The organism is Arthrobacter sp. 01N442, assembly GCF_056399345.1.
On the sequence record NZ_JBFTRD010000001.1, the window covers coordinates 172,620 to 229,021 of the forward strand.

General features: G+C 67.8%; 49 protein-coding genes and 1 tRNA gene (2 of these 50 cut by a window edge). 18 read left to right on the forward strand and 32 right to left on the reverse strand.

Annotated features, from left to right (window positions below; translation table 11 throughout):
- The 12 genes from AC1DNC_RS00760 to AC1DNC_RS00815 form a co-directional block, all read right to left on the reverse strand.
- Nucleotides 1-843, reverse strand: the 5' portion of a protein-coding gene (locus AC1DNC_RS00760; protein ID WP_476860667.1) for a helix-turn-helix transcriptional regulator. The gene continues 1,200 nt to the left of window position 1, outside the view; the window shows 843 of its 2,043 coding nt (coding positions 1-843); its start codon is at nt 841-843; its stop codon lies beyond the left edge, outside the window.
- A gap of 325 nt (nt 844-1,168) precedes the next feature.
- On the reverse strand, nt 1,169-1,564 hold the full coding sequence (locus AC1DNC_RS00765; RefSeq protein ID WP_476860668.1) for an FKBP-type peptidyl-prolyl cis-trans isomerase: 396 nt from the start codon (nt 1,562-1,564) through the stop codon (nt 1,169-1,171).
- A gap of 39 nt (nt 1,565-1,603) precedes the next feature.
- Nucleotides 1,604-2,539 (reverse strand): FKBP-type peptidyl-prolyl cis-trans isomerase, encoded by a 936-nt coding sequence (locus tag AC1DNC_RS00770; RefSeq protein WP_476860669.1) that lies wholly within the window; start codon nt 2,537-2,539, stop codon nt 1,604-1,606.
- A gap of 112 nt (nt 2,540-2,651) precedes the next feature.
- A complete protein-coding gene (gene pafA / locus AC1DNC_RS00775) occupies nt 2,652-4,016 on the reverse strand; it encodes a Pup--protein ligase (protein ID WP_476860670.1) in 1,365 nt (454 codons plus the stop codon).
- 1 nt (nt 4,017) lies between these two features.
- Entirely contained in the window at nt 4,018-4,725 is a 708-nt protein-coding gene (prcA, locus tag AC1DNC_RS00780) for a proteasome subunit alpha (protein WP_476860671.1), read from the reverse strand.
- A gap of 1 nt (nt 4,726) precedes the next feature.
- A complete protein-coding gene (prcB, locus tag AC1DNC_RS00785) occupies nt 4,727-5,554 on the reverse strand; it encodes a proteasome subunit beta (protein WP_476860672.1) in 828 nt (275 codons plus the stop codon).
- Nucleotides 5,555-5,664: 110 nt separating this feature from the next.
- Nucleotides 5,665-5,865 carry a ubiquitin-like protein Pup gene (locus AC1DNC_RS00790; RefSeq protein WP_146337557.1) on the reverse strand — a complete coding sequence of 67 codons (201 nt, stop codon included), beginning with the start codon at nt 5,863-5,865 and terminating at the stop codon, nt 5,665-5,667.
- A gap of 110 nt (nt 5,866-5,975) precedes the next feature.
- Nucleotides 5,976-7,586, reverse strand: coding sequence for a depupylase/deamidase Dop (gene dop, locus AC1DNC_RS00795; RefSeq protein ID WP_476860953.1), 1,611 nt, complete (start codon nt 7,584-7,586; stop codon nt 5,976-5,978).
- 47 nt (nt 7,587-7,633) lie between these two features.
- Nucleotides 7,634-9,469 carry a proteasome ATPase gene (gene arc, locus AC1DNC_RS00800; RefSeq protein ID WP_476860954.1) on the reverse strand — a complete coding sequence of 612 codons (1,836 nt, stop codon included), beginning with the start codon at nt 9,467-9,469 and terminating at the stop codon, nt 7,634-7,636.
- A gap of 81 nt (nt 9,470-9,550) precedes the next feature.
- Nucleotides 9,551-10,648 (reverse strand): tRNA (adenine-N1)-methyltransferase, encoded by a 1,098-nt coding sequence (locus AC1DNC_RS00805; RefSeq protein ID WP_476860673.1) that lies wholly within the window; start codon nt 10,646-10,648, stop codon nt 9,551-9,553.
- Nucleotides 10,649-10,763: 115 nt separating this feature from the next.
- Nucleotides 10,764-11,972, reverse strand: a complete 1,209-nt coding sequence (locus AC1DNC_RS00810) for a site-2 protease family protein (protein WP_476860674.1) — start codon at nt 11,970-11,972, stop codon at nt 10,764-10,766.
- Entirely contained in the window at nt 11,965-12,711 is a 747-nt protein-coding gene (locus AC1DNC_RS00815; protein WP_476860675.1) for an HAD family hydrolase, read from the reverse strand. The genes AC1DNC_RS00810 and AC1DNC_RS00815 overlap by 8 nt, the downstream gene beginning before the upstream one ends.
- A gap of 121 nt (nt 12,712-12,832) precedes the next feature.
- On the opposite strand from AC1DNC_RS00815, the gene AC1DNC_RS00820 reads away from it, so the two are divergent.
- Nucleotides 12,833-13,738 carry a PAC2 family protein gene (locus tag AC1DNC_RS00820; protein WP_476860676.1) on the forward strand — a complete coding sequence of 302 codons (906 nt, stop codon included), beginning with the start codon at nt 12,833-12,835 and terminating at the stop codon, nt 13,736-13,738.
- A gap of 51 nt (nt 13,739-13,789) precedes the next feature.
- On the opposite strand, the gene mshC is transcribed toward AC1DNC_RS00820, so the two are convergent.
- On the reverse strand, nt 13,790-15,085 hold the full coding sequence (mshC, locus tag AC1DNC_RS00825) for a cysteine--1-D-myo-inosityl 2-amino-2-deoxy-alpha-D-glucopyranoside ligase (RefSeq protein WP_476860677.1): 1,296 nt from the start codon (nt 15,083-15,085) through the stop codon (nt 13,790-13,792).
- Between the two features lie 15 nt (nt 15,086-15,100).
- The gene (locus AC1DNC_RS00830) at nt 15,101-15,934 is read right to left on the reverse strand and encodes an undecaprenyl-diphosphate phosphatase (protein WP_476860678.1); all 834 of its coding nucleotides are present in this window, start codon (nt 15,932-15,934) and stop codon (nt 15,101-15,103) included.
- A 51-nt stretch (nt 15,935-15,985) separates the two neighbouring features.
- On the opposite strand from AC1DNC_RS00830, the gene AC1DNC_RS00835 reads away from it, so the two are divergent.
- Nucleotides 15,986-16,921, forward strand: a complete 936-nt coding sequence (locus AC1DNC_RS00835) for an aldo/keto reductase (protein ID WP_476860679.1) — start codon at nt 15,986-15,988, stop codon at nt 16,919-16,921.
- Between the two features lie 60 nt (nt 16,922-16,981).
- A complete protein-coding gene (locus tag AC1DNC_RS00840; protein WP_476860680.1) occupies nt 16,982-18,307 on the forward strand; it encodes an alpha/beta hydrolase in 1,326 nt (441 codons plus the stop codon).
- Nucleotides 18,308-18,354: 47 nt separating this feature from the next.
- Here the strand turns inward: AC1DNC_RS00840 and AC1DNC_RS00845 are convergent, their stop codons facing one another.
- From AC1DNC_RS00845 to AC1DNC_RS00855, 3 genes are all read right to left on the reverse strand, one after another.
- Nucleotides 18,355-20,937, reverse strand: coding sequence for a bifunctional lysylphosphatidylglycerol flippase/synthetase MprF (locus tag AC1DNC_RS00845; RefSeq protein ID WP_476860681.1), 2,583 nt, complete (start codon nt 20,935-20,937; stop codon nt 18,355-18,357).
- A 302-nt stretch (nt 20,938-21,239) separates the two neighbouring features.
- The gene (locus tag AC1DNC_RS00850; protein ID WP_476860682.1) at nt 21,240-23,726 is read right to left on the reverse strand and encodes a bifunctional lysylphosphatidylglycerol flippase/synthetase MprF; all 2,487 of its coding nucleotides are present in this window, start codon (nt 23,724-23,726) and stop codon (nt 21,240-21,242) included.
- Between the two features lie 327 nt (nt 23,727-24,053).
- On the reverse strand, nt 24,054-24,323 hold the full coding sequence (locus AC1DNC_RS00855; RefSeq protein WP_476860683.1) for a hypothetical protein: 270 nt from the start codon (nt 24,321-24,323) through the stop codon (nt 24,054-24,056).
- 39 nt (nt 24,324-24,362) lie between these two features.
- Between AC1DNC_RS00855 and AC1DNC_RS00860 the strand changes: the two genes are divergently transcribed.
- Entirely contained in the window at nt 24,363-24,596 is a 234-nt protein-coding gene (locus AC1DNC_RS00860) for a DUF5703 family protein (protein ID WP_175323664.1), read from the forward strand.
- Nucleotides 24,597-24,647: 51 nt separating this feature from the next.
- Here the strand turns inward: AC1DNC_RS00860 and AC1DNC_RS00865 are convergent, their stop codons facing one another.
- Together AC1DNC_RS00865 and AC1DNC_RS00870 are read right to left on the reverse strand one after the other, a co-directional pair.
- Nucleotides 24,648-25,808 carry an acyl-CoA dehydrogenase family protein gene (locus AC1DNC_RS00865; RefSeq protein WP_476860684.1) on the reverse strand — a complete coding sequence of 387 codons (1,161 nt, stop codon included), beginning with the start codon at nt 25,806-25,808 and terminating at the stop codon, nt 24,648-24,650.
- A gap of 31 nt (nt 25,809-25,839) precedes the next feature.
- Complete coding sequence (locus AC1DNC_RS00870; RefSeq protein WP_476860685.1) at nt 25,840-27,144, reverse strand: M20/M25/M40 family metallo-hydrolase; 1,305 nt, start codon at nt 27,142-27,144, stop codon at nt 25,840-25,842.
- Between the two features lie 151 nt (nt 27,145-27,295).
- Between AC1DNC_RS00870 and AC1DNC_RS00875 the strand changes: the two genes are divergently transcribed.
- Both AC1DNC_RS00875 and AC1DNC_RS00880 read left to right on the forward strand, forming a co-directional pair.
- Nucleotides 27,296-27,378 (forward strand) — tRNA-Leu (locus AC1DNC_RS00875).
- 125 nt (nt 27,379-27,503) lie between these two features.
- Nucleotides 27,504-28,022: a hypothetical protein gene (locus AC1DNC_RS00880; RefSeq protein ID WP_476860686.1), complete on the forward strand. Its 519-nt coding sequence runs from the start codon at nt 27,504-27,506 to the stop codon at nt 28,020-28,022.
- Nucleotides 28,023-28,094: 72 nt separating this feature from the next.
- Here the strand turns inward: AC1DNC_RS00880 and AC1DNC_RS00885 are convergent, their stop codons facing one another.
- The 3 genes from AC1DNC_RS00885 to AC1DNC_RS00895 all read right to left on the reverse strand — a co-directional run bounded on the left by AC1DNC_RS00885 (nt 28,095) and on the right by AC1DNC_RS00895 (nt 31,648).
- A complete protein-coding gene (locus tag AC1DNC_RS00885; RefSeq protein ID WP_476860687.1) occupies nt 28,095-28,727 on the reverse strand; it encodes a GNAT family N-acetyltransferase in 633 nt (210 codons plus the stop codon).
- 177 nt (nt 28,728-28,904) lie between these two features.
- The gene (gene malQ / locus AC1DNC_RS00890) at nt 28,905-31,100 is read right to left on the reverse strand and encodes a 4-alpha-glucanotransferase (protein WP_476860688.1); all 2,196 of its coding nucleotides are present in this window, start codon (nt 31,098-31,100) and stop codon (nt 28,905-28,907) included.
- 5 nt (nt 31,101-31,105) lie between these two features.
- Nucleotides 31,106-31,648, reverse strand: coding sequence for a hemerythrin domain-containing protein (locus tag AC1DNC_RS00895; protein ID WP_476860689.1), 543 nt, complete (start codon nt 31,646-31,648; stop codon nt 31,106-31,108).
- 197 nt (nt 31,649-31,845) lie between these two features.
- Here AC1DNC_RS00895 and AC1DNC_RS00900 point away from each other — a divergent pair, with 197 nt between their 5' ends.
- Genes AC1DNC_RS00900 through AC1DNC_RS00920 form a run of 5 tightly spaced genes read left to right on the forward strand, consistent with a single transcriptional unit; the run spans nt 31,846 to nt 36,633 of the window.
- Complete coding sequence (locus AC1DNC_RS00900) at nt 31,846-32,226, forward strand: TraR/DksA family transcriptional regulator (RefSeq protein WP_476860690.1); 381 nt, start codon at nt 31,846-31,848, stop codon at nt 32,224-32,226.
- Nucleotides 32,223-33,017: a M50 family metallopeptidase gene (locus AC1DNC_RS00905; RefSeq protein ID WP_476860691.1), complete on the forward strand. Its 795-nt coding sequence runs from the start codon at nt 32,223-32,225 to the stop codon at nt 33,015-33,017. Before AC1DNC_RS00900 ends, AC1DNC_RS00905 begins: the two co-directional genes overlap by 4 nt.
- 9 nt (nt 33,018-33,026) lie before the next feature.
- Nucleotides 33,027-34,091, forward strand: coding sequence for a glutathione S-transferase family protein (locus AC1DNC_RS00910; RefSeq protein ID WP_476860692.1), 1,065 nt, complete (start codon nt 33,027-33,029; stop codon nt 34,089-34,091).
- A gap of 48 nt (nt 34,092-34,139) precedes the next feature.
- Entirely contained in the window at nt 34,140-35,288 is a 1,149-nt protein-coding gene (locus AC1DNC_RS00915; RefSeq protein ID WP_476860693.1) for a serine hydrolase domain-containing protein, read from the forward strand.
- 58 nt (nt 35,289-35,346) lie between these two features.
- Nucleotides 35,347-36,633, forward strand: coding sequence for an FUSC family protein (locus AC1DNC_RS00920; RefSeq protein WP_476860694.1), 1,287 nt, complete (start codon nt 35,347-35,349; stop codon nt 36,631-36,633).
- Here AC1DNC_RS00920 and AC1DNC_RS00925 read toward each other — a convergent pair.
- The 4 genes from AC1DNC_RS00925 to AC1DNC_RS00940 form a co-directional block, all read right to left on the reverse strand.
- Nucleotides 36,630-37,148 carry an SRPBCC family protein gene (locus AC1DNC_RS00925; protein WP_476860695.1) on the reverse strand — a complete coding sequence of 173 codons (519 nt, stop codon included), beginning with the start codon at nt 37,146-37,148 and terminating at the stop codon, nt 36,630-36,632. The two genes, AC1DNC_RS00920 and AC1DNC_RS00925, sit on opposite strands and share 4 nt — an antisense overlap.
- Nucleotides 37,149-37,360: 212 nt before the next feature.
- Nucleotides 37,361-38,275: a MaoC family dehydratase gene (locus AC1DNC_RS00930; RefSeq protein WP_476860696.1), complete on the reverse strand. Its 915-nt coding sequence runs from the start codon at nt 38,273-38,275 to the stop codon at nt 37,361-37,363.
- Nucleotides 38,272-39,612 (reverse strand): 3-oxoacyl-ACP reductase, encoded by a 1,341-nt coding sequence (locus AC1DNC_RS00935; RefSeq protein ID WP_476860697.1) that lies wholly within the window; start codon nt 39,610-39,612, stop codon nt 38,272-38,274. The genes AC1DNC_RS00930 and AC1DNC_RS00935 overlap by 4 nt, the downstream gene beginning before the upstream one ends.
- A gap of 9 nt (nt 39,613-39,621) precedes the next feature.
- Nucleotides 39,622-40,992 (reverse strand): acetyl-CoA C-acetyltransferase, encoded by a 1,371-nt coding sequence (locus AC1DNC_RS00940; protein WP_476860698.1) that lies wholly within the window; start codon nt 40,990-40,992, stop codon nt 39,622-39,624.
- A 62-nt stretch (nt 40,993-41,054) separates the two neighbouring features.
- Here AC1DNC_RS00940 and AC1DNC_RS00945 point away from each other — a divergent pair, with 62 nt between their 5' ends.
- A complete protein-coding gene (locus AC1DNC_RS00945) occupies nt 41,055-41,807 on the forward strand; it encodes a TetR family transcriptional regulator (protein WP_476860699.1) in 753 nt (250 codons plus the stop codon).
- Nucleotides 41,808-41,900: 93 nt separating this feature from the next.
- Complete coding sequence (locus AC1DNC_RS00950) at nt 41,901-44,060, forward strand: acyl-CoA dehydrogenase family protein (protein ID WP_476860700.1); 2,160 nt, start codon at nt 41,901-41,903, stop codon at nt 44,058-44,060.
- 67 nt (nt 44,061-44,127) lie between these two features.
- Here the strand turns inward: AC1DNC_RS00950 and glgA are convergent, their stop codons facing one another.
- Nucleotides 44,128-45,327, reverse strand: coding sequence for a glycogen synthase (glgA, locus tag AC1DNC_RS00955; RefSeq protein ID WP_476860701.1), 1,200 nt, complete (start codon nt 45,325-45,327; stop codon nt 44,128-44,130).
- A gap of 101 nt (nt 45,328-45,428) precedes the next feature.
- Here glgA and glgC point away from each other — a divergent pair, with 101 nt between their 5' ends.
- The 3 genes from glgC to AC1DNC_RS00970 all read left to right on the forward strand — a co-directional run bounded on the left by glgC (nt 45,429) and on the right by AC1DNC_RS00970 (nt 49,053).
- The gene (glgC, locus tag AC1DNC_RS00960; RefSeq protein WP_476860702.1) at nt 45,429-46,847 is read left to right on the forward strand and encodes a glucose-1-phosphate adenylyltransferase; all 1,419 of its coding nucleotides are present in this window, start codon (nt 45,429-45,431) and stop codon (nt 46,845-46,847) included.
- A gap of 141 nt (nt 46,848-46,988) precedes the next feature.
- Nucleotides 46,989-48,476, forward strand: coding sequence for an SDR family NAD(P)-dependent oxidoreductase (locus AC1DNC_RS00965; protein WP_476860955.1), 1,488 nt, complete (start codon nt 46,989-46,991; stop codon nt 48,474-48,476).
- Between the two features lie 109 nt (nt 48,477-48,585).
- The gene (locus AC1DNC_RS00970) at nt 48,586-49,053 is read left to right on the forward strand and encodes a pyridoxamine 5'-phosphate oxidase family protein (protein WP_476860703.1); all 468 of its coding nucleotides are present in this window, start codon (nt 48,586-48,588) and stop codon (nt 49,051-49,053) included.
- 56 nt (nt 49,054-49,109) lie between these two features.
- Here the strand turns inward: AC1DNC_RS00970 and AC1DNC_RS00975 are convergent, their stop codons facing one another.
- On the reverse strand, nt 49,110-49,568 hold the full coding sequence (locus AC1DNC_RS00975; protein ID WP_476860704.1) for a universal stress protein: 459 nt from the start codon (nt 49,566-49,568) through the stop codon (nt 49,110-49,112).
- A gap of 361 nt (nt 49,569-49,929) precedes the next feature.
- Here AC1DNC_RS00975 and AC1DNC_RS00980 point away from each other — a divergent pair, with 361 nt between their 5' ends.
- Entirely contained in the window at nt 49,930-50,664 is a 735-nt protein-coding gene (locus AC1DNC_RS00980; protein WP_476860705.1) for a response regulator, read from the forward strand.
- Between the two features lie 41 nt (nt 50,665-50,705).
- Here AC1DNC_RS00980 and AC1DNC_RS00985 read toward each other — a convergent pair whose 3' ends face one another.
- Entirely contained in the window at nt 50,706-52,403 is a 1,698-nt protein-coding gene (locus AC1DNC_RS00985) for a sensor histidine kinase (RefSeq protein WP_476860706.1), read from the reverse strand.
- A gap of 156 nt (nt 52,404-52,559) precedes the next feature.
- On the opposite strand from AC1DNC_RS00985, the gene AC1DNC_RS00990 reads away from it, so the two are divergent.
- The gene (locus tag AC1DNC_RS00990) at nt 52,560-53,045 is read left to right on the forward strand and encodes a pyridoxamine 5'-phosphate oxidase family protein (RefSeq protein ID WP_476860707.1); all 486 of its coding nucleotides are present in this window, start codon (nt 52,560-52,562) and stop codon (nt 53,043-53,045) included.
- Between the two features lie 18 nt (nt 53,046-53,063).
- Here the strand turns inward: AC1DNC_RS00990 and AC1DNC_RS00995 are convergent, their stop codons facing one another.
- The 3 genes in view from AC1DNC_RS00995 to AC1DNC_RS01005 are tightly spaced (each overlapping or abutting the next) and all read right to left on the reverse strand, a layout consistent with a single transcriptional unit that may run on beyond the window.
- Nucleotides 53,064-53,915 (reverse strand): transglutaminase family protein, encoded by an 852-nt coding sequence (locus AC1DNC_RS00995; RefSeq protein WP_476860708.1) that lies wholly within the window; start codon nt 53,913-53,915, stop codon nt 53,064-53,066.
- Entirely contained in the window at nt 53,912-54,838 is a 927-nt protein-coding gene (locus AC1DNC_RS01000; protein WP_175323354.1) for an alpha-E domain-containing protein, read from the reverse strand. The genes AC1DNC_RS00995 and AC1DNC_RS01000 overlap by 4 nt, the downstream gene beginning before the upstream one ends.
- Nucleotides 54,831-56,402, reverse strand: partial view of a circularly permuted type 2 ATP-grasp protein gene (locus tag AC1DNC_RS01005; RefSeq protein ID WP_476860709.1) — the 3' portion only. 24 nt of this gene lie beyond the right edge of the window; 1,572 of the gene's 1,596 nt are visible here — the last part of the coding sequence; its start codon lies beyond the right edge, outside the window; it ends in the stop codon at nt 54,831-54,833. Before AC1DNC_RS01005 ends, AC1DNC_RS01000 begins: the two co-directional genes overlap by 8 nt.

Sequence of the window (56,402 nt, forward strand, 5' to 3'; positions counted from 1 at the left end):
CGCGGCGGAGCCGCTGTCGGCAGCCCCTTCGTCGTCGGCGCTGGCCGCGGACCCGGCGTGCTTGCGGAGCCCCAGCAGTGCGCCGTCGGCGACGTCCACAAGGGCGTGGCGCACGGGCAGTTCGGGCAGCGCGGCAAGTTGCTCGCGGACGTTGAAGGACGACGGCGGCGTAAAGGACTCCTGGTCCAGCACAGTGACGGCCGAGGTCAGCCGTGAGAGCCGGTAGAAGCGTTTGTCCCCGCGGGCGCGGTCGTGGCCGACGAGGTACCACTGCCCGAAGCGGCTGCCCAGGCCCCAGGGCTCCACGGTGCGGGTTTCTTCCTGTCCGGTACTGCCGGCCAGGTAGTTGAAGCTCACCGGGTGCTGGTTATGGATGGCGGCGACGAGGTCCTCGAAAGCCTGACCGGCCGGCCTGATGCGGGGCTGCACCCCGGGCGGGAGTTCGGCGTCAGGCAGGCCCCCGGCGGCCTGCAACTTGCGCACCGCGTCCCGGGCGGCGGACCCAAGGGCGGCCTGTTCCCAGAGCTGTGCCGCGAGGATCAGGACGGTGCACTCCGCCGGGGTGAGGCTAACGTCCGGCAGGCGGTTGGATTCCTTGCCGATCCGGTACCGCGTGGTGGCCGGATCATCCGAGCCCCAGCCCTTGTCCGTGACGGTCTCGACTTCGAAGCCGAACTGGCGCAGTTCGCCCTTGTCCCGTTCGAACATCCGGCCGAAGGCGACCTCGGAGCTGGTGGTGTCGTGGTAGACCTTCTCGCGCAGTTCGCTGCGGCGCAGCCCGTATTGGGTGTTGAGCAGGGCGATGAGCAGGTTCAGGAGGCGTTCAGTACGTGAGGCGGACACTCCGCAAGGGTACTAAAGCATCCGTCCCGGAAACGCCGAAAGCGCGGCAACAGCCGGAAGAACTTTCCGATTGTTACCGCGCTTTCGCTGAATTGCGCCGGGACCCGGCCCGAGCTTGCGAGGGCTGGGAGCCGGTGGGTGGGCCCACGCCGGCGAGGGACCCGGCCCGTGGAGCCGCTCCGGCGAGGGCCCCAGCCCGAGCCTGCGAGGGCAGGGAGCCGGTGCGGACTTGCGAGGGCTGGGAGCCTGTGGGTGGGCCCACGCCGGCGAGGGTCCCGGCCCAGGGAGCCGGTGCGGACTTGTGAGGGCTGGGAGCCGGCGGGGACTAGCGGACGGCGACGAGGTCGACGACGAAAATCAGTGCCTCGTTGGGGCCGATCGCTCCGCCGGCGCCACGGGAGCCGTAAGCCATTTCGGAGGGGATTTCCAGCTGGCGGCGGCCGCCGACCTTCATGCCCAGCAGGCCCTGGTCCCAGCCCTGGATGACCTGGCCGACGCCGACCCGGAAGTCCAGCGGCGCGCCGCGGCCCCAGGAGGCGTCGAATTCCTCGCCGGTGGACCAGGCCACGCCGACGTAGTGGGTGGAAACGGTGTCGCCGGCCTTGGCTTCGGCGCCGTCGCCCTCGATCAGGTCGGTGATGACGAGCTCGGTGGGTACGTCGCCCTCGGGGAAGTCAATTTCCGGCTTCTGGCGGTCGAGGTTGCGCTGTCCAAATGACATGGTTGCTCCTTCTTGGATGGCTTGCTTAAACGGGTGTGTTTACTTGACGCCGAGGATATCGACGACAAAGACGAGGTCGCCCTTGGCGTCGCCCTGGCCTTTGTCGCCGTACGCGAGGGCCTTCGGGATAACCAGGAGGACGCGGGAGCCGACCGTCTTGCCGGCCAGGCCCTGGGTCCAGCCCTTGATGACGCCGTTGAGCGGGAACGTGGCCTTCTTGCCGCTCTCGAAGCTGGAGTCGAAGACCTTGCCCGAGGCCAGCGCAACGCCGACGTAGTTCACGGTGACGGTGTCCGTGGTCTTGACCGCCTGGCCCTTGCCCTTGATCAGGTCCTGGGAGATGAGGGCCTTCGGTGCGGCGACGCCCTTGACGGAGATCGCGGGAACGCCCTTGTCGTTCTCGGTCACGGTCGGCAGGCCGGCCGGCGGGGTCACGGGGTCGCCCTCGGGCTTGTCCAGGACCTTGGGTGCGTCCTTGGCGGCGAGGATCTTGATGACCAGCAGCTGCGAGGGCTGGGCCGCGCCGCCTTGTGCGCTGGCGGCCTTGCCCGGGACGGCCAAGGCAATGTTGGAGCCAACTTTGGCGCCGACGAAGGCGTTGTAGATGACTGCACTGCCGGTCTTGAGTTCATCGTTCAGCTCAAGCTTCTCGGGATCCTTTGCGAAGGTGTCCTCAAGGGTGGAGCCGTCCTTGCCGTTGAAGGCAATGATGGAGATGTCCGCGACCTGGTTGGCTTTGACGCGGTCGCCGTCGCCTTCCTTGACCACCTTGATGGTGGGGTCCTTGACCTCGAGCGGCTTGGCGAACTCGACGCCGGGGGCCTTCTTGTCGCCGTTCTCGGTCAGTTTCACAGAGTCCAGCTTCGCGGTCTCGCCGGCGGACTGGCTGGTGGGCTCCGGGGCAGCGGCTTGGCCGCCACCACAAGCGGTGAGCAGCAGCAGTCCGGGGAGGAGAATTGCTAATAGTCGGCGCACGTAAGAACTTTCGTCGGGGCAGGATGGACGCTTCGCCGGACGGTAGCCAGCGGCAAAGCATGCGGTAGCCGTGAAACGGCACCTTACCCAGAATAACGCGGAAAGCTGGGTGTCAGCCCATAGAGTCCAGCAGGGCGTCCACGCGGTCGTCCACGCTGCGGAACGGATCCTTGCACAGGATGGTCTGGTGCGCGCGGTCGTTCAGCTTCAAATGGACCCAGTCGACGGTGTAGTCGCGGCCCAGTTCCTGCGCCCGGCGGACGAAGTCGCCCCGGAGTTTGGCGCGGGTGGTCTGTGGCGGCGCGTCGACGGCATCCTTCACGGCTGTGTCGTCCACGATCCGCCGCGCTGCCCCGCGGGCCTGCAGCAGGTAGAAGAGACCGCGACTGCGCGAAATGTCGTGGTAGGTGAGGTCCAGCTGGGCGATCCGGGGCGCGTCGAGTTCCAGGCCGTGCCGTTCGCGGTAGTTGTCTATCAGCTTCTTTTTGATGGCCCAGTCCACTTCGGTGTCGATGGTGCTCGTGTTACCGCTCTCGATCGCGTCGAGGGTCCGTTCCCAGAGGTCCAGGATGAGCGGGACGTGCGCGTTGTGGGCGCCGCGGTCCGCGACGAACTCGGTCACCTTGTTCAGGTATTCGCGCTGGATCTCCAAGGCGGTGAGCTGCCGGCCGTTGGCGAGGCGGACCAGGGCACGGCCGGTGAGGTCGTGGGAGATCTCACGGATGCTGCGGATCGGGTTCTCCATCCGCATGTCCCGCATGATCACGCCGGCCTCGATCATCCGCAGGATCAGGTCCACGGTGCCGACCTTCAGCAATGTCGTGGTTTCGGACATATTGGAGTCCCCCACGATCACGTGCAGGCGCCGGTAGAACTCGGCGTCGGCGTGCGGCTCGTCGCGGGTGTTGATGATGGGACGGGAGCGGGTGGTGGCGGAGGAAACGCCCTCCCAGATGTGGTCCGCACGCTGGGAGAAAGCGAACGTGGCCCCGTGCGGGGTCTTCAGGATCTTGCCCGCACCGGCGATCAGCTGGCGCGTCACGAGGAAGGGAATCAGGATCTCGGCCAGCCGGGAAAACTCCCCGCGGCGTGGAATCAGGTAGTTTTCGTGGCTGCCGTAGGAGTTGCCCGCCGAGTCGGTGTTGTTCTTGAACAGGTACACGGTTCCGTTGAACCCTTCGGCGGCCAGGCGTTCCTGGGCCTCGTCCACGAGGTCGTCCAGGATCAGCTCGCCGGCCCGGTCATGGGCAATCAGCTGGGCCAGGTCGTCGCACTCTGCGGTGGCGTACTCGGGGTGCGATCCGACGTCGAGGTAGAGCCGGGAGCCGTTGGTGAGGAACACATTGGAGGAACGGCCCCAGCTGACCACCTTGCGGAAGAGGTAGCGGGCCACCTCCTCCGGCGCCAGCGGCCGGGACTCCGGGCTGGAGTAGGAAATTCCGAATTCGGTTTCGATTCCGAAGATGCGCTTGTCCATTTCAGTTCTCCTCAGCCAGCAGTGCCACGACGTCGGCGTCGTCAAGGCGGCGGAAAGCGCGGCGGGTGCCGCGGCTGCTTTCGGAGCCGCGGTCCAGCACGGCCACTTCCACGGCCGACGCCGGCAGCGCGTCGGTTTCCTTGTCCGCCACCAGCCCGGCCAGGGCCAGCCGGATGGCCCCGGCGAAGTCCAATTCGCTGCGCCAGCCGGCCGCGACGGCTTCGGACACCTTGTCCGCCTGGCCGCCCATCACGATGAACCCCTGCTCGTCAGCGATGGACCCGTCGAACGTCAGCCGGTAAAGATGGTCCAGTTCCTGGCTGTCCCCGACCTCCGTCACGGCCAACTCCACCTCGAAGGGCTTCTGCTCGGCGGTGAAAACGGCGCCGAGGCTTTGCGCGTAGACACTCGCCAGGCCCCTCGCTGTGACGTCCTCGCGGTCGTAGGAGTAACCGCGGACGTCCGCGTACCGGACCCCGGCCTGGCGCAGGCTCTCAAACTCGTTGTACTTGCCGACGGCGGCGAAGGCGATCTTGTCGTAGATCTCGCCGATCTTATGCAGCGACGGGGAGGGGTTTTCCGCGACCAGGGCAATCCCGTCGCGGCAACTGATGACCACCACGGAGCGGCCCCGGGCGATGCCTTTCCGGGCGAAATCCGCCCGGTCCTTCATCAGCTGCTCGGGTGAGACATAGAACTGCTGGGTCATCTCAGGCCTCCCGCTGGGCCGCGGCCCGTGACTCGATGATGGCCCCGGCCACGGCCGCGAGTTCGCGCTCCGGGACCCTCACGGCGCCGGAGCGGTTCACGATGTAAACCACGGGCCACAACTGCCGGACCGGGTCCGGACCGCCGGTGGCGGAGTCGTCGTCGGCCGCGTCATACAGAGCTTCGACAGCCACTTGTACGGCCTCGGCCTCGGAGAGGTTGGGCCGCCAGAGCTTCTTCAGCGCGCCGCGGGCGAACATGGAACCCGAACCGACGGTGTGGTGTTCCTGCTCCTCGTAGCGGCCGCCGGTGACGTCGTAGGAGAACAGGCGGCCGACGCCGGCGGGCCGGTCGAAACCGGCGAACAGCGGGACCACTGCCAGGCCCTGCATCGCCATCGGAAGGTTGCCGCGGATCATGGCGCCCAGCCGGTTGGCCTTGCCGTCCAGGCTCAGCTGCGTGCCTTCAATCTTCTCGTAGTGTTCCAGTTCCACCTGGAACAGCCGGGTGATATCCAGCGCGATGCCCGCGGTTCCGGCGATGCCAAGCACGGAATACTGGTCCGCGGGGAAAACCTTCTCGATGTGTCGGCTGGCGATTACGTTGCCCATCGTCGCGCGGCGGTCACCGGCCATCAGCACTCCCCCGGCGTACGTCAGGGACACGATGGTGGTCGCGTGGGGTGCCTGGAGCGGCGCGCCGGCGGGGGCGGCTGCGAGGCCGTGTGGGAGGGCGTTGAAAGGCAGCAAGTCGGGCCGTGAACGCTGCAGGTGCTCGGTGAATGAGGACGTCGCGTTCGCTGCTACCTGGTTGGCTGATGTTTCCTGCACTGGTGCACTCCCTCAACGTAGTGAATCAACGACTTCCGGCTCTCAGCCCTGTGTCTCCTCAGATTCGGTTCTCCTCAAGTAGTGTCCGCAACCGGCCGGAGGCGGGGCGCCTACTGGCCGCCCTTCTGGACGAAGGCCCGGACGAACTCCTCGGCGTTGGATTCCAGCACGCCGTCGATCTCATCGAGCAGGTCGTCCACGCCCTGGGTCGCGGCGGAGGCCTGCGCCTCGGGTGCTGCCGGCGGTGCGGGGATGTCCTCCTCGACCTCGGTGTCGCGGGACTGCGGCTGCTGCTGTTCCTGGCCTGCCATCGTGTTCTCCTTCTATCCCACTGCCTTTTCCCACCGGATGTCCCTTCGTGCACGGGACATCCTGTAAGCAATACTGCCACGCCCAACGCCCGTGCGGGGGGTCTTTGGCCCTACGAACCCGGGGGCAGGCCCAACAGCTCCGCCAGGAACGGCCCGGCCTCGCGGTGCCGGGCGAACAGGCCTCCGGTGAGGGCCTCGGTGCCGCGCAGGGGTTCGCGGGTGGGGACCCGCTGCAACTTGCCGCGGCCGGGCAGATCGAAGATGACGGAGTCCCAGCTGGCGCCCACCAAATCACTGCCGAAGCGGCTGACGCAGCGGCCGCGGAAGAAGGCGCGCGTGTCCGACGGCGGCTCCGTCACCGCTCGGGCGATCGCATCATCGGCGACGACGCGCTGCATCCGGTCGCGGGCCAGCAGCCGGTGGTAGAGCCCCTTCTCGGGACGGATGTCCGCCCATTGCAGGTCGATCAAACCCAGCCGGGCGTCCGACCATTCCAGCCCGTCCCGCTGGCGGAAGCCCTCCAGCAGCGAGTACTTGGCGAGCCATTCCACCGTCGACGCCGCGGCAGCCCGGTCGCTGTCCAGTTCGGTCAGCGTCGCTGACCAGCGTTCAAGCACGGCGTGGGTGTGGCCGTCACCGTCGACGGCATCGGCCACGCCGGTGTCCTGGGCGAGTTTGGCGGCAGCTTCGAGGTACATCCATTGCAGGTCCAGGGCAGTCACGCGGCGCCCGTCGAGCAGGCGCAGGGTTGCGGTCAGCGTCGTGTCGTGGCTGACCGTCTGCAGGGCGGCAACGGGTTCGTGGACTTCGATGCGGGGTGCCAGCCCTGCCTCGATCAGGCTAAGGACCATGGCCGTGCTGCCGAACTTGAGGAAGTTGGCGCCCTGGCTGAGGTTCGCGTCGCCGATGATGACGTGCAGCCGGCGGTACTTGTCCGCGGTGGCGTGCGGTTCGTCCCGGGTGTTGATGATTGGGCGCCGGATGGTGGTTTCGAGGCCCACCTCGGTTTCAAAGAAGTCTGCCCGCTGGCTGATCTGGTAGCCGTTGCGGGAGCTGTCCTGGCTCAGGCCGACGCGGCCGGCGCCGCACATGATCTGGCGGGTGATGAAGAACGGCGTCAGTCCCCGGACAATCTCGCCGAAGGGGACCGAGCGCGGCATCAGATAGTTCTCGTGCGAACCGTACGAAACGGACTTGTTGTCCGTGTTGTTCTTGTACAGGTTTATTGGCGGCAAGTCCGGGTCCGCGGCCAGTCGGCGCACCGCGGCCAGCGCCACGAGATCCCCGGCTGCGTCCCAGGTGACGGCATCGCGCGGGTTGGTGACTTCCGGACTGGAATATTCCGGGTGGGCGTGGTCCACGTACAGCCGGGCGCCGTTGCCGAGCACCATGTTCATGAGCAGCGAGCCGGACTCGTCCTCGCCGTCGTGGTCCAGATCGGCGCGGCCGTAGGCCAGTGCGATGGCCTCCGCGTCGAGGGCCGGTGGCCGGTCGGTGAGCTGTTCCGGTTCGGCCTCGCTCCGCTCCAGGGTCCATCCTCGGGCGTCGTGCAGCGGCTCTTCGTCGGTGTAGTCCCAGCGGGTCTCGGCGCCGCCGGCCGCGCGTTGCCGCGTCACCTGGGCATAGGCCTGGATGACCCGGGCAGACATCATGGTGGCGTTGGCTCCCGGCGCGGAGGGCGCGTGGATGCCGTATTCGGTCTCCGAACCCATCACCCGCATGGCGCCGCCGACGGGCAGTCCTCCCGAAGCCGCTGCCGGTCCCGCCGTCACAGGTACTGGCCCGTGCTGGGCATCGTCTCGATGGACTTCCCGGGCTCCTGGCCGGCCTTGCCTTGGACGATGGTGCGGATGTAGGTGATGCGCTCGCCCTTCTTGCCCGAAATCCGGGCCCAGTCGTCCGGGTTGGTGGTGTTGGGCATGTCCTCGTGTTCCCGGAACTCGTCGACGACGGCGCGGAGCAGGTGGTCGATGCGCAGGCCCTTCTGCCCTGAGGTGAGGAGGTCCTTGATCGCGGACTTCTTGGCGCGGTCCACCACGTTCTGCACCACGGCGCCCGAATTGAAGTCCTTGAAGTACAGCATCTCGGTGTCGCCGTTGGCGTAGGTCACCTCGAGGTATTCGTTGGATTTCTCGGTGGAGTACATGGCCTCCACGGTGCGCTGGATCATGGCATCCACGGTCGCCTGGACGTCGCCGTTGTGCTCGGCGAGGTCCTGCTCGTGGAAGGGCAGGTCCGTGGTGATGTACTTGTTGAAGATGTCCGCGGCGGCCTCGGCGTCGGGGCGTTGGATCTTGACCTTCACGTCCAGCCGGCCCGGGCGCAGGATCGCCGGATCGATCATGTCCTCGCGGTTGGAGGCGCCGATCACGATCACGTTGTCGAGCCGTTCCACGCCGTCGATCTCGCTGAGCAGCTGCGGCACGATGGTGGTCTCGACGTCCGAGGAAATGCCGGTGCCGCGGGTCCGGAACAGTGAGTCCATCTCGTCGAAGAACACCACAACCGGGCTGCCCTCGGAGGCCTTCTCACGGGCGCGCGCGAAGATCAGCCGGATGTGCCGCTCGGTCTCGCCGACGTACTTGTCCAGCAGCTCCGGTCCCTTGATGTTCAGGAAGTAGCTCTTCATGTCAGTCTTGCCGGCGCGCTCGGCAGCCCGGGCGGCCAGCGAGTTGGCGACGGCCTTCGCGATCAGGGTCTTGCCGCAGCCGGGCGGGCCGTACAGCAGGATGCCCTTGGGCGCCTTGAGCCCGTGCTCCCGGTACAGGTCCGGGTGCAGGAACGGCAGTTCCACGGCGTCGCGGATCTGCTCGATCTGGGGCCCGAGGCCGCCGATGTCCTGGTAGGTGATGTCCGGGACCTCTTCGAGGACCAGGTTCTCCACCTCGGAGCGCGGGATCTTCTCCAGCGCGTAGCCGGTGCGGCTGTCGATCGAGAGCGCGTCCCCCACCCGCAGCTTTTGGGCCAGCAGGGCGCCGGAGAGCCGGATCACCCGTTCCTCGTCGGCCCGGCCCACCACGAGGGCCCGGTCGGGTCCGAGGAGTTCCTTGAGCGTGACCAGGTCCCCGGCCCGCTCGTAACCGAGCCCGGCCACCACCAGCAGTGCCTCGTTCAGCAGGACTTCCTGGCCCACCGCGAGCTGGTTCGGGTTCACGAGCGGGCTGATGCCGACCCGCATCTTGCGGCCGGCATTGAAGATGTCCACGGATTCCTCCGTGGCAGCCTGGCCGCTGTTCCCGGCGGTCGGCTGCCGCTTGGGGTTCAGCTGCAGGATGGTACCGAAGCTGTAGGGCGGCTGGCCCTCCTGGTCCAGGGCGTTCTTCAGGCGCAGGATCTCCGCTTTGGCCGTTTCCAGCATGCCGACGAGCTTGGAGTTGTTCTGCGTGGCAGCGGCGAGCTGGCGGTCGATGTGGCGGAGCTTGTCGCGCAGGATATTGACCTGGCGTTCGGCAACGGAAAGCTCGCTGGCCGCAAAACGGTCAACCTCGGCTGCCCCCGCCTGCTCGGTCCCGCCGGCAGCGTCCGCTGCCTGGGCCGCGTCCCCGGCCGCCAGGGCCTCGTCCTCCGCCGGCGTCCGGCCGTGGTCGTTGTTCGGAGTCTCCATCATGCATCAGCCCCTTCCGTACTTCTATTAAGACCATAGCCCCAAGTCGGCAGGTGCTGCTGAAGACTTCCGAAATACGGACTAGTTCGTAACCTCGGGGGTGTCCTTGACGTTGGTGCCGGCGATCGCGTCGCGGGCGGCCCGGCGCAGTTTCTTGTCAGAGACGGCGCGCTCCCCCACGGCCCCGGGGGTCCAGGCGTTGACGTCCTCGGCGTCGAATTCGGTCTTGGACGGCCGGCGCTTGACGGAAATACCCGTGACGCCGTCGGCCAGCCGGCGGGTGACCAGCAGGAAACCGGTGTGCGCCACCATCCGGTGGTCCGGGCGCACGGCAAGGCCTTCCAGGTGCCAGCCGCGGACCATGGACTCCCAGGCGTCCGGCTCGGTGAAGCGGCCGTCGGCGCGGATGGCCTCGGCCGTCCGGGACAGCTGCGTCACGGTCGCGACATAGTTGATCCACACCCCGCCCGGGGCCAGCACGGTAGCGACGGCGTCAAGGCACTCCCAGGGCGCCAGCATGTCCAGGACCACGCGGTCCACCGAGCCCGGAGCCTCGGTGCGGACCACTTCTTCCTGGAAGTCGCCGAGGGTGATCTGCCACGCCGGGTGCGGGCCGCCGAAGATCGTCTCGACGTTGCCGCGGGCAATGTCGGCGAACTCCTCGCGCCGTTCGAAAGAGTGCAGGTAGCCGTTGTCCCCCACTGCGCGCAGCAGCGAGATGGACAGCGCGCCGGAGCCGACGCCGGCTTCGACCACGCGGGCGCCGGGGAAAATGTCCGCCATCGTGACGATCTGGCCGGCGTCCTTGGGGTAGACCACGGCCGCGCCGCGCGGCATGGAGAGAACGAAGTCCGAGAGCAGCGGCCGCAGGGTCTGGTACTGCTGGCCGACGTTGTTGACCACAACCGAGCCATCCGGCTTGCCGATGATCTCGTCGTGGTTGAGGAAGCCGCGGTGCGTGTGGAACGCCCCGCCGGCTTCGAGGCTGATGGTGTTCATCCGGCCGCGCTCGTCCGTTAGCTGCACCCGCTCGCCCTCGCGGAAGGGCCCGCGGCGGCGGTTTGCGCCGACGGGCGCGGTGGAGGGTGCGGCGGCTGTCCCAGCAGCTCCGGCCGGCGTGCTGTTGGCGGCGGCGCTGTTCCCGCTCGGGGTGGCGTTGGCGGCGGTGTCGCTGCTCATGAAGTGTTCCTCGCTCCTGTAAAGCTTCGGTGGCCGCGTTTGGGGCGGCGGGCTCCGGCCCGTGTTCTTGGGCCGGAGAATTCACGACCGGCAGGTAACTCTACCGGGTCTGGCCCTAATTCCGGCCCTCGACCCCGGCCTGCGGACCCACGGTCCCGCTCGGCTGCTTCCCGGTCAGGACGTTGAGCACGGTCAGTTGGCGCAACAGTCCCGTAATGGTGCCGGCGTCGTCGACCACTGCATAGTCGGAGCCTTCGATCTGGGCCAGGTAGGCCAGGAGCTCGGCGCCCCGGTCGGTCTCCTTGACGTAGGCGCCGGCGGCGAGCGGGTAGGCCACGGCGGTTGCCGGCGTCGTGGCGGCCAGCGCCGGCGGAACGGCCGCGGCGGCGGAGTCGTCGACGACGGCGGCTGGCCGTGCGTCCGGGCCGTAGAGCACGACGCCGGGGACGCCCTGCGGCGAGTGCCGCAGCACGTCAAGGACGGTTGCCGTCTCCGGCAGCCCGAGCGCCGGTTCGGCGAGGGCTGCTGCGTCGACCAAGTGCAGCCTGCTCCGGTAGCGGGCCTGCTGGATCGAGGCGGAGGCGCCCATCCAAAGGAAGCTGCCAACCAGCAGGGTTATGAGCATGAGTGAGGTGTCAGGGCGGTTGCCGCTGAGCAGGGGCAGCGCGACGAACCAGAGGGCCAGGGCAATCACAATGATCCTGCCGGCCCAGCCCGCCGCGACGGTTCCCTTTTCGTGGCTGCCGGTGGCCTTCCAGACCGCCGATTCCACGAGCCGGCCGCCGTCCAGGGGCAGGCCGGGCAGCACATTGAAGATGCCGATCAACAGGTTGGCCCAGACGAAGATGTTGGCCAGTGTGTCCGCGACGCCGTCCAACTGCCCGCCCGAGACCAGCAGCCAGCCCGCGCCGGCGAGAACCAGGTTCGCAGCCGGTCCGGCCATGGCAACCAGGACGGACCGTCCCGGCGAGGCGGTGAATTCCTCGAACTGGGTGTGGCCGCCCCACAGATTGAGGACGATCTTGCGGGTGGGCCAGCGGTAGAGCCGGGCCGTGAGCGCGTGGGCCAGCTCGTGGACCAGCACCGAGATCAGGAGCAGCACGGAATAGGCGAACGCCACGAGGTAGGCGGTGGCGCCGAGGCTGGGGTCGTTGTTTTCCAGCACGGGCCCGTAAGCGATCACGGTGAACGCTGCGATGGCGAACCACGAATAGGCCAGCACCACTGGAATGCCGGCGATCCGGCCCAGCGGGATCCCGCCGCGGAGCGAGAAGGGAGGCTCCTCGGGCTGATCCTGCGGCCGCTGCGGCGTGGACTCAGTCAAGGCCGCGCGCTCCGTTGGCTGCGGCCAGTTCCGGGCTCGCGTCCGTGGCGCGGTGCCGGAGCGCCAGAAGGCGTTTGAGGTCGGCGACGGTGCGACCGGCCAGGGTGTCCCAGGTTGCGCGGCGCGGGTCATCCGGCAGTGGGACGATGTGCGGAATCGCCACCGTGGCAACGCCGGACGCGACAGCCGCCGCGACCCCGGGGGCGGAGTCTTCGAGGGCCACGCAGTGCCGGTGTTCCAGTTCGGGGTCGTGCCGCTGCAGGAGTTCCACGGCCTTCAGGTACGCCTCGGGGTGCGGCTTGCCCTGGGTGACGGTGTCCCCGGTGACCAGGAACTCGAAATAGGGTTTGGGCAGGCTGGCCACGATCTCCCGTGCCAGGGGCGCCTCGGACATGGTCACAAGGGCGCAGCGGACGCCGGCCGTGTGCAGTTCGTCCAGCAGTTCGCGCGCTCCGGGACGCCACGGCACGGACTCCCGGACAAGGCTGACGACATGCCCGGTCAGGGTGTCGATGATTTCGCGAACTTCCAGCTTCACGCCGGCCTCCTGCAGGATGCCGGCCGAGTAGACAAGCGACTGTCCCACCAGCTGCATGGCCTTCTCATGCGACCAGTGTCCGCCGTGGGCCGCCACCAGCGCGTGTTCGGCCTCAATCCAGTACCGTTCGGTGTCCACGATCGTGCCGTCCATGTCCCATAACGCGGCTTTGAGCAGGGGCTGGGAGGCTAGGGATCGCATGCCCTCCAGTCTACGATGCCGGCCCTGCGAGAGGCCCTGGGCTACGCCGATGGCGAATTTCAGGGCGCTTGCGGCGTTTTCCTTCATGCGCTCGCCCGCGACTTGGACGTAGGGTGAACACATGAATAGCTTCGAGCCAGACACCACGGAAACGGGCGTCACGCCTGAGCCGGAGCGGCTGCTGCAGCCCGTCCCCGAGGGCCAGCGTGTCACCGTGATGCTGGCAGCCTTCGAAGGCTGGAATGACGCCGGTGAAGCAGCGAGCGATGCGCTGCGCTATCTCAACAAGCTCTGGGGAGGCAAGAAGGTCGGCTCGATCGACGCCGACGAGTATTACGACTTCCAGTTCACCCGTCCCACCATCCGGCGCACGGCCTCCGGTGAGCGGAAGATCAAGTGGCCTGCCACCCGCATCTTCAAAGCCAGCGTTCCCGACTCCAATGTGGACGTCATCTTTGTCCAGGGCACGGAACCGTCCTACAAATGGCGCGCCTACACGGCCGAGTTGTTGGTGCACGCCGAGGCGCTGAGCGTGGATTACGTCATCCTGGTCGGTGCGTTGCTCGCTGATGTGCCGCACAGCCGCCCCATCCCGGTCAGCACCTCCAGCGACGACGCCGGGCTGCGGGAGCGGATGGATCTGGAGGCGTCCCAGTACGAGGGGCCCGTGGGCATCGTTGGGGTGCTTGCCGAGGTGGCGCTCCTGGCCGGCTTGCCTACGGTCTCGCTCTGGGCCGCCGTTCCCCACTACGTGGCGCAGGCGCCCTCGCCGAAGGCCCAGCTGGCCTTGCTGCACCGGATCGAGGAGCTGCTGCAGGTTCCGCTGGACACGCAGGAACTGGTGGAGGATGCGGACGCGTGGGAGCGCGGCGTGGACGAACTGGCAACTGAGGACCCGGAGATCGCCGCCTACGTCCGCCAACTGGAGGAAGCGAAAGACACCGCAGACCTGCCCGAGGCCAGCGGCGAGTCCATTGCGCGGGAATTCGAGCGCTATCTCAAGCGCCGCGGCAAGGACAAGCCTTAGGGCCTGTCCCGCCGCGCCGGCCTAAAGCGCGCAGTCCTAAAGTTCGCCGTCCTACAGTTCGACGCCGAGCAGCGCGTTCACCGCGTCGCCCACGAGGGCTGCGTCCGCTACGGAGCCCGTTGCCGAGTCTCCGGAGGTTCCCGCTGCCAGGGCGGCCGAGGCCCAGGTGTCCACTGCGGCGAGGGCTCCCGGCGCGTTGAGGTCATCCGAGAGCGCGGACCTCATCTCGGCAAGGACGGAACCGGCGGAACCCGCGGGTGCGACGTCCAGGGCCGCGCGCCAGGTGCGGAGGCGGTCCTTGGCCTCATCGAAGCCCGCATCGGTCCACGACCAGTCGCTGCGGTAGTGGTGGGCCAGGATCGCGAGCCGGATTGCGGCCGGGTCTTCGCCGGCGGCGCGCAGCCTGGAGACGAGCACAAGGTTGCCCTTGGACTTGCTCATCTTCTCGCCGTCGAGTCCCACCATGCCTGCATGGGCGAAGTGTTTGGCCAGCGGCACCCCGGAAAGGGAGTAGGCGTGGCCGGCTCCCATTTCGTGGTGCGGGAAGACCAGGTCGGAGCCGCCGCCCTGCACGGTAAACGGTGCGGGCAGGTACTTCTGCGCGATCACGGTGCACTCGATGTGCCAGCCCGGGCGCCCCTCCCCCAGTTCGCCGCCAGGCCAGCTGGGTTCGCCCTCGCGGGCCACCCGCCACAGCAGCGGGTCCAGCGCCTGGCGCTTGCCGGCGCGGCCGGGGTCGCCGCCGCGCTCGGCGAAAAGTTCCAGCATCTCAGCATCGGACAGGCCCGAGACGGATCCCAACGTCCACGCGTCGCTTGCCTCGGCGGAATGCTTTCCGGCCGCTTCGACGTCGTAGTAGACATCGCCGTCGGGCTCGCCCGCGCTGCCCGGGACCCGGTAGGCCAGTCCGCGCGCCAGTAGGGATTCGATGGCCGGCACGATCATCGGGATGGCTTCGACGGCGCCCACGTAGTTGTCCGGGGCCAGCACGTTCAAGGCTTCCATGTCGGTCTGGAACAGCTCGATCTGGCTGGCGGCAAGTTCCCGCCAGTCCACGCCCGTGGCCGTCGCGCGTTCCAGCAGGGGGTCGTCGACGTCGGTCACGTTCTGCACGTAGGCCACCTGCTGACGGCCGTCGCGCCACGCCCGGTTGAGCAGGTCGAAGGCTACGTAGCTCGCCGCGTGGCCCATGTGGGTGGCGTCGTACGGGGTGATCCCGCAGACGTACATGGACTGCTCCCCCGTTGCTTCAAGGGTGACGGGGCCGCCCTTGGCGGTGTCGAACAGACGCAGCGCGGGCATACTTCCCGGGAGCTGGGGAACAGGGCGGGAGATCCAGGATTTCACACCCCAAGCCTAGTGCTAGGCGCTGATGACATTGAAACCGAGCAGCAGGTACAGCGCCAGGCCCAGGAAGATGCGGTACCAGACGAACAGCCGGTAGCTGCGGGTGGAGACGTACCTGAGGAACCAGCCGATGATGACGTAGCCCACCACGAAGGCGATCACGGTGGCGAGACCGGTCTCGGGCAGCCCGTAGGGGCCGGTGATGCCGTCCTTGGAAACCACTTTGTAGAGCTGGTACAGGCCGCTGCCGAACACGGCGGGAATTGCGAGCAGGAAGGAATAGCGGGCGGCGGCCTCACGGGTGTACCCCATGAGCAGGCCTGCGGTGATCGTGCCGCCGGAGCGGGATACGCCGGGGATCAGTGCCATCGCCTGGGCAAGGCCGTAGAAGATGCCATGTTTGTAGCTGAGCTTGGTGAGGTCACGTTCCTGGCGGCCGACGGCGTCCGCTACGGCGAGGATCATTCCGAAGACAATCAGGGTGGTCGCCACAATCCACAGGCTGCGGAGCACCGATTCGATCTGGTCCTGGAAGAGCAGGCCGAGGACGATGATCGGCAGGCTGCCCAGGATCACGAGCCAGCCCATCCGGGCGTCCGGATCCTGCCGCGATACCTTGCCGGTCAGCGAGCCGAACCAGGCTTTGACGATCCGCACGATGTCCCGCCAGAAGTAGACAATCACCGCCGTCTCGGTACCCAACTGGGTGATGGCGGTAAAGGCGGCGCCGGGATCCGCGGCGTTGGGCAGGAACGCCCCTACGATCCGCAGATGGGCGCTCGAGGAAATCGGGAGGAATTCTGTCAGTCCCTGCACAAGGCCCAGAAAGGCCGCTTCTAACCAGTTCACGTTTATAGACCCTACGTTATGGAGGTTCCGAAGCACCGTAAGCTTGCAGGCATGCAGCAGCGTTATGTCGGCAACAGTGGGTTGCGTGTCTCGTCCCTTTCCCTTGGCACCATGTCGTGGGCCGGTGAGACCGATGAACAGGATGCCGCCGGCCTGCTTCGTGCATTTGTCGACGGCGGCGGCACGTTGATCGACACGGCTGCCTCCTACGCCGGCGGCGGCGCCGAAGTGCTGCTCGGCGGAATGCTGGGCGACGTCGTGGCCCGTTCCGAAGTTGTGATCTCCACCAAGGCCGGACTGACGACGTCGGGCGGCCGGCACAGCGTGGACACGTCCCGCAACGGACTCCTCTCCGGACTCGACGCGAGCCTCGCCCGGCTCGGGACCGACTACGTGGATATCTGGTTCGCCCAGGCCTGGGACCCGAACGTCCCGCTGGAGGAGACACTGTCCGCCCTGGATTTCGCGGTCCGCTCGGGCCGGGCACGCTACGCGGGCGTCTCCAATTTCAACGGCTGGCAGACCGCCAAGGCGGCCGCTGTGGCGGACTTCCCGCTGGTCGCCTGCCAGGCCGAGTACTCGCTGCTGCAGCGCAAGCCGGAGGACGAGTTGATCCCTGCCGTCGAAGATGCGGGGCTCGGGTTGATGGCGTGGGCCCCGCTGGGACGCGGGGTGTTGACCGGCAAGTACCGGGGCCACATTCCCTCCGACTCGCGGGCCGCGCACCACAAACTGGCCGGCTACGTGCAGCCCTACCTAGAAGGAACCGCCTCCAGCGTGGTCGAGGCCGTGGCGATGGCGGCCAAGGGACTGGGCCGTTCCGCCCTCGATGTGTCCCTGAGCTGGCTGCTATCCCAGCATGGCGTGGCCACAGCGCTGGTGGGCGCCCGGACACCCGTGCAGTTGAAGGAAATCATGGACGCGGCCCTGGCGCCGCTGCCGCCGGAGATCGCAGCGGCGCTGGAGGACGTATCCAATCCGGCCTGACCGGGTAACTTTTCGGTAGATTCCGGGCTCGCTCCCGGGTTGTGGACTTAGTCTTGGGCCATGAACTTGCAGAACCTCGCGATCACTACCGGCATCGTGCCCGTGGTTCTCTACATCCTCGCGGCCGCCGCCCTTGGCTGGCTCATTTGGGGCCGCCGGCGTCATCTATCCCGTTGGGTGCCGGCTGCAGCCGTTGCGGCGGTCATCCTCGGCATCCTTATCTGGTGGTTTTCCGAACCGGTGTGGAACCTCTGGGGCTCCCCGCTGCCCAAACGCGTCTACGCCTACGCGGGGTTCGGCATCCTGGCACTGCTCCTCGTCGTCCCCAAGATCCGGGACCTGCGCCGGCTGCCGGCACGCATCGCCGTGCTGCCGGCAGCGCTGGTGGTGGTTTTGGCGTCAGGGTCCCTGATTAACCAGAACTTTGAGTACTACCCCACGCTGGGCTCCGTCTTCGGCGACACGGGAGTCACGATGGAGACCCTGGACCAGTTCAAGAGCCAGGAACGCGGCGACTCCTTGCCCCAGACAAAACCGAGCGAGCCTCCCACCACGCTGGCGGACTGGACCCCGCCGGAGGGCATGCCGGACCAGGGAACGGTGGTCCGTGCAATCATTCCGGCGCCGATCTCCCACGAAATATCCTCGACGGCGTTCGTGTACCTCCCTCCCGCGTACCTTGCCACCCCGCGGGCGGACCTTCCGGTCCTGGTGCTCATCCACGGCGTCCCTGGCGAGCCGGTGGACTGGCTGCGTAACGGCCGGGTGGCCGAGTTCATGGACGACTACGCGTCGTCGCACAAGGGATTGGCGCCGATAATTGTGATGCCCGACGCCGGTGCGAGGTGGGCCAACTATCCGCCGCTTTGCATGAACACGAAGCAGGGCCAGGCGGGAACCTATCTGAGCCAGGACGTGCCCAACTGGGTGAAGGCGACGTTCGGCGCCGGCAAACACTCCAACCGCCAGTGGGCGATCGGGGGATTCTCCTACGGCGGTACCTGCGCCATGCAACTGGCCGTGAACTACCCAGAGGTGTACCCGACCTTCATCGACAGCTCCGGTGAAAACCAGCCGACCATCCGGCAAGGCCACCAGGCGCTGCTCCAGCAGTACTTCGGCGGCAGCGCGGCCGAATTCAAGAAGCAGAACGCCCTGGATGTGGTCAAGACCCGTAAGTATCCGGACACCGCCGGGATCATCACCGTCGGCGCCGGGGATCCGTTCTACCGGGCGCAGGGAATCCAGGTCTACCAGGGCATGAAAAAGGCCGGCATGGACGTCCAGTACCAGGAGGCGCCCGGCGGGCACGCCTGGACGGCCTGGAAATACGGCGTAGAGAACAACATGGACTGGCTGATGAAGCGCCTAGGCGTCACCGGCTGAGTCACCTGCACGGCGGCCGGAATGGGGATCACGTGGCGGAATGCGGATCACCGCCCTGACCGGCGCGAAACCGCAGGTCCGGCCGTGACGTCCCGTAGGAGCCGCGCCGTGTGGCGCAGGGACCAGTCCGGCAGATAGGCCTCGGCGAGGGCGCGCCCGATCAGCGGCAGCGTAAGGGGGTCCTGGTACAGGATGAAAAGGGTTCTGTGCTGGGGCCGGAACCGTTGTTTGAAGGCCGCCAGGGACCGGAAGCCGTACACGGGTTCAAGGAGATCGCCGAGCCAACGCAGGAAGCGGTCCGCGGGGACGCCTTCGCCGCCCGTCACAGCGGCGGCCGGGCTGGCCTGCCCGGGGCCCGAGGCCTCGGTCTCGGTGATTTCGCCGCGACCGTTCTCGCGCTCAGGGCCCGCCATCTTCAGCGCCGGCGCCAGCGGGGATCCGGAAAGGGAAATCTCGGCCATGGTCGACTTGAAGTGGAGCACTGCCGAGGCGATCAGGAACTCCATGACGCCGTTGAAGCAGTCGTCGCGGCGGCGCATGAGATCCAGGGTGCGGCTGACCAGCTCGCCGTCGCGGAAGACGGGCAGCCAGCTTGTGACGCCGAGTACCGTTCCCTCGCCGTCCACCGCGAGGCAGAGGAGCACGTGGTCGTCCTTGAGCTGCTCCACTCCCCCGAGGGTGAAACCCATTTCGGGAAGGGAGCGCGTCGCCGCCCAGCGTGCCGAAATCTCATGAACCTGGCTGCGCAGCCCTGCCGACAGCCCGCTGTAGACGCCCCAGTGCGCCGTGATGCCAAGCTTCTTCGCCCTGTTCATGGCGGTCCGGACGTTCTGCCATTCCTTGCCGCGGAAATCGATGCCGGCTAGGGGAAGCACCGTCTCTTGGGCCACCCCCACCCGCTTGAAGCCCAAGGAACTGAGGCCCGCCCAGTGCCCGTCGGCGACGGAATACCAGCAGGGCGTGAGAGATTGTTCCGCGCAGTAACGGGTGAATTCACGCGCCGCCTCGGTGAAATCCTGTTCCTTCCCGAACGGGCCGCCCGCAGTCAGTGCGACGCCGTGGCGCAGCTGATACGCGATCCCCACCGTCCCGGAGGAATTGAACCAGTACCGATTGTTCGGCCACAGTGCCATCCAGGACAGCGAACCTCCGCCCTGCAGCACGAGGTCCCGTGCCAGGGAGCGGTCGTTGTCCGCCCGGCGGTCCCAGAGCCGCCGCTTCGTGAAGATGACGAGGACCGCGATCAGGCAGATCAGCCAAAATGCCGCCCCGCCGTAACTGAAGATCAGCGACGACCAGTAGCCGCGCGGGTGCACCGACACGGAATACTTGAACGAGAAAGGGTACGGCAGGAACATGCGCGGCAGGGTCGTCGCCAGGGAGAGGAGACCGGCCCTGTGTTTGTCGTTTCCCTCGGCAAACCAGGCAAAGATGTAGACGGCGACAAACGCGGCGAAGACGGTCGGCACGATGACCAGTGCCCGTCGGCCGAGGGCGGGATCCGCATCCACCGCAAAATGGCGCCGGTTGAACAAAAGGGCCGCGGCGATCAGCAGCGGCACCAGCACCACCGGCAGGATCTCCACCACGCCGGAATCCACAGGGATTTTCCGGCTCCCGTTCCTGACGTAGACGCCAAAGTGCGCAAACAGTTGAAGGTAAACCGCGGAGAGCACGCCGACCGCCAAGTGAGCTGCCGTGGCGATCCATAGCGCGACACGGCTCCCCCGGCGCAACCCCTCTGCACACGCCAAAAGCAGCAACAAGGGAACGACCGAGAGCGCTGTTCCGCCGGGGCCGTTGAGGCCTGGGCTGTGCAGGATCTGCGGGCAACCGGCGTTTACGGCCGCCGTGCAGTCGCTCTGGAGTTCACTCAGGGAGGGGACTGGGTTGACGATGAGGTTTCGGAGCGCTGCCAGCGGACCGACTGGCGACAAGGATAATCCGGCAAGCACAGGTCCCGCAGCGAACACCGCCACCGTCATGGCCATCATCGAGCGGACGTCCCTGCCCGTCCACCAAGAACTACCGCGCTGGAGGGTGTCCCGCGTTCGGGCCGCCGGCGTCTGTCCGGCCGAGGACGGCTGCGCCGCCTTGTCCGCGGCCAGACCGGCGGCCAAGCCGGCGAGCACGCCAAGGAAGGCGAGGAGGTTCTGGGGGTGTCCGACATAGAGCAAGAGCATGCCCGTCACGGCAAGAGCGATCGAGCGGAGGCGGCGACGCCAGAGCGGGCTCAACCTGGGACTGGCCGCCATCACGGCGGCAAGGCAGCCCGCGAACGGCCCGGCCAGGGCCGGGTGCTGCATGGAGCTAAGCCAGCTGCTGCCGAGTTCATCGCCGGCGGCCACGCTTCCGAGGTACAGGAAGACGGCCGCGACGTGGCCGGCCACAAAGGCGGCCGCAGCCCGGATGCTGCCAATCGTCGCCTCGGCGATCCCCATGCACAGCAGGAGCACAGCAGTGGACAGCACGTAGGAGGAGACCCCGCCGGGAAACAGCAGGCTCGCCAACACGGAGCCCCAGCCGCCCGGAGCCAGGCTATCGGGGCCAATGTTTACGAACGGGTCCAGGCCTGGCGGCGGCCCGGAAATCAAGGAGCCGGTGCTGGCTCCCGCGGCCCAGAGGAGCACTATAAGCAGCCAGGTAAGGGGGATCCGGCGGGGCCCGTACCGTGGTTTCGTCCGGACCCTACGGAATTCTTCCGGCCAATTCACACGTCCGACCTCCCGGACCGAGTTGCTGCTCGCAGGCTTCATGTCCCCCGTCACTTCCAATGGGGCAGCGCACCCGGCGTCGCGGCAGGGCTGCGTCACGCCTGAAGCATATTCCCGTCCGGCGGGTAAATCGGGAGTAGCCGCTACTTGCTTTTCGGCGGCCGAGTACAGGTGGGCCACTCAGGTGGTTCGCGAAGACGCGCCTCGGGAAGCGGAGATCAGCCGAGGACGCCCCGCAGCAGCCTGGCGGTGTGCCTGATGGACATGGTGGGCATGTAGGCCTTGGTGAGGGCACGGCCGATCACGGGCAGCGCCAGCGGGTCGTGATACATCATGTAGAGCGTCCGGTGGCGCGGGTGGAAGCGCTGTTTGAACGCCGCGAGGGACCGGAAACCGTAGACCGGTTCCAAGACGGCACCAAGCCAGTCCAGGAAGCGGCCGACTGCGGCGCCGTCGGACGGATCGGGGACCGCGTCGCCGCGATATACCGGTGCCAGCGGCGACCCGGAGAGAGAGATTTCCTTCAGTTTTCCGTCGAAGTGGAGAACGGCCGAGGCAATCAGGAACTCCATCACTCCCTTGAAGCCATCCGGGCTGCGTCGCATGAAATCGAGTGTGCGCCCGGTGACCTGGCCGTTCGTGAACACGGGTAGCCAGCTGGTGACGCCGTGGACCTTGCCGTGGGAATCCAGGGCCACGCACAGCAGCACGTTCTCGTCTTTGAGTTCGTCAATGCCCCCCAGCGTGAAGCCCATTTCCGGCAGCGTCTTCTCCGAGACCCATTCCTCGGAAATTTCGTGGATCTGGGTGCGGACGGGTCCCGTGAGTTCGGCGTAAGTGCACCACTGGGCTTCCACGGAGAGCCTCCGGGCCTTGTTCAGGGCCGTCCGGACCCCCTGCCACTCCTTGCCCTTGAATTCGACGTTGCCCAGCGGCAACAGCGTCTCTTCGGCCACCCTCACGCGGTTGAATCCGAGCGCCCGCAGCAGGGGCCAGTGTTCGTCGGTGACCGAGTACCAGCACGGCGTGAGCGACTGCTCGGCGCAGTAGGCCGTGAAATCCGCCACGGCCGCCTCGAAGTCCCCGGCTTCGCCGAACGGTCCGCCCACCGTGAGCGCAACGTTGTAATGGATCTGATAGGCGATGCCGACTGTCTCACGCTCGTTGAACCAGCATCTGTTGTTCGGCCAGAGCGCCATCCACGACAGCGATCCGCCACCCCGGCGGACCAGCCGGGCGGCCAGCGAGGCTCCGCTGTCAGCCCGGAGGTCCCGCAGCCTCCGGCTGGCGAACATGGCCAGGACGCTGATCAGGCAGATCAGCCAGAACACCGCGCCGCCGTAGCTGAAGATCAGTGGAGACCAGACGCCGTGCGGGTACACCGACACCGAATAGCGGAACGAGAAGGGATAGGGCAGGAACATCCGCGGCAGGGTGGCCAGGAGCGACAGCAGCCCGGCGCGGTGGTGGTAGTTGTCTTCGGCGAACCAGGCCAGCACATAGCCCGCCACAAACACCGCGAAGACGCTGGCCATGAGGATCAGCGAGCGGCGCGCCAGCACAGGGTCGGCGTCGACGTTGAAATGCCTGCGGGCAGCGAAGAGTGCGGCCGCAATGAGCAGGGGCACCAGCACCACGGGAAGAACCTCCGCCACTCCGGAGTCCACCGAGAGCACCCGGGCGCCGCTTCGTACGGATCGTCCGAACTGGGCGAACAGCTGCAGGTAGACGGCGGAGAGCACGCCGATCACCAGCTGGACCGAAATAGCGACCCAGAGCGCGACGCGGTTTCCGCGCCGGAGCCCCTCAGCGCAGACCAGCAGCAGCACGAGCGGGACCAGGGAGAGGGCCTCCAGGCCCGGGCCGCGCAGTCCGGGGCTGTGGATGATCTGCAGGCAGGAAAGGTCTACGGCGGCGGAGCAGCTCGCTTGAAGGTCATTCACGGTGGGGATCGGGTTCACCACCAGGTTCCTGAGCACGGCCAGGGGCCCCGAGGGGGCCTTGGCCAGACTGGCCAGCACGGGGCCGGCCGCGAAGACCGCCACCACCATGGACAGCAGGGCCCGGACCTCCCGGCTGGTGGAATGGAGGGCGCGCCCGCCGCTGTGTCCGCCGCCGCGCACAACGCCGATGCCGATGCCGGTCACCACTCCGAGCAGGCTGTCCAGGCTCTGCGGGTGCCCGATGTACAGCAGCAGCATGACCGTCACGGCAATGCTCAGCGATCGGATCCTCCTGCGCCAGAGCGCGCTGATCCGCGGGCTGGCAGCCATCAGGGCGGCCAGCGAGGCGGCGAAGGGGCCTAGCAGGGCAGGGTGGCGCAGCGAGGCCAGCCATTCGCTCCCCAGGCCCGCGCCGAGTTCGATCACAGCGACGTACAGCAGGAGTGCTGCAAGGTGTCCGACGACAAACGCTACGAGCGTCCGGCGGAACCCCATGGTGGCTTCCGCCAGGCCTACGCACCCCAGGACGACGGCGGTCGCCAGCACGTACGAGGCGAGGGCCCCGGGGAAAAGCAAGGATCCGAACGCCGGCCACCACTGGCCGCGCAGCAGCAAGCCAGGGGCGATGGACACGCTTGCCGCCAGATCCTGGGGTGGCCCCGAGATCACGGAGCCCGTGGCAATTCCGGCTACCCACATCAGTAGGGTCAGGGAGAGCGCCAGCGGAATCCTGGTGATGCTCCCGACGAGCCGCACCAGCATCCGGTCTGACTGCGGACCGGCAGCGGTCCGCCCGGCCGCAGCCTGACCACCCGTGGCCGCAGCCTCGCTTTGATCCGCTGAGGGATCTTCGTCAGCGCCGGTCCCGGACCGGACGGCACGGCGCCATGGTGCAGGCAAGAATGACCTCCGACGTTCGACCAACCCGGGACCCGGAACACCGCCGGCACTCCGGAGCCTTCCTAAATCCTGGCGGATTCCCGAAGGCAGTCACAGGGTACTCCCGCAAGCTGGACAAATCCGGAGAATCCGGAGTAGCGCCTAAGGCGGATGTCCGCGCTCTGCCGCCGGGCCGTCGGGCCGTCGGACCTAGTTGTCCTGGAGGATTTCGAGGTCTTCCTCGTCGTCGACGTCTTCGCTTTCGTCGTCGTCATCTTCTTCGTCGATGACCTCTAGCGGCGTCACTTCGCCGTACGCTTCGTAGAGGGAGTCGTCGTAGACTTCGAAGGCGTCGGCGACGGCGAAGAACGCCGCTTCGACCGCGGGGTCCCCGTCTCCCCGCCGCGCCGCCGCAGCGGCCAGATGTTCCTCGAGGGCAGCGGTAAGGGACTGAAGCGCGACACGCGGATCGATGCTCATGACTTCACGTTAGCCCGAAAAAGATGAAAATGGAGAGCAATGAAGGAACATTTTCTGAGCAGCTCGGTCCGTCGGGAGCGGGACTACGCCCGTCAGTACGAGTACCTCGTACTGACGGTCAGCCCTGAGGATTCGCTGCCCGAAGCGCGCCGCATCCTCGCCGCGCACTCCGAGTACGGCAAATGGGAGCTCGAGCGCAGCGTTCTCTACGTAGGCGGCGGACGGCGCTTCTGGCTCCGCCGGAAGGTCATCCAGGTCCAGCGCACCGTCTAGCTAGCCCGGGAGCCCGGAGGACCGCGCAACCCGAGCCAACCGGCGGACCCGCTAGGAATCAAGCGGGCCGAGCCAGGCGCTGGCCACGGTGTTGTGCGCCGATTCATCGTCTGAGGGATGGAACATACCAGCCAGGACATCCCGGTAGAGCCGCTCGAGCTCCGATCCGCGGAAGTAGCTTGACCCGCCCGAAACCCTGATTGCCAGATCCACCACGGTCCGCGCAGTTTCGGTGGCGCGCACCTTGACCCCGACGAGCTTCGGGAACCACTGCCCGCCGTGATCGGCGAGGGAGTCGACGTCGGACGCCACGGCGGCGAGTTGCGGGTAAAGGGCGTCCATTGCCATCGCCGCTTCCGCGACCTTCCAGCGGATGTCGGGATCCTGCGCGTAGCTGCGGCCCCCGTTCTTGAAGGAGGTGCGGCGCTTGACCGCCTCCACGCCAAGCTGCAGCGCCCGCTCCCCGATCCCCGTATAGACCGCGGCCAGCAGCGTCTCGAAACAGGCGAAAATGGCGAAGATCAGTGGATCCGCGTTCGGCCCGACCGGGAGCTTGCGGAAGATCCGCTCCGGCGGGACCACGGCCCCCTCCAGCACCGTGGTGTTGGACTGGCTGGCCCGCATTCCCAGCGTGTCCCAGTCGGGCAGGATTTCGTAGCCCGGGGTCTCGCGTTCAATGAAGCCGTGCACCAGTTCGCCCTCGCCGCCGCGCGCCGACGCATCCTTGCCGAAGATCCCCAGCCGGGTCCAGGCCGGCGAGAGACTGGTGAAGATCTTCCGCCCGGTGAAGCCGTAGCTTCCGTCCGGCAGCGGAGTCGCCTCGGTCCTTGAGTCGAAGAGCACCGAATCGTTGCCGGCCTCGGAATTGCCGAACGCGAAGATTTCGCCCTGAGCTGCCTCCTGCAGAACGAAGTTCAGGGAGGAGTCGCCCCGGGCTGCCAGCACATGCGCGACGCCGGTCCAGACCAGGTGCATGTTGATCGCCAGCGCGGTGGCCGGGGCCGCCGTGGCCAGCCGCCGCTGCAGCTGAGCGGCGCCGGCGAGCCCCAGGCCCAGGCCGCCGTCGGAGGCCGGTACGAAGATCTTCAGGTAGCCGGCGGCGGCTAGGTCCCGGAGGTCCTCGGTGAAGAAGGCGTTGTCCCGGTCGTAGCCAGCCGCCCGGCTGCGGATCCGCTCCAGCAGCGCGTCCGGCAGGATCTCATCAGGTGTCATGTCGTTGGAAGCCATCCCTCGTCGCAGCCGCTCAGTAGTTACTCAGGAGGGTGTTCAGCACGCGGGCGCCGAACTTCAGCGAGTCGGCGGGGACCCGCTCGTCAACGCCGTGGAACATGCCCGTGAAGTCCAGCTCGTCCGGGAGCATGAGCGGCGCGAAGCCGTACCCGGTGATGCCGAGCCGGCTCAGGGCCTTGTTGTCCGTGCCGCCGGAGAGCGTGTACGGCAGGACCTTTGCGCCCGGATCTTCGGAATGGAGCGCGTCGATCATGGAGTCCACCAGGTTGCCGGCGAACGGCACCTCGAGCGAGACGTCCTGGTGGACGTAACTCACCTCCACACCGCTGCCGGCCAATTCGCGGACAATCTCCAGGACCTGCTCCTGCTGGCCGGGCAGGGTCCGGCAGTCCACCAGGGCCTCAGCCGACTCCGGGATGACGTTGTGCTTGTAGCCGCCTTTGAGCAGGGTGGGGTTCGTGGTGTTCTGCAGCGTGGCGCCAACGAACCGTGCCACCGTGCCGAGTTCCTTGAGGATCTTCTCCGGGTCGTCCGGATCGAACTCCACCCCGGTGAGTTCTGTCACACCGTCGAGGAACTGCCGGGTGGTGGGTGTCAGCTCCACCGGCCAGCGGTATTCGCCGATCCGGGACACGGCGCTGGCAAGCCGGGTGACGGCGTTGTCGGTGTTGATCTGGGAACCGTGGCCGGCGCGGCCGTGGGCCACCAGCCGCAGCCAGGAGAGTCCTTTTTCCGCCGTCTGCAGGAGGTAGGTGCGCTGGCCGCCGATGGTCGCGGAGAACCCGCCGACCTCGGAAATCGCCTCCGTCGCGCCGTCGAAGAGTTCCCGCCGGTGTTCGACGGCGTAGCCGGCGCCGTACTTGCCGCCGGCCTCCTCGTCGGCGAAAAAAGCGAAGATGAGGTCGCGCTTGGGCTTCCGGCCGGTGCGGGCGAAATCCCGCAGGACGGAAAGGATCATGGCGTCCATATCCTTCATGTCCACGGCGCCGCGGCCCCAGATCAGGCCGTCCTTGAGTTCGCCCCCGAACGGGTCAACGGACCACTGCTCGCGCAGCGCGGGAACGACGTCGAGGTGGCCGTGCACCACCAGGGCACTGGCGGAAGGATCCTCGCCCGCCATCCGGGTGACTACGCTGGCGCGCCCCGGCGCCGACTCGAAGATTTCTGCGTCCAGCCCGACCTCCGTGATGAGGCCGGCGGTGTACTCAGCGGCGGCCCGCTCCCCCGGCCCGGAACCATCACCGTAGTTGGACGTGTCGATCCGGATCAGTTCCTGGCAGATCCGGACAACCTCATCTTCGGGCCGAACGTCAGTCATATCGCTCCTCGTGGCAGTGGCTCTGTGTTGGCTTCAGCCTACCCACTGGCCCCGATTATTTGTTTCCGGAATCTTCGTGCTAGAGTCTTTCTCGCTGCTTCCGAGAAAAGCAAAACGCTGAAAGGCGAAATTCTTCCCGGAAATACCACCTGCGCGGGTGGCGGAATGGCAGACGCGCTAGCTTGAGGTGCTAGTCCTCGAAAGGGGGTGGGGGTTCAAGTCCCCCTCCGCGCACAAGGGAAAACCCCTGGAATCCACGGATTCCAGGGGTTTTTTTGTGTCTCCAACCATGCGCTGCCGAAAAGCAGTATCGTCCGTTGTTTCCCTCCCTGACCGAAATGCCCCCGGGCGGGGATAGGATGCAGCCGAACACCAATCCGGTGTCGCTGGTCAAGAGCTTGGTACTGAGCGTTTGGGGGAACGCGGTGCGACGAAGAACCTGGATAGTCCTGGCGGCGGTACTGGCCGCCTGCGCCGTCGCCATCTCCTTTGTCCGGTACGCCGAAGACAGGGTCACCGCGGAGATGGCCTCCCGGGCCGCGCGTTTTCCCATCCCGGCGGACTGGGAGCTACAGGACAACATCGTGCGCCGGGAGATGTTCCTGTGCATCTCAACCAATCCCTGCCCCAGCATCGCCCGGCGCTGGGATGCCGGCAGAGAGCTTACCGTCGATGATCTGAAGGCCTTGGGCTCCACGGCCGGTTTCGCCATGACCATCGAGGGCACGTGCACCCGTCGGCCGACCGTCGGCGGGACGACGACGGTCTGCAGCATCGCGGGGACCGACGGGGACTACGACTTTAAGTTCAACGTGAGCAGCCCGGACAGAAACAGCCGGACAAACTTCGTGGTCTTCCAGGTCGAACCCCGCCCCTGATCCCCGGGCCGCGGGATCCGCCATTTTCTGGTTGACGGACGGCCTGCAGGGCCCGCGCTGCCCCGTAGGGCCTTAGACGGCGAGCAGCCCGGCTGGGCTCTGCCCGGCAAGGGAGGCCAGCGCTCGCGGACGAAGTTCCGGCCACTCCTCGGTCAGCAGGGAAAGGATCACAAAGTCGCGCCAGACGCCGTCGACGTTGCGGGAGGAGCGGCGTCGGGTTCCTTCAGCCGTGAAGCCGAACCGGGCCAGCGAGGCCAGCGAACGCCGGTTGCGGCTGTCCACATCGCATTCGATCCGGCCGGCCCCGCAGGAGAACAACCAGTCGAGCAGGGTGATCTTCACCTCGTGGTTGACCTTCGCGCCCCAGAGGTCCGGGTCGAGTACAGTCCGGCCGATCTTCACGCGCTCCGTCCAGTCGTCGTGTTCGGTGATGCCGGTGGTACCGACAAAACGGGACTGTCCCAGCGGAAGTTTTTGGTACACGGAAAAGACCTGCAGCCCGGCGAAACGGCGGTCCACGAAGGCCGACAACTCGGCCTCACCGGCGGGACGGGCCTCACTGTCGCTGAAGCCTTGGGACCAGATTTCCTCCCGGGCCAGAAGGCGCGCCAGCGGCTCGACGTCGAGCGGTGTGAATGGTGCCAGGACGAACCTGCCGGTGACCGTCTGAAGGGTCGGCAGGGTGTCGGGAAGGAGCAGCGCCATTGCGGCCTTTCTGGTGCGCGGTGAAGCGTCGGAGTGGGGGGAAACGGGAGCCGAATATGTCCGCGAAATTGCGGCGGCAAGAGAAATTATCATCCCGCTGCCACACCCCGCAAGGACACGCTGGGGGCGGCTCCGCGGCGGCCTTTCCCGGCGCTCGTTTTGCAGCCCGATTGACCGCTATCCGCCGCCCCGTCCGGCCGGGCCGGCGTCGGGGTGGAGGGCTTGTTGGACCGTGCCGAGAAGGGTCCGGAACCGCGCGTTGTCAGGCAGTTCTTCGATCAGTACGACGCCGTCCGGCCCGGCGAGCGGGATGCGCCAGTTGGGATACTCCGTGCTGGTGCCGGGCTGGTTCTGGGTGCGGGTCTCCCCCACGGCGTCGACCAGCGCCACGCCCAGCAAGGAGGAGGGCGTGAGGGTGGTGAACTCGTAGAGCGCCTCCACCGTGGCTTGATCCCCCGTGGCCCCGGCCGCAGGCAGCAGTCCACGCTCGCGCACGAGCGAGAGCACGGCTTCCTGCTCAGCAGCGTCCGCGGCACGTTCTTCCGCTACGGGGCGCCGAAGCAGCCCTAGCGACTCGCGGAGCGTCACGTGCACGCCGGCCAGGTAGCCCGCGGTGGGAGGCAGGTCGTGGGTGTTGACACTCGTGAGGCACTGTTGCCGGTAGCGTTCCGGCGCCAGCGGCCCATCGTCATCGTGCTCAAACCACAGGATCGAGGTTCCGAAGATGCCCCGCTCGGCCAGATAGTCCCTGACCCAGGGCTCGAAGACGCCGAGGTCCTCCCCAATTACCACTGCCCCCGCACGTTGCGCTTCCAGGGCGAGGATTCCGATCAGGGCCTCGTGGTCGTAATAGACGTACGTGCCCAGGTCCGGCCCGGCACCCTCCGGGATCCACCAGAGCCGGAAGAGCCCGAGGACGTGGTCAACCCTGATCCCGCCGGCATGGCGCAGTACTGTCCTCAGCATGTCCCGGTAGGGGGCGTAACCGGATTCGGCGAGCCTGGCCGGGTGCCAGGGCGGCTGGGTCCAGTTCTGGCCCTGCTGGTTGAACATGTCCGGCGGCGCGCCAACCGTCACGCCCTGCGCGAGGACACCGGACAGGGTCCAGGCGTCGGCGCCGCCGAGCTTCACCCCGACCGCGAGGTCATGCACGACGCCGATGTCCATGCCTGCCCGCCGCGCGGCTTCCTGAGCGGATTCCAGTTGCTGGTCGCATATCCACTGCAGCCAGCGGTGGAACTCGATCCGGTCCGCGAGCGCCGTCCGTTGCGCGGCGCAGTACGCCGTGTCCGGGGAGGCGGCGACTCCGTCCCACTGAGGGGCCGAGGGGTCGAGGGTCTCGGCCAGCGAGCACCACAGTGCAAAGTCGTCGAGCCCCTTGCCCTGGTCCCGGCAGAAGTCGCTGAACCGGCGTGTACGGGCGGGGCCCCGGCGGACGCGGAACACCCGCCCCAGCACGGCCAGTTTGGCCGCGTAGCTGGAGTTGCGATCCAGCAGGGACGCCTCCCGGTTGGCGGCCCGCAGGCGGGTTGCGAGGCTGTCCGCCTCGGCCAGCGCGCTGGGCTCCAGGTAGGCGTATTCGGGGATCTCCTCCACCCGGATATAGAGCGGGTTGAAGAAGCGCCGGGTCGTCGGCAGGTATGGGGAGTCCTCCACCGGCGGCCGGGGCTCGGCGGCGTGCAGGGGGTTGATCAGGACAAACCCGGCCCCCTCGGCCGCGGCGACGGCGGCCAGGTCGGCCAGGTCCGTGAAGTCGCCGATCCCCCAGGACCTGGCGGAGCGGACCGAGTAGAGCTGGGCTGTCAGTCCCCAGCTGCGGCGTCCCGCCAGCGCTGAGGTGGTGTGCCGCCGTCCCGGGGTCACCACAAGCGGGCACTCCGCCGCGGTGCCGGCCGTGTCCGCCATGATCGTGTGCCAGCCGATGCCCAGCCCCTCGGGGATAGCGAAGCTCGCACGCCCGGTCAGGACGCCGTCGACCTCCACAGGCGCAGTCCAGTTCTCCAGCTGCCGGGGCTCGTGCCCGGAGCCGTCCTCGGCAATGATCCGGAGACTGACCGGGCTCCCATGAAGGACATGCACATCGAAGGATGCCGCCGCTCCCTCCCGCGCCACCACAATGGGCGGCAGGAACAAGCGCCAGGGGGCAAGTTCGGCTGCCGCCAGGGAATGTCTGATCTCCTCTGGTCCTGACGAGGCAACACCGAGCGCGGTGAGGACCTGGCGCAGGGTGTCGGCGGCGACGGACCGCTCCACCCCGTCCCAGCCCCAATAGGAAGTCCCCACCCGGTGCGCTGCCGCCAGTTCGCGCAGCAGTGCATCGCCGTCGTCCGACGATTCCGGTTCGCTGCTGAGAGGGTCCTTACTCGCCGTCACGCGGGTCAGCCGTTGATCCGCGGCGCAGGCGTCTCGTTGCCGTGGCTGCCAGCGTGGATGTGGGCCTCCCCCACCAGCTCGTGCAGTCCGGCGACGGAGTCGGCCAGGCTAAGCCCGGGCGACTCGACGATGAAGGGCATCAGCAGCCGGTTTTCCTTCTCAAGGTGCAGGGCGAAAACTTCTCCAATCGCGCCGGCGGCGACGGCGGCGTCGACACCCTGGGCGCCGCGCAGGCGCTCGACGAGGCCGACGATCGCTTGATGCTCCGCGAGCATTCCTGCCACAAGCAGCCGGCCTTCGGGGGCGGCGCCCGGTCCGCTGTACAGCGGGCCCTCCTCGGCGAGCGCATGCGGGACGAGTTCGGTCTCGCACCATTCGACCAGCACCTCATGGGCGTCATGCTCCGCTGCGGTGTCACGGGCCTTCACCGCGTGCGTCAGGGCGGCAATCAGGGCGCGGAGCCGTTTGAGCATGCCCGCATGGTGGGACTCCACGGCGGCGAGCGCCTCTGCTTCTTCCTGGGCGTTCTTGGCAACCGGTGTGTCCATGGCATCTCCCTGGCTGGATCTCTCTGGCGGTGCGGAACCCTGGCCCCGCTGAGCCTGATCCAACTGTACGGCCGGCCCGGCTCCAGGGAACAGGCCCTTCGGCCCAACGGAAACGTGTGTGCCCGCCTGCGGGAACACGTGCTGCCGCCGTGGGCAGTTTCGTCGCTTCCCGGCCGGCCGCGCTAGCCTTGCACCCTATGGTCGACGTCGAACGTTTCCGGATCCTCCTCAACCAGGAGCGCGAGCGGAAGCTTGCCCTCCTGCCCGCACTGCGCCGGGACATCACATCCGTGAATGCGGCCCGCCAGGACTCCAACGTCGACGACGAGCACGATCCCGAGGGTGCGACGATCGCCTTCGAACTCTCCCAGGCCTCCGCGCTGCTGGAACAGAGCAGGTCGGGCCTCGCTCAAATCGAAGCCGCGCTGGCCCGGATTGATGCCGGAAGCTATGGCGTCTGCGAAGTCTGCGGCGGTCCGATAGCCGAAGGCAGGCTGGAGGCCAGGCCCTGGACGCCCTACTGCATCCGGCACTCCGCCGGGCCGGGCATCCCGGGGAAGCGTGAAAGTCCCCGATGAACATTCAGTCAGCAGCCTTCGCCGCCGACGACCTGGCCGGCACCTGGTGGGGCCGGATCGTGGGCGGGTTCAGCCACGCTGCCGCCCCGGTGGTGACCGGCACCGAACTGCTCCTGGTGGTGGCCGTCGCCGTCGCGCTGTCGCTGCCACGGGCCAGCTGGCGGTACTTTGGCCTGCTCGCCACCGTCACCCACGAACTGGGCCACGCCCTTGCCGCCCTCATGACCGGCCAGCGGCTGGGCGGCATCCGGTTGAGCCTGGACCATTCGGGCACCACCACGAGCTACAGCCGGCGCCCCATGGCCGCGGTCTGGTCGACGTTCTGGGGCTATCCCGTCCCTGCCGTCGTCGGCGCGGCGATGGTCTGGTCCGGTTTCAACGGCTGGGGGCCGGCGGCGATGTCGGTTGGCACGCTGGTGTTGCTGCTTTCGTTCGTCTTCCTGCGCAACGGCGTCGGTGTCCTCATCACGGCCGGGGCGGTACTCGCGGCCGTGTTACTGGTCCTGTTTGTACCGGCGGTGTTTATCGGCCACGTAATGATCGGGCTGGGGCTCGCGCTGCTGGTGGCCGCCGTCCGGGACCTCGGCAAGCTGGCGGCCGTTCACCTCAGGCACCGTAACCGGCTCTCGACGTCGGACGCATACCTGTTGGCAAAGGCGACGCACGTCCCCGCAGCCGTCTGGATCGTCCTCTTCGCCGCAGTGGTGGGCGCCTCATGGTGGTTCGCCTGGCAGCCGATGGCACCGGTGTTCGTGACGCTGCAAAAGGGTGTGGGTCCCTTCCCGGCATAGGCTGGGACCATGAACACGACACACACCGACGACCCGGCCTTCAGCACCCGGGGCGCCTACGTGACCGGCGGCGCGGAATTCACCCGGGACACCAACTACATCGAGGACCGAATCACCCGTGACGGCACCCCCGGGGCCAATGGCGAGCCCGGCTGGCCGGTGGAAGCCGGCCGTTACCGGCTGGTCGCGGCGCGTGCCTGCCCGTGGGCGAACCGCACCGTGATCGTGAGGCGGCTCCTCGGACTCGAAGATTCCATCTCGCTCGGCCAGCCCGGCCCCACCCACGACGCCCGCTCCTGGACGTTCGACCTGGATCCCGGCGGCAAGGACCCGGTCCTGGGTATTGAGCGGATCCAGGAAGCCTACTTCCGCCGCTTCCCGGACTACCCCCGCGGCATCACCGTCCCCGCGATCGTCGATGTGCCCAGCGGAGCCGTGGTCACCAACAACTTCCCGCAGATCACCCTGGACTTCTCCACCGAGTGGACCGAGTTCCATCGCGAAGGCGCTCCGGATCTCTACCCCGAAGCCCTGCGGGAGGAGATCGACGCCGTCAACAAGCGGGTCTTCACTGAGGTCAACAACGGCGTCTACCGCTGCGGCTTCGCCGGTTCGCAGGAGGCCTACGATGCCGCGTATGACCGGCTGTGGACGGCGCTGGACTGGCTTGAGGAACGGCTCACGGGACAGCGTTACCTGGTGGGCGACACCATCACGGAGGCGGACGTCAGGCTCTTCACCACGCTGGCACGCTTCGACGCCGTCTACCACGGCCACTTCAAGTGCAACCGCCAGAAGCTCAGCGAAATGCCGGCGCTGTGGGCCTATGCCCGGGACTTGTTCCAGACCCCCGGTTTCGGCGACACCACCGACTTCGTCCAGATCAAGCAGCACTACTACATCGTCCATGCGGACATCAATCCCACCGGCATCGTCCCGAAGGGTCCGGCGCTGGAAAACTGGCTGACGGAGCACGGCCGGGAGGCCCTCGGCGGCCGGCCCTTCGGCAACGGCACACCTCCCGGGCCTGTCCGGGCCGGTGAAGAGGTCGCCGTCGGACACGGCGCCGGCTAAGCAGCAGCGCCGGCGTCCGGCACCGACGGCGGCGCTAGGGTGGTGGCCATGGATCCATCCACCCAGCCCGTCGCGGGCCCCACAGCCGGTCCGGGCCGCTCCGCCGGCATGGCCGCCCCCGAATTCACTGAAGTCCGTGAACTTTTCGACACGCTCCTGGCGGAAGACCCGGAATACAGCGCCCAGCTGGCCGTCTACCGCGCCGGGTCCAAAGTACTGGACCTGTGCGGAGGCCCCGGACTGCGCCCCGGCGACATCACCGGCACCTACTCGTGCTCAAAGGGCGCCGCAGCATTCGTCATCGCCCTGCTGGTGCAGGACGGACTGCTGGACCTGGATGCCACCATGGCCTCCTATTGGCCGGAGTTCGGCGTGCACGGCAAGGGCAGGCTCACCGTCCGGCAAGCCCTCTCGCACCAGGCGGGGCTGCCCGGGATTCCGGGCGGCTTTGCGCTGGCGGAGTTCCCGACGCCGGAAGCCGCCCGCCGCCTGGCCGCCGCCGCCCCGGCGTGGCGCCCCGGAACCACCTTCGGCTACCACGCGCTGACCATCGGCATCCTGATGGAGGAACTCTGCAGGAGGGTTGCCGGGGCCCCGCTGCAGGAACTCTTTGATCAGCGTCTGCGCCTTCCCTTTGGCATCGACTTCTTCCTGGGCCTGCCCGCCGAAGAGGAGCAACGCTTCCGCGAGGTGCTGTACACCGAAGATCCCGAGGCATGGTTGGATCCACTCAGCCAAGCCGGCTTGAACAGCAACGCACCGGTCAGCAGCATCATGGAGCTGCCGAACCACCGAGTGGTCCGCGCCGGCGGCATGAGCAGCGCCGGCGGGATCGGCTCCGCGGAAGGACTGGCACGGCTCTACGCCGCAGCCACCACCGGAGTGGACGGCCGGCCCGCCTTCCTAACGCCTGGGACCATAGAGCTGATGGCCGAGGAGCAGGTGTGGGGCCTAGACCGCTCATCGGGGCAGGACAACGCCTTCGCCGTCGTCTTCATGAAGCCGCAGCCGGGGTGCGACTTCGGCAGCCACCTCGCCTTCGGCCACGAGGGCGCCAACGCCGCCCTGGGTTTCGCCGATCCCGGCTATGGGATCGGCTTCGGCTACGTTCCCCGGCGCAGCGAGGAGGGCCGCACCGATGGCCGCGCGCACCGGCTCTCCGCGGCGGTCCGGAAAGCGTGCGCTGCCCGCGGCTGAGCCGCCGCGGGGTTCGTCCACTTGTAGCAGCAAAGCCGCGGACCTAGGGTGAGCCGGGATGGCAATTACAAAAGAACACGACGCCGGCAGCCGGCCCACCTGGGTCCACAAACTGTGGCGAGCGGTGACCGGGAGCATCTCTGCGGCCTTGCTGTGGCCCCGGCTGCAGCTGGCCGCCAAAGCGGCCATCGCGGCCGGCGTGGCCTTCGCCATCGCCCCCTTCATGCCCGGGTCCGCGGCGGACTATCCGTACTACGCCCCGCTGGGCGCCCTCGTTGCCATGTACGAGAACGTCTCGGGTTCCATGCGGCAGGGATTCCAGACGCTCGTCGGGCTGGCAATCGGCGTCGGACTGGCCTTCATGCTCTTCAGCCTCGGAGACCCTTCGCCGCTGACAGTCGCGATCGTCATGGGGCTCGGCGTCATCCTGGCCGGCCTGCCCCGAATCGGCTCCGGCAGCGACTGGATCCCGACGGCGGCCCTGCTGGTGCTGCTGGTTGGCGGCCACAACCCGGACAAGTTCTCGTTCGGCTATCTCTTCCAGATGGGCGTCGGCGTCAGCGTCGGGATTGTGGTGAACCTGCTCGTTTTCCCGCCGCTGCACTTTAAGGCGGCGGCCCTCAGCCTGGCCGAGTTGCGGCTGGCCCTGGCCCAACAGCTCTGGGACATGGGAAAAGCACTGCGCGAAAACTGGCCGCCGGAACACGAGGACTGGTCCCGCCGCTCCGAGGCGCTCGCTGGCCGCGCCCGCTCCGTGCGCGCGGCCGTGCAGAAGGCGGACGCGAGCCGTCAGGCCAATCCGCGGCGCCGGCTGCATCCGCGTGACGTGGAGGCGGACTACCGCGACTTGCGCGACCTGGAAAGGGTAACTTTCCATGTCCAGGACGTAACCCAGGTCCTCTCGGATGTCATCTGGGCCGAAGACACCCCCTTCGTCATCCCGGACGGGTACGCCGAGCCGCTCTCCGAAGCCATGACCCTGGTGGGTGACGTGCTGCGCGCCGCCGAAGAGGAGGAACCGCAACGGCAGACCGAGCTCGTCGAGCAGGCCGACGCCGCGGTCCAGGCTTTCACCGCGAGGGTCGCCGAGGAGGACCTGTCAGCCGGCGCCCCCAGCGCCGTCGAGTCAATCCTGCTCAGCCTCCACCGAATGCTGCGGGTCGTAAAATCAGGCGCCGCAAAATCAGCTGCTGCGGAATCCGACGCTACAAAATCCGACCAGACGAAATCCGACCCTGCTAAAGCCAGCACTGCCACGTCAGGTACCGCGGAGCCGGGTGCCGGGGACGGCGAACCCTCATCCGCTGCCACCAGCAGGAGCAAGAAGGATCCGCGGCCGGACTAGGCCAGATTCGCGGCCTGGGCCTGGTATGCCGGGTGCAATTCCTGCCAGCGGGCTCGCGCGTCGCACGGTCCGCCGCCGGCAAGGTAAGCCCTGAGGTCCTCGAGGTGGATCTGGTCGCCTGCCCCGTAGGCGGCGACTTGCTCGAGCGGCAGCCCGCGGTCCTCAAGGACCAGGACGGTCTGGTCGCCGTCGGCGGTCAGCGTCACTTCCATGACCGAGTCCGGTTCGCCGGGCGAGGTGGCGTGGAACCGCAGTCGTTGCGGCGGCTCGCACAGTTCAACCCGGCAGCTCCCTTCCCACCCGCTGGCAAAGAAGTGCGCGCTGAACTCCCCGCCTTGGCGTAGCTCGCCTGCCACCTCGCCGAGCCAGCGGGAGAGACGACGGGGATCTGTGAGGGCGGACCAGAGCCCGCCGATCCCGGTGTCCAACCGGGCCTCAAGCCGGACAAAGCCCCTGCCGTTCGTGCTCCCCAGGGTGCCCAGGACTCGCAAACTTCCAGCCATGTCTTCGGTCATCGGGAGCTCCTTTGCTCGCGGGTGGCGTGTTGCCTCGGTGAGTCGCAGTCCAGGCTATAAGTCGAGCCGGGCCCGTTCCGCACAATACCCGACAGGTGCTGCCGCAGGACCTGCCGCGGGCCAAACTTGCCGAACCGGCGCTCCGCCCGCATAGACGACGGCGGCCGCCCCGGTCTTCCCGGGGCGGCCGCCGTCGTCTGCGCACGAGCGTGCTATTTCAGCGACGCCACGGATCCGCTGAAGTGCTTCCGCCCCGAACGCGGGCTCCAGGCCACGTAGTCGGAGCGCAGCCACCCGCCGTCGTCGTCCTGAACCGTGCTGATGTCCAGCGCCACCCTGGCCGGCAGGAACACCGGCGCCTCGAACGCCACGTCCCAGCTGAAGGCGTCGCCCTTGGCTGCGCCGACGTCGGCGAGGGCCCTGGAAGCGAGGTACATGCCGTGCGCGATGGAGCGCCGCATACCCAGCGCCTTCGCACTGAGCACGCTGAGGTGGATCGGGTTGAAGTCACCGGACACGGAGGCGTAGGCCCGGCCGGTATCCACGCCAAGCTGCCAGAGCGCCGTCGGATTCGGTGCGCTGAAAGGCTCCGGCGCGGTGGCGGCTGACGGCTTGTCGATCCCGGGGAGGAACATCCCCTTCGCCAGGTAGGTGGAGACGCCGCGCCAGCGGACGAAGTCCTCCCCCGCCCCGCGCACCTCGGCCACGATATCGAGCTGGGTCCCGGCACGGTGCCCGCGCAGGTTCTCCGCCCAGGCCCGGATATCCAGCGCCTCGGTGAAAAGCACCGGAGCACTCTGGACCACTTTGTTCGTCAGGTGGATCATCCCCAGCAGCGGCAGCGGAAAATCGTCCCGGTTCATCACGGACATGGACAGCGGGAACGCCAGTGCGTGGATGAATCCCGCCGGGAGCACGTCGCTGGCGGTCTCACCGATGAGGTGCTGGTATGCCGTCAGGTTCGTGACCCCGGCCGTGACGCCGCGCACTTCATGGCTGCAGCCGGGCAGCTCGGTGCCCGCGTGGGCCCCCAAGACCCGCCGGCGCGCGGCGGTAGCGGCAGCGTTGAGGTACAGCTTGGAAAGCGACGGCATCTCGCCCAGGATGACGGGCTGATGACCGCTCATGCGCCCACCAGGTTCTGCCCGCAGACGCGCAGCACCTCGCCGGAGATGCCGCCGGCGGCATCGCTCGCGAGGAACGCGATGGCTTCAGCCACGTCCCCGGGCTGTCCGCCCTGTTGCAGCGAGTTGAGCCGGCGGGCGACCTCACGGGTGGCGAACGGGATCCTGGCCGTCATTTCGGTTTCGATGAAGCCCGGTGCGACGGCGTTGATGGAGCCGCCGTGCGCTGCGAGCAGCGGCGCCGTGGCACGGACCATGCCCATCACCCCGCCCTTGGACGCGGCGTAGTTGGTCTGGCCCCGGTTTCCGGCGATGCCGCTGGTGGAGGCGACGGAGACAATCCGCGGCGTGCGCCGGAAGTGTTCCGAAGCCAGCAGCGCCTCATTGATCCGCAGTTGCGCGGCGATGTTCACGGCGATCACGGAACTCCAGCGGCCCTGGTCCATGTTGGCGAGCAGCTTGTCCCGGGTTATGCCGGCGTTGTGGATCAGGATGTCCAGCCGGCCGTGGCGCTCCACGGCGTGGTCGATGATGCGCTGGCCGGCATCCTCCCGGCTAATGTCCAGCTGCAGGGCGGTGCCGTGCACCTCGTTGGCGACCTTCGCCAGGTGGTCGCCGGCGGCCGGAATGTCGACGACGACGACGGTGGCGCCGTCGCGGTACAGCGTGCGGGCGATGGCTGCGCCGATCCCGCGGGCCGCTCCGGTGACGACCGCGACTTTTCCGGCGAGCGGCTTCTCGGCGTCGGCGGGAAGCTCACCGGCGTCGGAAGAGACGGTGAGGAACTGGCCGTCCACGAAAGCGGAGCGGCCGGAGAGGAAAAACCGAAGGGCGCCCAGGGCGCTCGGGCTCGTGGTCCGTGCGCCGTCGGCCAGCAGGATGCCGTTGCCGGTGGCGCCGGCGCGCAGTTCCTTCGCGAGCGAACGCAACAGGCCGTCGACGCCCTGCCGGGCCGCTGCGGCTGCCGGATCCTCCGTCCCGGCTGCGGCGCGGGAGACGGTGACCACGCGGGCGTTCGGGGCGAGGTCACGGAGCGAGGCCGCTGCGCTGAGCACGGGCTTTTCCAGATCTTCCGGCCGCTCCGCCTCGTCCAGCACCAGGATGATCGCGCCGAGCTTCTCCCGCGGCACGGCATGGCGCCGAACGTCCAGGTTCCAGGACAGCAGCGTGGCGGCGAGTTCGTCGGCGCCGCTGCCGGATCCCTGGACCAGGACGGGTCCCTGAACCAGCGGCTGGCCGGGTCGGTGCCGGCGGAGCACCACCGGTTGCGGCAGGCCGAGCTTCTTGGCGATGTCCTTGCCGAGTCCCCGGCTCACGAACTGGGTGTATTTGTCAGTCATCCGTTCCCCCTAGTGTGCTTCGAGAATAGCGACGACGCCCTGGCCGCCGGCGGCGCAGATGGAGATGAGCCCGCGGGCCGGACGGCCGTCCACCTGTCCCTTGGCGTGCAGCATCTTCGCCAGCGAGGCCACGATGCGGCCGCCGGTCGCGGCGAACGGGTGGCCCGCGGCGAGCGAGGAGCCGTTCACGTTGAGCTTGGCACGGTCGACGCTGCCGAGGGGGCCGTCCAGGCCAAGCCGGGTGCGGCAGAACTCCTCGTCCTCCCAGGCGGCCAGGGTGCTCAATACGGTCCCGGCGAAGGCTTCATGGATTTCGAAGAAGTCGATGTCATCGAAGCTCAGGCCGTGGCGGGCCAGTAGCCGTGGGACGGCGAACGCCGGAGCCATCAGCAGTCCGTCCTTGCCGTGGACGAAGTCGACCGCGGCGGCTTCGCCGTCGAGCACGGTGGCCAGCTTGGGCAGGTCGTGGGCGTCGGCCCATTCTTCCGAGGCGAGCAGCACGGTGGAGGCGCCATCCGTGAGCGGGGTGGAGTTACCCGCCGTCATGGTTGCTTCTGCCCCCAGGTTCTTGCCGAAGACCGGCTTGAGGCCCGCGAGCTTCTCCAGCGTGGTGTCGGGCCGCAGGTTGGAGTCCTTGCTGAGGCCGCGGTACGGGGTGAGGAGCTCGTCGAAGAAGCCGGCGTCGTAGGCGGCGGCAAGGTTGCGGTGGCTGTTGTAGGCCAGTTCGTCCTGGGCTTCACGGGTGATCTTCCACTGCGCCGTGGTGAGCGCCTGGTGCTCGCCCATGGACAGCCCGGTGCGGGGCTCCCCGGTGTTGGGCGCATCCGGGGCGAGATCCTTGGGCCGCAGCCGGCTCAGGACCTGGAGCCGCTGCGGCAGCGTCTTGGCGCGGTTCAGGTCCAGCAGGATTTCGCGCAGGCCTTCGCTCACCGCGATCGGAGCGTCGGAGGCGGAGTCAACGCCGCCGGCGATGGCGGAGTCAATCTGGCCCAGCTTGATCTTGTTGGCGAGGCCCAGCACGGTTTCGAGGCCGGTGGCGCAGGCCTGCTGCAGGTCGTAGGCCGGGGTTTCGGCCGACAGGGCGGAGCCGAGCACGGCTTCGCGGGTGAGGTTGAAGTCGCGGGAGTGCTTGAGCACGGCGCCGGCGGCAACTTCGCCGATCCGCTCGTCCTGCAGGCCGAACCGTGCGATCAGCCCGTCCAGCGCGGCGGTGAGCATGTCCTGGTTGGAGGACTTGGTGTAGGCGCCACCGGTACGGGCGAACGGTATGCGGTTGCCGCCGACCACCACGGCCTTGCGGAGTGACGCTGCGGCTGATCCTGCGGCCGGCGCGGCTGCGGCAGTGTTTGGACCGGTCGCGGGGGTTCCGTTTTCAGGCATGGGCTCTCTCCTTTGATCAAAGCGGATTACTGATACCCAGCGTACCTGATACGCTGGGTATCGTGAACATCCTCCAGGCTGAACCTCCCGGACCGGTCAGCGCATCCGGCAGCGCCGGCGGCCGTGCCGGTAGCGGCACGGCGCCCGGTCCCGTCAGTGCCGTCGTCGATGGACGGACCTCCCGCTGGCAGTCCCACCGCGAGGAACGCCGCCGCGAGCTGATCAAGTCGGCCCGGAAGGCGGTGCACGCCCTGGGCAGCGAAGCCTCAATGGAGGACATCGCGGCAGCTGCCGGAACCTCCAAATCCGTGTTCTATCGCTACTTCGGGGACAAGGCAGGCCTTCAGCAGGCCGTGGGCGAGGTCGTCCTGAACCAGATGCAGCGGCGCATCCAGGAGGCCGCGCAGAGCGCCCAGACCCCGCGCGAGGGGCTCTATGCCATGGTGTCCGCATACCTCCAAATGGCCGAGACCAGCCCGAATGTGTACACCTTCGTTACCCGGTATGCGCCGGGTGAAGCGGAGAGCCAGAACGGTTCCATTGCGGCGGCCGGGGCGCTCGGGCATTTCTTCGCGGCGATCAGCGAGATGATCGCGCTGCCGATGCGGAACCAGCTGCGCGCCGTCCCCGGCAAGGAGGCGGTGATCGGCTACTGGCCCAACGCCGCGATCGGACTGGTCCGGAACGCCGGAGAACAGTGGCTGGCCAGTCCGGACTCCCCCGCCAAGCCCAACCAGGAAGCGATGGCCCGGCAGATCACCGACTGGCTCTGCTTCGGCATCGCGCCCGAACTCCAAGAACCGCCGGTCCCCTAGCCAACATCGGCGCCGCCACCAACTGCCCGAAAAACCAACCATATAAATCCCAACTGCCAGAACCGCAATGTCAGTGCCAACGAAGGAATCGACATGACTGAACTCGCCGACCGCCCCGCGGGCCGTCTCATTTCCCCGGCCCCCGAGCCCCGGACCTCGCCCGCCGCAAGTTCCGCCCCCGGAGCCCCCGCCGTCGACGTCGCCGCCCTCGGCGAACAACTGCTCGGCAAGTGGGCCGACATCCGCCGGCAGTCCCGGGAGCTGGCCGGCCGGCCGGAACTGTACAAGACCGAGGGGCTGCCCCACACCGAGCACCGCCAGCGCGTCTTCGGCCAGCTCAAGGTCCTCGTCGACAACGGCGCCGTGCACCGCGCCTTCCCGGTGGCGCTCGGTGGCGCGGACGAACACGGCGGCAATGTGGCCGGCTTCCAGGAGCTCGTCATTGCCGACCCCTCGCTGCAGATCAAGGCCGGCGTGCAGTGGGGCCTCTTCGGCTCGGCCGTGAACCACCTCGGCACCGAGGAACACCACGAGAAGTGGCTGCCGGGCATCATGAGCCTGGACATCCCCGGCTGCTTCGCCATGACCGAGACCGGCCACGGCTCGGACGTCGCCAGCATCGCCACGACGGCCACCTACGACCCGGCCACCGAAGAATTCGTCGTCCACACGCCGTTCCGCGCCGCCTGGAAGGACTACATCGGCAACGCCGCTGTCGACGGCCTGGCCGCCGTCGTCTTCGCCCAGCTGATCACCAACGGCGTCAACCACGGCGTGCACGCCTTCTACATGGACCTGCGCGACCCGGAAACCAAGGAATTCCTACCCGGCATCGGCGGCGAAGATGACGGCGTCAAGGGCGGACTCAACGGCATCGACAACGGCCGCCTGCACTTCACCCACGTGCGTATCCCGCGGACCAACCTGCTCAACCGCTACGGCAACGTCGACGCCGACGGCGCCTACACCTCCCCTATCGCCAGCCCGGGCCGCCGTTTCTTCACCATGCTCGGCACGCTGGTGCAGGGCCGGGTCTCGCTCGACGGCGCTGCCGTGACTGCTTCCAAGCTGGCTCTGAAAACTGCCATCCAGTACGCCTCCGAACGGCGCCAGTTCAACGCCTCCTCCGCCACGGACGAGGAGGTGCTGCTGGACTACCAGCGGCACCAGCGCCGGCTGTTCACCCGGCTCGCCACCACCTACGCGGCAAGCTTCGCCAGCGAACAGCTGCTGCAGAAGTTCGACGACGTGTTCTCCGGCCGGAACGACACCGACGAGGATCGCCAGGATCTCGAGACCCTGGCCGCGGCGCTCAAGCCGCTGAGCACCTGGCACGCCCTGGACACCCTGCAGGAGTGCCGCGAGGCCTGCGGCGGCGCCGGCTTCCTAATCGAGAACCGGTTCGCCTCGCTGCGCGCCGACCTTGATGTCTACGCCACCTTCGAAGGCGACAACACCGTGCTGCTGCAGCTCGTCGCGAAACGCCTGCTGGCCGACTACGCCAAGGAGTTCCGCAACGTGGACTTCGGCGTGCTGGCCCGCTACGTCGTCGGACAGGCGACCGGGGCCGCCATCCACCGGACCGGCCTGCGGGGCGTTGCCCAGTTCGTGGCTGACTCCGGTTCGGTGCAGAAGGCCGCCAGCGCGATCAAGGATGAGGCCGGCCAGCGGGCCCTGCTGACCGAGCGCGTTCAGGCCATGGTGGCGGAGGTCGGTTCGGCGCTCAAGGGCGCGAACAAGCTGCCGCAGGCCCAGGCCGCAGCCCTGTTCAACAGCCACCAGCACGAACTCATCGAGGCGGCCCAGGCGCACGCCGAACTGCTGCAGTGGGAAGCCTTCACCGAGGCGCTGGGCAAGGTCACGGACCCCGGCACCAAGAAGGTCCTGACCTGGCTGCGCGACCTGTTCGGATTGTCCCTGATCGAGAAGAACCTGTCCTGGTACCTGATGAACGGCCGGCTCTCGATGCAGCGGGCCCGCACCGTGGGTGAGTACATCAACCGGCTGCTCGTGAAGATCCGCCCGCACGCCCTGGACCTGGTGGACGCTTTCGGCTTCGGCCCGGAGCACCTCCGCGCCGCGATCGCCACCGGGGCCGAGAAGACCCGCCAGGATGAGGCCAGGGAGTTCTTCCGCCAGCAGCGCGCCACCGGCCACGCGGCGGTGGACGAGAAGATCCTGCTCGCCCGCAAGGCCCAGTCCGGCAAGGCGAAGTCAGGCACCGCGAAGTCGGCCAAGACCCAGCGCGGCTAAACGACTGCACTAAACGACGACGGCGCCGCCCCCTTAGCCGGGGCGGCGCCGTCGTCGTTTGGCGTGACTACTGCGGAAGGACCGAGCGGTACACCTCAAGGGTGGTTTCGGTGATGGATTCCCAGGAGAAGTGCTCCTCGGCCCGGCGCCGGCCGGCCTCACCCATCGCGCGGGCACGCGCCGGGTCGGAGACCACCTCCGTGAGAGCCGCGGCAAATTCCGTGACGAACTTCTCCGGATCCAGCGGGGTGCCGGTGCCGTCGGTGACCTGTTCAAGCTGCACGAGCAGGCCGGTCTCGCCGTGCTGGACCACCTCCGGGATACCGCCGGTGGCGCTGGCCACCACGGCTGCGCCGCAGGCCATCGCTTCCAGGTTCACGATCCCGAGGGGTTCGTAAATGGACGGGCAGGCGAACGCGGTGGCGTGGCTGAGGACCTGGATGAGCTCCCGGCGCGGGAGCATCCGCTCCACCAGGATCACGCCGCTGCGCTGGCCCTGCAGTTCCTCGATCAGTCGGGCGGTCTCCGCGGCGAGTTCCGGCGTGTCCGCGGCGCCGAGGCAAAGCACCAGCTGGACGTCGGCGGGGAGCTTGGCGGCTGCCCGCAGCAGGTACGGGACACCCTTCTGCCGCGTGTTGCGGCCCACGAAGACCACGCTGGGCCGCTCCGGGTCAATCCCGAGGGCGCGGAGCACGTCGTCATCCTCATCGCGGTTCCAGAGGCTGACGTCGATGCCGTTGTGGACCACGCGGACCTTGGCCGGGTCCACCTCGGGGTAGCTGCGCAGGATGTCCTGACGCATGCCTTCGGACACGGCGATGATCGCCGCGGCGGATTCGTAGGCGGTCTTCTCCACCCAGGAGGACAGGGCATAGCCGCCGCCGAGCTGTTCGGCTTTCCATGGCCGTAACGGCTCCAGGCTGTGGGCGCTGAGCACGTGCGGGATGCCGTGCAGCAGCGAGGCGATGTGGCCGGCCATGTTGGCGTACCAGGTGTGCGAGTGCACGAGGTCCGCCCCGGCGATGTCAGGGACGATCCTCAGGTCCACGCCGAGGGTCTGCACGGCGGCGTTGGCGCCGCCCAGGTCCTCCGGCACGGCATAGGACGTCACGGTGGCCCCGTGGTACTGCGGATCACGCGGCGCCCCGAAGGCCCGCACCTGCAGGTCCACCTTCTGGGCCAGTACCCGGCTGAGTTCGGCCACGTGGACGCCGGCGCCCCCATAGATTTCGGGCGGGAATTCCTTGGTCACAATGTCTATACGCACAACCCCCAAGGTAGTCGTTCCGGCTGATCTGTTCTAGTGTGAAGAGGTCCGGGCACACCGGACAGTTTTGGGGAGCACCAAAGGCGTTCAGGAGCGATCACATGCCGCAGCAGAAGAAAGTCTTGGCCATAGTCCTCGCAGGTGGCGAGGGAAATAGGCTAATGCCGTTGACGGCCGACCGGGCCAAGCCCGCCGTTCCGTTTGCCGGAAGTTACCGGCTCATTGATTTTGCTCTCTCGAACCTGGTGAATTCCCGGTATTTGCAGATTGTTGTCCTCACGCAATACAAATCCCACAGCCTTGACCGGCACATTTCTGAAACGTGGCGAATGTCCACGCAGCTCGGCAACTACATCGCGTCCGTGCCCGCCCAGCAGCGTGTCGGCAAGAGCTGGTTCCTCGGCAGCGCCAACGCCATCTACCAGTCCCTTAACCTGATCCACGACGCCAATCCCGACATCGTCGTCGTGGTCGGCGCGGACCACGTCTACCGGATGGACTTCGCCCAGATGGTCGCCCAGCACGTCGCCAGCGGCGCCAAGGCGACGGTCGCGGCCGTGCGGCAGCCGCTGCATATGGCAGACCAGTTTGGCGTGATCGAGGTGGACCAGGAGAACCCGGAGAAGATCGCAGCCTTCGTGGAGAAGCCCTCCTCCACGCCCGGGCTCGCCGCGGACCCGACCCAGTTCCTGGCGTCCATGGGCAACTATGTCTTCAACGCTGACGCTCTAGTCGAAGCGCTGCATGTCGACGCCGAGAGGCTCGACACCAAGCACGACATGGGCGGCGACATCATTCCCTACTTCGTGGACCAGGGCGAGGCCGGGGTGTACGACTTCACCCTCAACGACATCCCCGGCTCCACCGAACGTGACCGTACTTATTGGCGGGACGTCGGCACCATCGATTCGTTCTACGACGCCCACATGGACCTGATCTCCCCCGTGCCGGTCTTCAACCTGTACAACTCGGAGTGGCCGATCTACACGCGCCAGAGCATCTCCCCGCCGGCCAAGTTCGTCCGCGGCGAGGGCCGCACGGTGGGCACGGCGCTGGATTCGATCGTGGCCAGCGGTGTGGTCATCTCCGGCGGCATCGTGGAAGGTTCGGTGCTCTCCAACGACGTTTACGTCGGCACCGCGAGCCGGGTGCTCGACTCGGTACTGATGGACAAGGTGCAGGTCGGGGCGGGCGCCGTGGTCAAGCGCGCCATCGTCGATAAAAACGTCCGCATCCCCGCCGGCGCGGCGATCGGCCTGGACCCCGAACTGGACCGTGCGCGCGGGTTCAAGGTCACCGAGTCCGGCATCACGGTCCTGTCCAAGGGCCAGGAGGTCCCCGAGCCGGGAGACGCCGAACGCGCGCTCTCCGCGGCCAACCTGTACCTGGTGCCGGATGCGGTCAAGACCGCCACCGAGAACTGGCCGGCCGGGCGCGAGTCCGTGGAGAAGGTCGGCGAAGTGCACGCCGCCGCCGTCGGCCTCGAGCCTCCCGGGAGCACCTCCACCAAGGCGTACTGAGCAGGAGACCGGCGCCGGGTACCGTTTGCCGGCTCCCGGCCCGGCCCCTGCGCAGGCCGACGTTCGGACGGGCCCTGGCCGGGCTGTAAAATTGGCCCAATGAGCTCCTCCGATCTGCCCCCCGTGCCGGCCTCCGATCCGATGGCCGCTGCCGAGCCGGCGGCAGCCGTCCCCGCCCCGGCGCCAGCCGAACTGACCTCCGCCGAGATCGCGGCCTGCCTCAAGGTGCTGGACAGCATCCACGTCTACGACGAGGAGCACCCGGACTACGTCTCGGTCCGCCGCGCGACCGGCAAGATGTTCAAGGCGGTCAAGCGGCACCGCCGGGTCACCAAGCGAGACCTGATCGCCGAGGCAGACCGCGCCGTCATCGCCCAGACCGCGACGGCCGCGCCGGACCGGATTGACGACGAGACCCGCGGCAACAAGCTGGCCACCTCGGCCACCGGGGAAGTCGCCGGCCACCTGATCAGGTCCCGGCCCTGCTACATCTGCAAACAGCACTACACCCAGGTGGATGCGTTCTACCACCAGCTCTGCCCGGAGTGTGCACTCTTCAGCCACAGCAAGCGCGATGCGCGGACGGACCTGAGCGGCCGGCGCGCCCTGTTGACCGGCGGCCGGGCCAAGATCGGCATGTACATCGCCCTGCGGCTGCTCCGCGACGGCGCCCACACGACGATCACCACCCGCTTCCCAAAGGACGCCGCCCGGCGCTTCGCCGCGATGGAGGACAGTGCCGACTGGCTGCACCGGCTTCGGATCGTGGGCATCGACCTGCGCGACCCCTCCCAGGTCATGGCCCTGACGGATTCACTGGACGCCGCGGGGCCGCTGGACATCATCATCAACAACGCCGCCCAGACGGTGCGGCGCTCCGGAAACGCCTACAAGCCACTGGTCGACGCCGAGGACGAGCCGTTGCCGGCGGAGCTGCAGGCGGCCAACGGCGGACCAGAACTGGTCACGTTCGGCCACGCCCACGACAAGCACCCGCTGGCCCTGGCAAGCTCGGTCCTGGACCACCCGGTCCTGGCCGGCGACGCCATCACCTCACTGGCGCTCTCGACCGGCTCGGCATCGCTGGAGCGGATCGCTTCGGGCACCGCGATCGACGCCGGCGGCCTGGTCCCGGACCTCGCCACCATCAACAGCTGGACCCAGGTGGTGGACGAGGTGGATCCCCTGGAGATGCTCGAGGTGCAGCTGTGCAACGTCACGGCGCCGTTCCTGCTGGTGAGCCGGCTGCGCGGGGCGATGAAGCGTTCCACGGCACGGCGGAAGTACATCGTGAACGTCAGCGCCATGGAAGGCCAGTTCTCCCGCGCCTACAAGGGACCCGGGCACCCGCACACCAACATGGCCAAGGCCGCGCTGAACATGATGACGCGTACCAGCGCCAAGGAAATGCTGGAGTCCGACGGCATCCTGATGACCGCCGTCGACACCGGCTGGATCACCGACGAGCGGCCGCACTACACAAAGGTCCGGCTGATGGAGGAAGGCTTCCACGCCCCGCTGGACCTGGTCGACGGCGCGGCGCGGGTCTACGACCCCATCGTCATGGGCGAGTCCGGCGAGGACCAGTACGGCGTGTTCCTCAAGGACTACAAGCCGAGCCCCTGGTAATACCTGCTGTGGGGTCGGCGGGTCCCTCGCCCGCTAGCGGCGCGTGCGCGGCTGCGCCACGGGCCTTATGGCCCTAATGGGCCTCGGGGCCCGTCCGTAACGTGGAGCTGTGACTACGACGACGCCTCCGCCAAATTTCCAGCTCTCCATCGACCAGTGCTGGGTGCTGCTCGACAGCGAAGTGGTCGGGCGGATCGCGCTGATCGTGGACGGCCACCCCGAGGTCTTTCCGGTGAACTTCGTCCTGCAGCGCCGCTCGATCGTGTTCCGCACCGCCGGCGGCACCAAGTTGTGGGGCGCCATCACGGCCAAGCCGGTTGCCTTCGAAATCGACGGCTATGACTCCCACGAGCAGACCGCCTGGAGCGTCGTCGCCCGCGGCGAGGCCCAGCTGATTGAGGACCAAGCGGACAAGGATGCGGTGGACGAGCTGCTCCTCGAGCCGTGGCAACCCGGCGAAAAAAACTACTACGTCCGGCTGGCACCGAAGGCCCTGACCGGGCGCCGCTTCAAGGTCAACAACCCGGATGTGTGGCACACCCGGCTGGCAGACCCGAGGCGTGCCTCCTTCGAGTAGTCGCGGCGGTCCGTAACCGCCGCCTAAACCCTGTCGGCCCCGCTGACGCTGGCCGGCTAGTGCTTCGCCGGCTGGTGCTTTGCCGGCGCGTGCACCACCATCACTGGGCAGTGCGCGTGGGCCACGAGGGCCGAGCTGACGGAGCCGAGCAGCAGGCCGCCGAAGCCGCCGTGCCCGCGCCTGCCCAGCACCAGCAGGTCCGCGTTCCGGCTCTCCTCAAGCAACATCCGGCGCGGGTGCCCCTGCACCAGCCGTGTTTCCACATTGGCGGGGGTGGTTTCGCCGAAGGCCTTCACTACGGTCTCTTGCAGGATCTCCCCGGCGCGGACGTCAAAGTCGTTGATGCCCATGGCGACGTAGCCGTCGTAGACCGGAGGAACGTCCCAGCAGGCCATCGCCACCAGGTTCGCCGACAGCGGGAGGGCCAGCCGCTGCGCCTGGCGGAGGGCCTCCACCGAGGCGTCCGATCCGTCGACTCCAACCAGGATGGTCCGGATGCCGGTAGCGTCGCTCATGGCTGGTCCCTTTCGTGGTGCCCCCGTGGCAGTAGCTCCAAGGATTCCGGCGCCCGGGTCCGTCGGCTAGGGCCGAAAGTCACGGCGGCCCGGCCGCCCCGGCGCCGTAGGCCGAACGGCCCTTGCCCGGGACCCCCGGGCGGCCGCAGACTTGCTCTGTGCACGGCGAAGAAATATTCGGGTCCCGCACCATTTGCAGGCCGCCGGAGGCCACAATAGAAAGTACGACTCCACCACAATTCAGGAACCAGCAACCAGGGTTCCGCACAAGATGGACGGGCGTGGTCTGCTGCATACCTGCGACGCGAGCTGGGGAGCTCCGTGGAACGCGAGGCGGCAGTGGCGTCCTGACAGGAGAAACATGATTGCCTGGGCAGATGCCGGTCTCACCGCAACCGAGGGCCATCCGGCTGTCATCCGTGTGTTCATCCTCGACGACCACGAGCTGGTCCGCCGCGGCCTGCAGGAACTGCTGGAGGGCGAGGGTTTCCTCGTGGTCGGCAGCTCAGGCTCCGCCGTGGAAGCCACCCGCCGGATACCGGCACTGCATCCGGATGTCTGTGTCCTGGATGCCCGGCTGCCCGACGGCACCGGGATTGAGGTCTGCCGGGACGTACGCTCCGTCGATCCTTCGTTGAATTGCATCATTCTCACCAGTTTCGACGACGAGCAGGCCCTGCGCGGCGCTGTCCTCGCCGGCGCCTCGGGCTACGTCCTGAAGGAGATCGGCGGCACCGACCTGATCGGTGCGCTGCGCCGTGCCGCGGCTGGCGAATCCCTCTTCGAGGACGGCGTGGCCGCCGGGATCGTCGAGAGCCTGGTCGAAACCGAAGAAGTGGATCCGCGCACGACCTCCCTCACGCCGCAGGAGCGCAGGGTGCTGGAACTGGTTGGCGGCGGACTCACGAACCGCCAGATCGCGGCTGAGATGTTCCTGGCCGAAAAGACGGTCAAGAACTACGTTTCGTCCCTGCTGGCGAAGTTGGGCTTCGAGCGACGCACCCAGGCCGCCGTCTTCATTGCCAGCCCGGCCGGCGCGGGCACGGCTGCCAACGGCTCGGCAGCCGACGCCGGGCGGCAACACAGCAACCACTGACGAAGTACGCGCCAGAAGGACCAGCCAGAAGGTTCCCGCGGCTAGAGCGGCACGGACCATTCCACGCTGGTGCCGGCGTCCGGCGCCGTCGTGATGGTGCATTCGCCGTCCAGCATCCGCGCACGGTCTTCCAGGTTGGCCAGGCCGTTGCGTTCCTGGCTGTCGTCGAAGCCGGAGCCGTTGTCCGTGATGACGACCGTGACCTGGCCTTTCACGACGGCCACGGACACCGAGATCGCGTCAGCGCCGGAGTGCCGGATCGCATTGCTGAGGCCTTCCGAAACCACGGCCACCACGTTGTCCGCCTTGTCCGGCGTGACGGCATCCACCGGGCCGGTCAGTGTCAGCCGCGGGGTGAAGGGCATGGACTTGGCCGAACTCCGGGTCACGCGCCGGATCCTGCCGCTGAGCAGCTCGGTTTCTCCGCTGCTGCTCCGGAGCGAGTAGATCGTGTCCCGCAGGCTGCGGATCGCCTCGTCCAATTCGCCAGTGATGTTGCGGATCCGTTCGGTCGCCAGCTCGTCCTTGGTGAACCGGGTCAGGCTCTGGACACTCAGCCCGGCGGCGAAGAGCCGCTGGATGACGAGGTCGTGCAGGTCCCGGGCGATCCGGTCCCGGTCCGTGAAGACGAGGAGTTCTTCGCGCAGCCGATGCACACGGGCGAGTTCCAGGGCCAGGGCCACGTGCGAGCCGAAGACCGCGCCCATCTCGATGTCGGTGCGGGCGTAACGGCGGCCGTTCGGGCCGCGGGCCAGGAGCAGGAGGCCGTGGTGCGCGCCCTGGGTGCTCAGCGCGACGGCGAGCAACGGTCCCATCGGGCCGCACTCGGTGCACTCCAGCACGGCGGCGGAATCCTCCACAATGGTCGGTTCGCCACCGGAAAACACTTCCCTCAGTTCCGGCGAATCGAGCGCCAACGGCTTCCCGGAGAGCTCCCTCGCCCGCTCCCCCGCAGCACCCGCCACAATGTAGCCTGGCCCGGACGCATCAGGGGCGACAATCAGCGCCAGCTGGGACTCGGACTCCCGCAGTGCCCGGGCTGCGATGGGATCGAGCCCGCTCACCGTGTAGTCCCGGTCATCGCCGAGCATCAGCCCCGCGACATCCATGCACGCCTCCAGCCAGCGCGCGCGGCGCCGTGAGTCGTCGTACATCTTGGCGTTCTCAATCGCGACCCCAGCGGCCGCGGCCAGCGCCATCGCGAGTTCCTCGTCCTCATCGCTGAAGTCCCCTCCGCCCTCTTTCTCCGTCAGGTACAGGTTTCCGAAGACGGTGTCGCGGACCCGGATGGGAACGCCAAGAAAGGACCGCATGGGCGGGTGGTGTTCGGGGAATCCCACGGCTTCCGGGTGCCGGCCGAGGTCGTGCAGCCGCAGCGGCTGGGGGGTGGTGACCAGCACGCCGAGCACGCCCTTGCCGGAGGGCACCAAACCGATCTTGGCGGCGAGCTCCTCGTCAATGCCGACGGTGATGAAATGGCTCAGGGCCCGGTTGTCGCCCATGACGCCCAACGCCCCGTAGCGGGCACGCAAGAGGTGGCAGGCCGACTGCACCACCCGTTCCAGGACGGCGTCGAGGCTGAGGTCTTCGGCGAGGGCGACGACTGCTTCGAGCAGTCCGGCCATCCGCTCGCGGGACTGCAACAGCTCACCGCCGTGAGAAACGAAGTCCTTGAGCAGGTCTTCTACTTTCGTAGTGCCGGAGCCGATAGTCTCCCGGCCCTCATCGACAGATTCCATCAGTCCCCCGATACTCACCACGTCCATCCGCGCCGATGACGTGTTGCCAGAATACCCTGATACGTTCCGATCAGACCCACGGAATTGGCGGATTATTACGCCGCCGGGCCGTTATGCCCTAGCCCGGTCCTCCCCGGCTGACGTAGGCTCGGCGCCATGAGCACCGATCCGAAACCGGCAGCAGGCCAGCCCCACGACGTCGAAAATCTGGACAGCCACGAGTGCTGGCGGCTCTTGCGCAGCGTCACAGTGGGCCGAATGGCCGTGTGGGTGGATGACCATCCAGACATCTTTCCGATCAATTACAAGGTGGACCACGGAACCCTCGTCTTCCGCACCGCGGAAGGCACGAAGCTGCAGGCCGCGACCGGCGACACGGCGGTAGCGGTGGAGGCCGACGGCGTCGATGCGGACAGGGGCATCGCCTGGAGCGTGGTCGTCAAGGGCCAGGCCGCCGCGGTCAAGAACCAGGAGGAGATCCTGGACACGGTGGGTCTGCTGCTGTTCCCGTGGCAGGCCGGCAAGAAAGACCACTTCGTCCGGATCACACCGGATTCGCTCACCGGCCGGCGGTTCAAGATCGTGCCGCCGCTGACGTGGTGGACCCCGCTCGACGATGCCACCCGCTCCGGTTTCGAATAGGAACCGGCCGGGGGCGCGTCAGGCCAGCCGGGTGATCTCCACCGTCACTGACAAGGCCGATCCCCCGCCGCCGGACAGGATGCCCTTGAGTGGCGGCACGTCGCGGTAGTCGCGGCCGCGGGCCACGGTGACGTGGAAGTCCCCGGCAGGCTTGTGGTTGGTCGGGTCCCAGCTGCGCCATTCGCCGTCCCACCATTCCAGCCAGGCGTGTGACTGCCCGGCGACGGTCTCGCCGAGGTCCGCCGTCGAGCGCGGGTGCAGGTAGCCGGACACGTACCGGGCCGGGATACCGCAGCTGCGCAGCGCTCCGATCGCGAGGTGGGCAAGGTCCTGGCAGACACCCTGCCGCTGCGTCCAGGCTTCCTCGGCGTTGGTGGTGACGCCGGTGGAGCCTTTCATGTAGCTCATCTCCCCGCGCATCCATTCGAACACCGCCATCGCGGCCTCGTGCGGGTTACGCCCCTCGACGACGCCGGGGACGATCGCGAGGACCTCGGCGCCGGGACCGGTCAGCTGCGACTGCGGGATCCAGTCGCTGAACTGGTTGAGGGTCTCCGGCGAGGCCAGCACATCCCAGCCCACGATGTCCGCCTCGGCCGGGACCCGCTCGACGCGGTGGACCTCCACCGTGGTGGTGGCGAGGACCTCGAGGTGGTCGTGCGGCATCTGCATGTCGAACGCCGTCACACGAGTGCCCCAGTAGTCGCGGTAGCTGCTGAGCGCGGCCTGCGACGGCGAGACCTTCATCGAGGACTCCAGCACCACCTGCTGCGGGTCCGTCAGCGGCGTCATCCGCGCCTCGTTGTAGGAGAGGGTGACCCGCTTGTTGTACTTGTACGCGGTCCTGTGGGTAATGCTGAGCCGGGTCATGAAACTTCTCCCACCCAGGCCAGTTCGTCTGCCTGATTGAAGTACTTACGGGAAATGGCGTCCGAGGCCTGCGAAACGGCCTTCTGCACGCGCTCCATGTGCTCCGGCAGTTCGGACATCAGGTCGTCGGTGCGGTGGAACTCCAGGAAGGTCCGGGCCTGGCCAACGATCCGGCGGGCGTCATTGATGAAGCCGACGCGCTGGGCCGAGGGGTCCAGCTTGGCGAGGCAATCGTCGGCGTCGCGCAGGGCGTACACAATGGACCGCGGGAAGAGCCGGTCCAGCAGCAGGAACTCGGCCGCGTGTTGGTCGCCGAAGGCGGCCCGCCGGGTGCGTAAAAAGGATTCGTAGGCGCCCGCGCAGCGGAGCATGTTCACCCAGGACATCCCGGCGGAGAGCACGTCCCGGGTGGAGAGCATGCGCGCGGTCATGTCGGCCCGCTCCAGCGAGCGTCCCAGGACCAGGAACAGCCAGCTTTCATCGTGGCTGACCGTGGTGTCGGCGAGGCCGCTGACCATCGCGGTGCGTTCCAGCACCCAGTTGCAGAAGCGGTAGGTGCCCACCACGTCCTTGCGGTGCTGGTTCAACCCGTAGTAGGTGGTGTTCAGGCTCTCCCAGAGTCCCGAAGACACCGTTTCCCGGGCACGCCGGGCGTTCTCACGTGCCGCGCCCAGGGAGCCGGCGATCGAGGTAGCGCTGTGCTTGTCGTAGGCCAGGGCGTGCAGCAGCTCGTCCAGGCCGAAATCCTCCGACTGCGGCCGGGCACCCATGACGGCGAGGAGCTCCTGCGCCACGCTGCGCTGTTCCTCCATCGGCAGGTGGTTCAGCCGTTCGAGGTGGACATCGAGAATCCGGGCGGTGCCGTCGGCACGTTCAACGTAGCGGCCGATCCAAAACAGTGACTCGGCAATACGGCTAAGCATTCGCGGCTACCTCCTGCGCCTCGGACATCTGCTGCTGTTGCTGCTCTTTCTGGCTGTCGCGCCAGTTGCTCTCCACCGGCCAGACCGAGACCCGCTCACGGACCGTGATCGCCGGCCGCGGGATGGCCTCCACCGGGACCTGCGGGGAATCAGCCAGCACCCAGGTGTCCTTCGAGCCGCCGCCCTGGCTGGAGTTCACAATCAGCGACCCCTCCTTGAGCGCCACCCGGGTGAGGCCGCCGGGCAGCACCCAGACGTCGTCGCCGTCGTTCACCGCGAACGGGCGCAGATCCACGTGCCGCGGGCCGAACTTGTCGCCGCTGAGCGTCGGCACGGTGGAGAGCTGCAGCACCGGCTGCGCGATCCAGCCTCGGGGGTCGGCGATGATGCGCTTGCGCAGGGCGTCGAGCTCGTCCTTCGATGCGTCCGGTCCGATCACGAGGCCCTTGCCGCCGGAACCGTCCACCGGCTTGACCACCAGCTCGTCGAGCCGGTCCAGCACGTGCTCGCGGGCTTCCTTCTCCTCGAGTCGGAAAGTGTCAACGTTGGCGATGACGGGTTCCTCGCTGAGGTAGTACCGGATCAGGTCCGGCACGTAGCTGTAGACCAGCTTGTCGTCTGCGACGCCGTTACCCACGGCGTTGGCGATGGTGACGCCGCCGGCGCGGGCGGCGTTGACCAGCCCGGGGCAGCCGAGCATGGAGTCGGAGCGGAACTGCAGCGGGTCCAAGAACTCGTCGTCGATCCGCTTGTAGATCACGTCCACGCGCTGCTCGCCGGCGGTGGTGCGCATGTAAACCCGGTTGCCGCGGCAGATCAGGTCACGGCCCTCGACCAGTTCAACGCCCATCAGGCCGGCCAGCAGGGTGTGCTCGAAGTAGGCGCTGTTGAACACGCCGGGCGTCAGGACCACCACTGTGGGGTCGTCGACACCGGACGGGGCCGTCTTGCGCAGCGCGGACAGCAGCCGGCGCGGGTATTCCTCTACCGGGCGGATGAGCTGCTGGCCGAACGCCTCCGGCAGGCCCTTGGCCATGGCGCGGCGGTTCTCCAGGACGTAGCTGACCCCGGACGGGACGCGCACGTTGTCTTCCAGGACGCGGAACGTGCCGGCAGCGTCGCGGACGACGTCAATGCCGGAAATGTGCACGCGGACACCGCCGGCCGGTTCGAAGCCGTGCACTTGGCGGTGGAAGTGGGCGCTGGTGGTGACGAGCTGCCGCGGGATGACGCCGTCGGCAACGACCGTCATTTTGTCGTACACATCGTTGAGGAAGGCTTCGAGCGCCCGGACGCGCTGGGCCACGCCGCGTTCCAGCACGGACCACTCGTCCGCCGGGATAACCCGGGGCACGATGTCCAGCGGGAAGGGCCGCTCCTCGCCCGCGAAGTCGAAGGTGACGCCGCGGTCCAGGAAGGTCCGCGCCATGGAATCGGCACGGGCGGTGACGTCGGCCAGCGAAAGCTCCTGCAGCGCCCCGGCCACCTGCCCGTAGGAGCGCCGGGCCTGCTGGTCCGGGGTGAACATCTCGTCGTAGGCGCCGCTGCGGCCGGCGGCCTCGGA

Coding starts and splice junctions, on each gene's coding strand:
- AC1DNC_RS00765 (WP_476860668.1), bottom strand. CDS start 1,564: ATGTCATTTGGACAGCGCAACCTCGACCGCCAGAAGCCGGAAATTGAC.
- pafA (WP_476860670.1), bottom strand. CDS start 4,016: ATGGACAAGCGCATCTTCGGAATCGAAACCGAATTCGGAATTTCCTAC.
- prcA (WP_476860671.1), bottom strand. CDS start 4,725: ATGACCCAGCAGTTCTATGTCTCACCCGAGCAGCTGATGAAGGACCGG.
- AC1DNC_RS00790 (WP_146337557.1), bottom strand. CDS start 5,865: ATGGCAGGCCAGGAACAGCAGCAGCCGCAGTCCCGCGACACCGAGGTC.
- dop (WP_476860953.1), bottom strand. CDS start 7,586: ATGCGGGTGATGGGTTCGGAGACCGAATACGGCATCCACGCGCCCTCC.
- arc (WP_476860954.1), bottom strand. CDS start 9,469: ATGGAGACTCCGAACAACGACCACGGCCGGACGCCGGCGGAGGACGAG.
- AC1DNC_RS00805 (WP_476860673.1), bottom strand. CDS start 10,648: ATGAGCAGCGACACCGCCGCCAACGCCACCCCGAGCGGGAACAGCGCC.
- AC1DNC_RS00815 (WP_476860675.1), bottom strand. CDS start 12,711: ATGCGATCCCTAGCCTCCCAGCCCCTGCTCAAAGCCGCGTTATGGGAC.
- AC1DNC_RS00820 (WP_476860676.1), top strand. CDS start 12,833: ATGAATAGCTTCGAGCCAGACACCACGGAAACGGGCGTCACGCCTGAG.
- AC1DNC_RS00835 (WP_476860679.1), top strand. CDS start 15,986: ATGCAGCAGCGTTATGTCGGCAACAGTGGGTTGCGTGTCTCGTCCCTT.
- AC1DNC_RS00840 (WP_476860680.1), top strand. CDS start 16,982: ATGAACTTGCAGAACCTCGCGATCACTACCGGCATCGTGCCCGTGGTT.
- AC1DNC_RS00850 (WP_476860682.1), bottom strand. CDS start 23,726: ATGCTGGTGCGGCTCGTCGGGAGCATCACCAGGATTCCGCTGGCGCTC.
- AC1DNC_RS00855 (WP_476860683.1), bottom strand. CDS start 24,323: ATGAGCATCGATCCGCGTGTCGCGCTTCAGTCCCTTACCGCTGCCCTC.
- AC1DNC_RS00860 (WP_175323664.1), top strand. CDS start 24,363: ATGAAGGAACATTTTCTGAGCAGCTCGGTCCGTCGGGAGCGGGACTAC.
- AC1DNC_RS00865 (WP_476860684.1), bottom strand. CDS start 25,808: ATGACACCTGATGAGATCCTGCCGGACGCGCTGCTGGAGCGGATCCGC.
- AC1DNC_RS00870 (WP_476860685.1), bottom strand. CDS start 27,144: ATGACTGACGTTCGGCCCGAAGATGAGGTTGTCCGGATCTGCCAGGAA.
- AC1DNC_RS00880 (WP_476860686.1), top strand. CDS start 27,504: ATGCAGCCGAACACCAATCCGGTGTCGCTGGTCAAGAGCTTGGTACTG.
- AC1DNC_RS00885 (WP_476860687.1), bottom strand. CDS start 28,727: ATGGCGCTGCTCCTTCCCGACACCCTGCCGACCCTTCAGACGGTCACC.
- AC1DNC_RS00895 (WP_476860689.1), bottom strand. CDS start 31,648: ATGGACACACCGGTTGCCAAGAACGCCCAGGAAGAAGCAGAGGCGCTC.
- AC1DNC_RS00900 (WP_476860690.1), top strand. CDS start 31,846: ATGGTCGACGTCGAACGTTTCCGGATCCTCCTCAACCAGGAGCGCGAG.
- AC1DNC_RS00905 (WP_476860691.1), top strand. CDS start 32,223: ATGAACATTCAGTCAGCAGCCTTCGCCGCCGACGACCTGGCCGGCACC.
- AC1DNC_RS00910 (WP_476860692.1), top strand. CDS start 33,027: ATGAACACGACACACACCGACGACCCGGCCTTCAGCACCCGGGGCGCC.
- AC1DNC_RS00915 (WP_476860693.1), top strand. CDS start 34,140: ATGGATCCATCCACCCAGCCCGTCGCGGGCCCCACAGCCGGTCCGGGC.
- AC1DNC_RS00920 (WP_476860694.1), top strand. CDS start 35,347: ATGGCAATTACAAAAGAACACGACGCCGGCAGCCGGCCCACCTGGGTC.
- AC1DNC_RS00925 (WP_476860695.1), bottom strand. CDS start 37,148: ATGACCGAAGACATGGCTGGAAGTTTGCGAGTCCTGGGCACCCTGGGG.
- AC1DNC_RS00930 (WP_476860696.1), bottom strand. CDS start 38,275: ATGAGCGGTCATCAGCCCGTCATCCTGGGCGAGATGCCGTCGCTTTCC.
- AC1DNC_RS00935 (WP_476860697.1), bottom strand. CDS start 39,612: ATGACTGACAAATACACCCAGTTCGTGAGCCGGGGACTCGGCAAGGAC.
- AC1DNC_RS00940 (WP_476860698.1), bottom strand. CDS start 40,992: ATGCCTGAAAACGGAACCCCCGCGACCGGTCCAAACACTGCCGCAGCC.
- AC1DNC_RS00950 (WP_476860700.1), top strand. CDS start 41,901: ATGACTGAACTCGCCGACCGCCCCGCGGGCCGTCTCATTTCCCCGGCC.
- glgC (WP_476860702.1), top strand. CDS start 45,429: ATGCCGCAGCAGAAGAAAGTCTTGGCCATAGTCCTCGCAGGTGGCGAG.
- AC1DNC_RS00965 (WP_476860955.1), top strand. CDS start 46,989: ATGGCCGCTGCCGAGCCGGCGGCAGCCGTCCCCGCCCCGGCGCCAGCC.
- AC1DNC_RS00975 (WP_476860704.1), bottom strand. CDS start 49,568: ATGAGCGACGCTACCGGCATCCGGACCATCCTGGTTGGAGTCGACGGA.
- AC1DNC_RS00980 (WP_476860705.1), top strand. CDS start 49,930: ATGATTGCCTGGGCAGATGCCGGTCTCACCGCAACCGAGGGCCATCCG.
- AC1DNC_RS00985 (WP_476860706.1), bottom strand. CDS start 52,403: ATGGAATCTGTCGATGAGGGCCGGGAGACTATCGGCTCCGGCACTACG.
- AC1DNC_RS00990 (WP_476860707.1), top strand. CDS start 52,560: ATGAGCACCGATCCGAAACCGGCAGCAGGCCAGCCCCACGACGTCGAA.
- AC1DNC_RS00995 (WP_476860708.1), bottom strand. CDS start 53,915: ATGACCCGGCTCAGCATTACCCACAGGACCGCGTACAAGTACAACAAG.
- AC1DNC_RS01000 (WP_175323354.1), bottom strand. CDS start 54,838: ATGCTTAGCCGTATTGCCGAGTCACTGTTTTGGATCGGCCGCTACGTT.